This window comes from Micromonospora sp. LOL_015 (assembly GCF_048060275.1).
In the GTDB taxonomy this organism is placed as follows: domain Bacteria; phylum Actinomycetota; class Actinomycetes; order Mycobacteriales; family Micromonosporaceae; genus Micromonospora_E.
Map to the genome: position 1 here is coordinate 1 of NZ_JBHMIO010000022.1, position 56,775 is coordinate 56,775.

Consider the following 56,775-nt stretch of genomic DNA (forward strand, 5'->3'; position numbering starts at 1 on the left):
GCCGACACCTCGCCCAGCCACGCCCGCTCCGGAGTCGACTTGGCCCGCGTGATGACCCGCTTCGACAGCTCGGCGTCCGACACGTACGGCAGATCCTGCTCGCGTGCCTCCTGCCGTGCGCGCAGCCCGTCGTTGAACACCACCCGCGCGCATCCGAACGCCCGGGCCAGCGCGATCTGCTGGCCGGGTGTCGGGTAGACCCGGAACTGGTACCGGAGCTGCACGAACCACACGACATCATCGTTGGTCTATGGCAGAAGTCGAAGGTGTCCGTACCGGCAGGCACTGCGTCTTCGCGATGCATGTCCACTTGGTTTTCGTGACGAAGTTTCCGGTACACGGTGTTCGCCGACCGGCACCTGACCCGGATGGAGGCGATCATGCGGGACGTGTGCACGGGCTTCGAGGCCGAACTGGTCGAGTTCAACGGCGAGGGCAACCATTCCACCTGCTGGTCGACCACCCGCCCAAAGTCGCCGTTTCCCGCCTGGTCAACCCACTCAAGGGCGTCTCGTCGCGCCGCCCGCGGCGGGAGTTTCCCGACCTCGCACGCCACTACCACCGGGCCAACAAGCTCTGGTCGGGCTCGTACTTCGCGGGCTCCGTCGGCGGCGCGCCACCGAGCATCGTGACGCAGTACATCGAGCAGCAGAACCGGCCAGGTTAGAGCACTGCTCGGGCCCTGGCGGCCCCTCCCAGCGCGGGCCTACACCCCCGGCCTGAAGGCCGGAGCACTGGCCCGCATTCCGGTAGCAGATCCACGGCACCGTCCCGGATGCGCAAGACCTTGACGGTGGTCTCGCCGTCAATCATGTCGGCGATGGTGTCAGCACTGTCGGCTACCGCTTGCTGCGACGTACTCATCAAAGGTCGGCACCGGCTGATGCTTCCGTGTGCGTTTCCAGATACGCCCGCACCTTGTCCAGCAGCGCGGGGTTCTCCTCGACCGCCCATGTCACCAGATGGCAGCGGTGGCAGAGCAACTGCCGGACGACTCCGCTGCGGTGGTCGTGGTCGACCGCCAGGCGCCGTGGCGCACCGCCACGGCCGCGCGCTGTCTCGTACTGACCGCAGATCGCGCACCGCCCTGCCTGGTCGGCCAGCATCTGCTCGTACTGCGCCGCGGTGAGGTTGTACTTCTCACGCAGGACCTGCGCGTGCGAGACGCGGTCGCCGTCCTTGGTCGCGTAGCGGGCACGTTTGTCCGCCAGAATGCAGGCCTTGCATGGTCTGCGGGGCAGAGCCGAGTGCAGCTGGTCGTAGAAGGCGGTGCGTGGCTTCGTCTGGCCACATTTCCGGCAGAACACCATGTCATCACCCATCACTACACCATACAGGTAGTGTGTTGTTGCCGCATAACTGTCATTATGGTGTATCGGTTCTCCGCACCCGCAGCTCGACTCCAATTATCGGATTGCAGATAACAGTAATTCGATAATTGGGTGGCAGGGTGCCGGAAGGGCCGGTGGGCCTGGACCGCCATACTGGTCCGCCATGGACCTGGACGACTATCAGCGCGGCGCCGGGCGCACCGCCGCGCCGCGCGACAAGAAGAACGAACTGCTCCACCTGGTACTCGGACTCGTCGGTGAGTCCGGTGAAGTCGCCGAGAAGTTCAAGAAATGGGTCAGAGACTGCGACAGCGACGAGTCCAGGATCGACCGGGCCGACATCACCAAGGAACTCGGCGACGTCCTGTGGTACGTGGCGACCCTCGCCGCCTACCTCGACCTCTCACTGAACGACATCGCGACCGACAACCTGGCCAAGCTGGCCAGCCGCCAAAACCGCGGCGTACTCGGCGGCAGCGGCGACAACCGCTGACCCGGCCCGTCCACCGTACGGCCCGGGCGCGAGCCGTACGATCAGCGTATGGTCACCCGGCTGGCATGGGTCTCCGCGCACGAGGCACGCGGACACGACGAGGACGAACCGCTGGCCCTGCCGGCGCTGCGGCAGGCCGGCATCGCCGTCGACGAGGTGGTGTGGACCGACCCTGCGGTGCGGTGGGCCGACTACGACCGGGCCGTCCTGCGCTCGACCTGGGACTACCCGCAACGGCTCGGACAGTTCCTCACCTGGCTGGAAACCGTCGGCCAGGTGACGGATCTGCGTAATCCGCTACCGATGCTGCGGTGGAACCTGGACAAGCACTACCTCGCCGACCTCGACCGGGCCGGCGTACCCGTCACACCGACCACGTTCGTGGAGCCGGGACACCGTCCACACTTCCCCGCTGGCGACTTCGTGGTGAAACCGGCCGTCGGCGCGGGAAGCCGGCACGTCGCCTCGTACCGGCCGGCGCAGCACGACGAAGCGTACGCCCACGTGCGCCGACTACACGCCACCGGCACCAGCGTGCTGGTCCAGCCACGACTCACCTCGGTGGCCGACGACGGAGAATGGCCCCTCGTCTTCTTCACCGGCAGGTACAGCCACGCCGCGAACAAACGGGTCGTGCTGCCCCACACCGACCCGGTCGACGACCTGTTCGCACCGGAAACCAGCACGCCACATGTCGCCGACCCGGAACTGATCGCCGTAGCTTGCAAGGCCGTCGACACCGTCACCGGCTCGTTCGGCGTCCCGCTCTACGCCCGGGTCGACCTCGTCCGCGACGACCACGGCCGGCCATGCGTGCTGGAACTGGAACTGGTGGAGCCCTCCCTGTTCCTGCCCCAGACCACACCGGCCGCGCTTGAGCGTTTCGTCGACGCCCTGCAGGCCGACTGACGCCCGCGTCACCCTCCGCCGCTGCCCAGCCACACGTTGTCGCCGATCCGGACCGGCTCCGCGGACTCCCACTTGTCCCGGCGTGCACCGGCCGCGAACGGATGCGTCGGCGTCAACAACTGCACGTTGCAGCCAATCTACACATCGTCACCGACGGTGATAGCCGCCGCGTCCAACGCCACCAGACCGAAGTTGACGAAGATACCCGCCCCGACGCCGATGTGAACGCCGTAGTCGACCCACAGCGACATCTCGACCAGCTCCGGATCGTCGGCACGGTACCGGCACCAGCGACCATCCGTCCCGCATCAATCGCCCGTCACCGCCAGAGCCCACCAGCCGACCGTACGCCACACAGCCGGAACACAAACGGCGAAGCAGCCGAAGGCACACCTGCAGCCACCACCACGGCGGTACCCGCCAGGCCGGCAACTACACTTCGGCGGCGATGGACACCCCGCCGCCGGACACCGAAACCACGACCCGGCCCTGCGCACACTGCGGCGCACCCGTACCGCAACGGGCAGCCGCCGGCCGCCCCTTCCGGTACTGCCGCGACAACGACGGAGCCTGCCAACGCGCCTCCCGCGCCAACCGGATGCGCCGCCGCGATGCCCCCGGCCTCGCCGGCCAGATCGCCCGCAGCTGGGAACTCGTCGACCGCCTCGACCAGATGGTCGGCACCCTCACCGAGACACTGCACGCCGAACTCTCCCCGGCCGGCGTCGACCGACGCGTCGCCGAAGTCCGGGCCGAAGCCGCCGCCACCCTCGCCGCCGCCCAGGCCGAACGCGACGACGCGCGGCAGACAGCCGAAGCCGCCACGACAGCCGCAACCCAGGCACAACAGACTGCCGTGCAGGCCACCGCCCGAGCGGAAACCGCCGAGACGCGCGCCGAAACGGCGACCGCCGAAGTCGCGGCGGCCCGCCAGCAGGCCGCGCAGGCACGGACGGAACAGGCCGCCGCGCAACAACGGGCCGCCGCCGCCGACGCACTGCTGCGGCAGGCCGAACACGACCGCGACACCATCCGCGAACAACTGGAACAACTGACCCGGCAACGCGACGACGACCGACGCGTCATCGACGAACTCACCCGGGAGGCAGCAGCGGCCACCGCAGCAGCAGCCGACGCCAGCGACGCCGCGCGCACCGCCGACGACCACCGCCAGCAGGCCGACATCCGCGCCGACCGGGCCGACGCGCAAGCCGAGGCCGCCCGGGCAGACGCCGCCCAGGCGCACGCAGAAACTGCCGCCGCGCGCGAGGCGCTACACCAGGCGCGCGCCGACATCGACCAGTGGCAGCGGCGGGCCGATGCGGCGCAGCACGATATCCAGACCGCCCGCGCTGACGCCGACACCGCCCGCGCGGAGACCGCCGCCGCCGTCGCCCGCGCCGACCAAGCCCGACACACTGCGACAGAACTCGCCGCCGCGCTCGACACCGCCCGGGCCGAACGTGACAACGCCCAGGCCCGGGTCACGGAACTGTCCCGCCAAGTCAGCGACCTCGCCACGGCGCTGGCAGCGCTCAGCACCGCCCGCCGGCCGGTCGACAACCACCCGGCGGCGCCCGCACAGTGACCTACATCGCATCCACATCGTCACCGATGTGCCAGACTTCGTTAACGCCATGTTTCACCCCGGCGGCGACGGCGTCCGCGCACCGGTGACACGGCAGCAGCGAGCATCGGCCGGATACGCTCACACACGTCCGGACGCGGGGCCTGCCGCTACCAGGCAGCGCCCGTCGACAGCGGGAATCGCCCGCCCCGTACACATCGTTACACCTGAAGACCAGCACCACGACCGAGGGGATAGCCGATCATGGGCGAGCGCATGCTGCGCGGAAGCCGTCTGGGAGCAGTCAGCTACGAGTCCGACCGCAACACGGAACTCGCGCCGCGCCAGACCCGCGAGTACCTCTGCGCCAAAGGCCACCAGTTCGAGGTCCCATTCGCCGTCGACGCGGAGGTGCCGGTGACCTGGGAATGCAAGTTCGACGGCAGCGTCGCCCGGCTGGTCGACGGCAGCGAACCGGAGCAGAAGAAGGCCAAGCCGCCACGCACCCACTGGGACATGCTCCTGGAACGGCGGTCGATCGCCGAACTGGAGGACATCCTGGCCGAACGTCTGCAGGAGGTCCGCAACCGGCGCGGCGGCGTCTGACCACCCCGGCCCCGCCCGACCGGTCGGCTGACCAGACACCAACGCCCCTGACGCCGGATACGGCGTCAGGGGCGTTGTCGCGCTCCCGCACCCGGCGTGCCCACTCACCGCGGCGGGTCGACAATCTCCCCTTCGATCGTCGGACCGGCCGCGGCACCGCGCTGCGCGGAACCGTCCGCAGACCCCGTCGGTGGCCGGTCCGACGCCGGCGGCGGCGGCGGATACACCCGCACCCGGCGCGGCCCGAACATCTCCCCGGCCGCCGCCGAAGACGACATCCGCCGCTCCGCAGCGACCTGAACCCGCCGCCGCACCACCCGCCGCACCTGCGGCACCGCCAACACACCACCGAACACGCCACTGACCAGCCCCGGCGTCGCCAACAACACACCGGCGACCAACCCGAGCAGACCGTCACTGACCTGCTCGCCGGGCGGGCGACCGGACTGCGCCGCCGCCCGGAAACTCCGCCAGGCACGCATCCCTTCCCGACGCAGCAGCGCCATACCCGCCAGGGAAGCGGCCAGCGCCAAGAGCAACGTCCACCCGTAGCCGATCTGATGGGCGATCAGCAGGAAAACGGCGACCTCCAGAACCAGACCAGCCGCCAAGGCCAACGGGATCAACCGCACTCCCCGGCGCATGTCACCTCCTGCGGACGTGGCGTCACGTCACCTGTCCAGGATGACACGCGCCGTCGTCACGGCCAGCGCGCCGAAGCCGTGTCGCGAGGCCGGCCGGTCAACCCGTCCCGGCGGGCCCGAACCCCCCAGACGGTCACCCGCCACAACGCCTCCCGCACGATCGACGCGCTCATCTTGCTCGCGCCCTGCTCGCGCTCCGTGAACGTGATCGGCACCTCGACGATGCGGAACCCCTCGCGGTGTGCCCGCCAGGTCAGCTCCACCTGGAACGAATAACCCTGCGACGACACACTCGCGTAGTCGATCTTGTCGAGCACCGCGATCCGGTACACCCGGTAACCACCGGTCGCGTCCCGCACCGGCATACCCAGCGCCAACCGCGTGTACAGGTTCGCCCCCTGCGACAGCACCCACCGGTGCCGGGGCCAGTTCACCACCTCACCGCCCGGCACCCACCGGGAACCGATCACCACGTCGGCGTCCCGTGCCGCGTCCAGCAGCTGCGGCAACTGCTCCGGAGCATGCGACCCGTCAGCGTCCATCTCGACCACCGCGTCGTAACCACGCTCCCGCGCCCAGCCGAACCCGGCGACGTAGGCCGCGCCGAGACCCTGCTTACCCGGCCGGTGCAGCACATGCACCCGGCCGTCGGCCGCAGCCAGCTCATCGGCGACCGCCCCGGTACCGTCCGGCGAGTTGTCGTCGGCGATCAGCACATCGACCTGGGGCACGGCGTCGCGGATCCGGGCGGTGATCAGACGTACGTTCTCCGCCTCGTTGTAGGTGGGAACGACCACCAGCACCCGACCGACACCCGGGTAGCCCTCCGGGCCACCGCCCGCCGACACCGCCTCGCTCACCGTACCTCCGTATCCGAACTGACCACCCGCCGCCGCAGCCACACCGCGGCGACGAGCACCACGCCGGCGAACACCACCAGCACCGCTTCGGGCCAGAACCCCATCCGAGTCGCAAGAGTACGCGTCGCCCCGAGCTCGAGCTCACTCACCACGGCGGCCGCCGTGTTGAACCGGGTCGGCTGCGACACCCGCCCATTCTGATCGACGAACGCTGATATGCCAACGGTCGACGCCATCAATCCGGCCCGACCATGCTCCACCGCCCGCAGCCGCACCATCGCCAACTGCTGCGCCGCCTCGGCCTCATTGAACGTCGCGTTGTTCGTCTGCACCGCCAACAGCTGCGCACCACCGGTCACCGTGTCGCGAACCAACCCGTCGTAGGCCACCTCGAAACAGATGACGCCGCTGACCGCCACCGGACCGACCCGCAGCACACCCGGCTGCGAACCGGCCACGAAATCGGCCCGGACCAGATCCACCTGATCGGTGACCATCCGCGCCAACCGCCGAAACGGAACATACTCCGCGAACGGCACCGGATGCCGCTTCACGTACACCTGCTCGACGGCGCCACCGGAACCCGGCTCCCACACCAGACTCACGTTGCGCACCTCCCCGGCACCAGGCCCGTACGCCAACGCCCCCACCAGGATCGGCACCCCGACAGCCGCCGCAGCCTCATCGATACTCGCCGCCGCCCGCGCGTCACGCATCGGATCCACGTCGCTGGCGTTCTCCGGCCACACCACCAGATCCGGCGCCGGCACCTCACCAGCCGCCACCCGCCGCGCCAACCCGACCGTGCCCTGCACATGGTTGTCCAACACGGCCCGTCGCTGAGCGTTGAAATCCAACCCCATCCGCGGCACGTTGCCCTGCACGACCGCCACCACCACCGAACCCGACGACCCGCCCCCCACCGGCACCAACCCACCCACCAGCAGCACCAGCACCGCCACCCCGGAACCCCCGGCCACCAGCGCCAAACCCCGCCACGAACGCCACGAACGCCACACCCCCGCCGCTACCGCCCCACCGGCCACCGCCACCACGAACGTCACCAACGGCCCCCCACCCACCGCCGCCCACGACAACACCGGCGAATCACCCTGACTGAACGCCAACCGCCCCCACGGGAACCCACCGAACGGCGTCCGACCCCGCAACGCCTCCTGCCCCACCCACAACAACCCGGTCACCACCGGCCACAGCACGCCCCGGCGACGATCCACCACCGGAGACACGAACGCCGCCGACGCACCCAGCAACGCCAGGTAACCGGCCTGCAAGCCCGACAACAACACCCACGGCAAACTGCCCGTGTGCAGATTCGTCCAACTCAGCAACGGGGCGAAGAACACCAGCCCGGCCACGAACCCCAGACCCGCACCCGCCCGCAACCGACGCCGATGCACCGCCACCGACAACGCCGCCACCCCCACCGGGGCCGCCAACCACCAGCCGTACGGCGGAAAAGCCACCAACAGCGCCACACCCGACAGCACCGCCAGACCGATCGCCCACGGCAACCCCAACGGGCCGTCCACCGCCGCGAGCGCCACCGGCCGCGACCGCTCCGGCACCACCGCCGCATCCACCATCGCCACGTCGAGCCCCACCCGCCAGGCCACCACCCGCGGCAGCCACCGAACCGTCCGACGAAGGCTACCGGCAATCCCGCCCATCCGACGACGACAGCGACGGTCGGCGACGCACCGGCCGACAAACGAGAAATCGGGGCGCGGCCGATCGGCCGCGCCCCGCGCTCCCAGGCCCCTCCCCCGCCGATGCGGCAGGACGACCGTACGGTGACCTTCGGACCGGCCAACCGGGAACTGGCTGCCCCCGACGGACCGTTGTCTACTGGCCCCGCACGACCACCTGCCCGTACACCGGAAAGTCGCGGCCGGTTCGCGCCGCCTCGCCGACCCTCGCCCACTGGACCTGGCCGATGCGGACACCACCCGTGGCAATCCACGAGCGGCACAACCACACTGCGACAACAGTCGCTCGGCCAGCGGACGAAGAAACGAAGCGAACAACAGCCGCTTCCCGTGGTAGGACTCAAAGACGGTACGCGGGCCACCCCCGGTGCTGTCAACCCGGCCCAGGGACATCGACCACCGCCACCGGCGTGTCACCACCGGCGTGTCACCGGCCGCCCCGCTCACCCCACACCGGCCGCCCGATCCGCCGCCACGAAGATCTCCCGACCCCGCAGCACCGTCCGCAGACACCGCGGCAGCGGCGTCGGATCCGCCGGCCCGCGCAGCGCCGGATCCTCCGCCACCAGGACCGGCAGGCCGTCCGCCGACACACCCGCCGGCGTCTGCCACACCGCGAACGTCGCCGCCGCGCCCAGCGCCAACGCCCCCTCCTGCGCGGTCTGCACCACTCCCGGTGGCAACGCCCGCCAACCGCCCCTGGTGTGCGCGGCGAACGCCGACCGAACCGCCAACCGCGACGCCGGATTGAAATGCGAAACCGCGGCCCGCACAGCACCCCACGGATCCAGCGGCGTCACCGGCGAGTCCGAACCGAACGCCAACGTGACGCCCACCCCGTGCAACGCACCGAACGGATTCGACGCCAACGCCCGGTCCACGCCCAGCCGGGCCGCGTACATCTGACCCTCGCCACCCCACAACCGGTCGAACGCCGGCTGCACACTGGCCACCACCCCGAACTCGACGAACGCCCCGATCACCCGTTTGTCGACCAACTCGACGTGCTCCACCCGGTGCCGGCCGGCCCGCAGCCGGTCCACCCCGACCTCGCCGGCCGCCACCGCGAAGCCGTCCACGACCGCCGCCACCGCCGCGTCACCGATCGCATGGAACCCGCCCTGCACCCCCGACCGGACACAGTCCACCAGATGCGCCGCGACCTGACCGGCGTCCAGGAAACAACTGCCACAGCCGCCGCCGTCGACGTACGGCTGCGACAGGTACGCCGTCCGCGACCCCAACGCGCCGTCCGCGTACAGGTCACCACCGGCGGCCACCGCACCCAGCTCCCGTGCCCGGGCCGCGCCCAGAAACTCCCCCCAGTACCCGTACACCTCCGGCAGGCCGTCGCCCGACATCGCCAACACACCGACGAAGTCGGACTCCGACGACGTCTGCGGACCGCCGCACTCGTGCACCGCCGCGATACCCGCGCCGGCCGCCGCAGCCAACGCGGCCCGCTGCGCCGCCGCACGCTGCGCCGGCGTCAACGACCCGAACGCCAGCGCCCGCACCGCGTGATGGTCGTCCTCACGCACCCAACCCGGCGGATCGGAGCGCTCCGCCAGACCCGGCACCGCCGCCAGCATCTCCGACGACACCAGCGCCGAATGGATCGACGCCTGAGACAGGTACACCCGCCGTCGGCCCGACGCCGCCGACAACTGCCGCGCGTCCGGCGGCACCGGCCGCTGCCACGTCGACTCGTCCCACCCGTGCCCCAGCACCACCGCGTCCGGCGGCAGCCCCGCCGCGAAGCCGGCCACCCGGTCGACCAGCTCGGCCGGCGAACGCACCGACGACAGATCCAGGCCGGACAGCGCCAGACCGGTGTCGGTCGCGTGCACGTGCGCGTCGACGAAAGCCGGGGTCACCAGCGCGCCGGCCAGGTCGACCACGACATCCGCCCGTGGCGCGTCCGCGTCCGTACCCAACCAGCCGATCCGGCCGCCACGCACCAGCAACGCCGTCGCTCCCGGCACCGCCGGGCAGTACAACCTGCCGTTCCGGTACAGCACCACGGGCAGCCCGGCCTCCGAACCCACCGTACGAGTCGTCATCGGCTCAGTCTGCTCCCCACCTGCGCAGGAGACGGCACCTGGCCACCAGAGCCACCGATCGACAACCGAATCACCACCTGGCACCTAGCAAGTCCGGAAGACTTACGGCAGACTAGTCAACACACAGGAAATTATCCAGGAGTGCGGTACGCCCCACCGGACGCACCGAGCCAGGAGGACCGATGCCGCAACCCATCTCGGCAGACAGCCCCGGAACCACCCCGACGCTGCCCCAGCCGTACGATTACCAGCGCCGCGAACTCGTCGAACCCGACTGGACCCGACTACCCGGCTGGCGCGACGTCACCCCCGACCAGTGGCAGTCCGCCCAGTGGCAACGGGCCCACTGCGTCAAGACCGTCGCCCAACTGCACGCCGTCCTCGGCGACCTCGTCGACGACGGCTTCTACGCCGAACTCGGCGCCGATCAGAGCCGACACGCCACCATGTCCATGCTGGTCACCCCGCAAATGATCAACACGATGGTGCCGGGCGGCGCACCCGACGGCGACTCCCTGCGGGCCGACCCCATCCGGCGCTACATGCTCCCGCTGGCCAGCGACCGCCGGACCGACTGGCCGTCCCACCCGTACGCCAGCCGCGACTCCCTGCACGAACACGACATGTGGGTGGCGGAAGGACTGACCCACCGCTACCCGACCAAGGTCCTCGCCGAACTTCTCGCCACCTGCCCGCAGTACTGCGGGCACTGCACCCGGATGGACCTGGTCGGCAACTCCACCCCGACCATCGACAAACTCCGCCTGACCCTCAAGCCCACCAACCGCTACCAGACACACCTCGACTACCTGCGTGGACACCCCGGAGTTCGCGACGTCGTCGTCTCCGGCGGCGACGTGGCGAACCTCCCCTGGCGGCATCTCGAAAGCTACCTGCAGAGCCTGCTGGAGATCGACAGCATTCGCGACATCCGGCTCGCCACCAAGGCGCTCATGGGCCTACCCCAGCACTGGCTGCAGCCCGATGTCGTGGCCGGCCTGGAGCGCGTCGCCCGCACTGCCGCCAGCCGCGGCGTCAACCTTGCCATCCACACCCACGTCAACCACGTGCAGTCACTCACCCCGCTGGTCGCCCGGGCCGCCCAGACCGCGCTCGACGTTGGCATCCGCGACGTCCGCAACCAGGGGGTGCTGATGCGCGGGGTCAACGCCGACCTGCACAGCCTGCTCGACATGTGCTTCGCGCTCCAGGGCGAAGCCGGGATCCTCCCGTACTACTTCTATCTCTGCGACATGATCCCCAACGCCGAGCACTGGCGGGTCCCGGTCTGGACCGCGCAGCAGCTGCAGCACGACCTGATGGGTTATCTACCGGGCTACGCCACCCCACGGATCGTGTGCGATGTGCCGCTGGTCGGCAAACGTTGGGTGCACATGCTCACCGAGTACGACCGCGAGCACGGCATCTCCTACTGGACCAAGAACTACCGCACCTCACTCGACGGCACCGACGACGACCTGGGACGGCGGTACCCGTACTACGACCCGATCGACACGCTGCCGGAATCCGGACAGCGGTGGTGGTCCCGGCAACGGACGACCACCACCGGCTGATCCGGCCCGCTGGTCGTCAGCCGCTGAACGCGTCCCGTACGTTGCGGCCGGCGTCCTTCGCGTGCTCCCCCGCGTCCTTGGTCCGGGCCTTGCTCGCCTCGGCGGCGCCCTCGGCCCGCATCTGCTCGTTGTCGGTCGCCGCGCCGTAGCGCTCCTTCGCCTGGCCCTTGAGCTCCTCGGCCTTGCTGCGTGCCTTGTCGGTCATGCCCATGGTTGATCACTCCTATCGCGGTACTGACCGGACGGTTTCCGTCCGTGCTTCCTGCATGCCCGGCGTCGTGGGCTTCAAACGGTACGGCGGTCAGCGTGATTGCTGGGTCGTTGAGGTACGGGATGGCGTCAGACTCAACGCCTAACGCATCCTAGGACAATAGGAAGAGACTTCCCGGCAGCCGAGCCGAGAGGACGCCAGGCGGCAGACTCAGACGAGTTTCGGCGGACGCGACTCGTACGGGGTGGACAGCACCACCGTCGTCCGGGTGGTGACGTTCGCCGCCGTCCGGATTTCCTGCAACAGCCGTTCCAGATCCGCCGGGCTCGCCACCCGGACCAGCAACAGGTAGAAGTCCTCCCCCGCCACCGAATAGCAGGAGTCGATCTCCGGCAGATGCGACAGCCGTTCCGGGGCGTCGTCCGGCTGGGACGGGTCAAACGGCCGGATCGCGACGAACGCGCTCAACGGCAGCCCCACCGCCTCGTACGACACCCGGGCGGTGTAGCCGTTGACCACCCCACGCTGCTCCAGCCGGCGCACCCGCTGATGAACCGCCGACACCGACAGGCCCACCCGCTCGGCCAGCTCGGTGTACGACACCCGGCCGTCGGTGGTCAGCGCGGCGACGATAGCGCGATCGGTCTCTTCCACGGCGAGAAACCTACCGTCACCGGGCCAGTGCTCGGGAGATCACCACCCGCTGGATCTGGTTCGTCCCCTCCACGATCTGCAGCACCTTCGCCTCCCGCAGGTACCGCTCCACCGGATGGTCGGCCACGTAGCCGTACCCACCGAGCACCTGAACCGCGTCGACGGTGACCTTCATCGCGACGTCGGTGGCGAACAGTTTCGCCTTGGCCGCCTCGACGGCGTACGCCCGACCGGCGTCGCGCAACCTGGCCGCGGCCAGGGTCACCGCCCGAGCGGCCGACACCTGGGTGGCCATGTCCGCCAACAGGAACCCCAGCCCCTGCAGGTCGATGATCGGCCGGCCGAACTGCTCCCGCTGCCGGGCGTGACCGACCGCGTGGTCGAGCGCGGCCTGGGCCAGCCCGACCGCACAGGCGGCGATCCCCAGCCGGCCGGCGGCCAGCGCGGACATCGCCACACCGAAGCCGGAGCCCGCGGCACCGACCAGGTGGTCCGCCGGCACCCGGGCCTGGTCGAACACCAGCTGGGCGACCGGGGAGGAGCGCAGGCCCATGGTGCGCTCCGCCGGCTGCGGCAGCACGCCGGCGGTGCCGGCCGGGACGAACAGACACGAGACGCCCCGCGTTCCCGGTCCGCCGGTGCGGCAGAAGACGTTGTAGAAGTCGGCCACTGCCGCATGGGTGATCCACGCCTTCGTCCCGGTCACCACGTAGTCGTCGCCGTCACGAACCGCCCGGGTGGTCAGCGCCGCCGCGTCCGACCCGCCCTGCGGCTCGCTGAGGCAGTACGCACCCAGCAGCTCACCGCCGAGCATCTCCGGCAGCAGCTTCCGTTGCCGGTCGGTGCCGTACTCGGCCACCGGATAACACGACAACGTATGCACGCTGACCGCCTCGGCGACCGCCAACCAACGGCTGGCCAGCACCTCCAGCACCTGCAGATACACCTCGTAGGGCTGGCCCGCGCCGCCGTCGGACTCCGCGAACGGCAGGCCGAGCAGACCCGCCCGGCCGAGGGTGCGGACCACCTCCCGGGGGAACTCGGCCCGTACCTCGAATTCGGCGGCCCGGCCGGCCAGCTCCCGGTCGGCGAGCTCGGTGGCCAACTCGATCAGGTCGTATGCCTCGGGCGTGGGCAGGACTCGTTCGACGGTCATGGTGAGTGCGCTCCAGAGTGGTGAGCGGGCCGGCGCCGGCCCGCGGTGGCAGGCTGACGGTGCCGATCGACACCCAGCAAGCTTAACGTTCGTTTGGCTGCGTCCTGTTGTGGACCAGCCCCAGGACACAACCCACCACCGAGCGGGTCCGCGCGACATCGGTGAGCAGCGCGGTGTGGTCAATGACCTGATCCACCGCCCCCAGCACCGACAACGCCCGCAGCTCGCGGTCACCGATCGCCGACCACAGGGCCCGGGCGAACCTGGCCGCGTCGAGCACCAGGAACGGCCGGTCCCGGAACGGCCGTACCGTCGGCTCCACCGGCGCGGCCAGCGCGAGCTGGTTGGTCCGCACCGCCAGCAGCTCGTACGCCTGGCACAACCGTCGCTGCCGCACACTCCACCCGGTCGCCGACAACGCCGCGGCCAACGTCGCACACAGCCCGTCGTCGTCCGGCAGCCGGGCGAACGCGCTGCCCAGCCACTTGTGGTACGGCGGGTAGCAGCGGCCGACCAGCAACGCCAGCCGCATCAGGTCCCGCACGATCCGGGCGGTCATCACCGCGCCGCCGATCTCGTCGCCGACTTCCCCGCACCGGCCGACGAACGGCTCCTCGCTGGCCACCCGGGCCCAGGCGGCGGCCAGCACGTACCGCCAGATGTCCGGTGGGTACCAGGCGAGAACCGCACGGCGACCGGTAAGCCCACCGACCGGCCCGGCCGACCGGGTCACCACGTCCGGCAGGGCGTCGTGGAACACGTCCCCGGCGGTGAACTCGGCGAGCCGTTGGGTCGGGGTGGCGAGCCAGTCCAGCCGGCCCGGCCCGTCGGCCGGATCGAAGCCCAGCACCCGCTGGCACCAGGCAGACACGTCCGTCACCGTCACCCCGTGCCGGGCACCGTCGAGCGCCGGCACCCCCAAGGTGCGGTCGGCGTCCGGCGCGAACCTGGTCGGGAAGCCCAGAAAGGTCGCCGGCAGGTCCTCGGTGACGGCGGCGCACACCTGGTCGGCCAGGCCGGCGTCGGCGCAGTCGAGGAACACCTGCACCCGCGGGCCCCAGTCATGGTCGCGGGAGCGTTCCGTGTCGAACCCGAACAGCTCCGAACCGGTGTCCATCCGGGCCGCGGCGTAGCGCAGCCGGGGGAACCGAGCGGCGATCGCCGGCGCCACCACCGCGTGGTGAAACCGGCGGCTCAGCTCCAGGCCGGGCAGGAAGCTCATGTCGGCAGCCTGCCGCACCGGCCCGACGGCCGTGCCGGACAACCAGCGGTGTCACCGGGCTGTGCGAGGCTGTAGCGCGTGAACCGATCCGACTCTCTGCTGGCCGTCGACGCTCCGAGCCTGTACTTCCGGGCGTACTTCGGGGTGCCCGAGTCCGCCGCCCGCACCGCCGACGGCGAACCGGTCAACGCCGTACGCGGCTTCCTCGACATGCTGGCCGCGCTGATCACCCGGCGGCGGCCGGCGCGGCTGATCTGCGCCCTCGACCACGACTGGCGGCCCGCCTGGCGGGTGCGGTTGCTGCCGTCGTACAAGGCACACCGGGTCGCGCCCACCGGCGGGGAGATCGTCCCGGACACCCTGGTGCCGCAGCTGCCGGTACTGCGGGACGTGCTGTCCGCACTGGGGGTGCCGGCGGTCGGCGTGGCCGGCTATGAGGCCGACGACGTGCTCGGTACGCTCGCCACCCGCCAGGCCGGCCCGGTCGAGGTGGTCTCCGGCGACCGGGACCTGTTTCAGCTGGTCGACGACGACCACCCGGTCCGGCTGCTCTACGTCGGTCGGGGGGTGGCCAAGCTGGAGGACTGCGACGGCGCGGCCGTCGAGCAGCGCTTCGGCGTACCGCCCGCCGGGTACGCCGACTTCGCCGCACTGCGTGGCGACCCGAGCGACGGCCTGCCGGGAGTGCCGGGCGTCGGCGCCAAGACCGCCGCGCGGCTGCTGCAGCGGTACGGCGATCTTGCCGGGCTGGTCGCGGCACTGGACGACCAACGGTCCGGGTTCGCTCCCGGTCTGCGGGCCCGACTGGCGGCCGCCCGCGACTACCTGGCGGTCGCGCCGACCGTGGTACGGGTGGCCAGGGATCTCGATCTGGCGGTCGAACCGGTGCGGCTGCCCGCCGCACCGGCCGACCCCGACCGGTTGATGGAGCTGGCGGACCGGTGGAACCTCGCGGGTTCCTGCCGGCGGCTGGTCGACGCGATGGCACAGGGCGCCGGCGGGTCCGACGGTGCGGACGCTAGCGGTCAGGCGTTGAACCCGTTGTAACCGCCTGACCGGCTCGACGCGTTCTGCTCACCGCTGGTGTTCGAGCCGCTGCGTAACGGGGTGAACCCATTCGGCCGGGCCGGGGTCGGTGGCTGTGGGGTACTACGCCGCTCGGCAATCCGCGCGTCGAGGTACGCCGCCGCCGCCCGGTCCTCCTCGGTCGGGGCGGACAGGACCGCGTACACCAGGCCGATCACCACGATCAGCACCGCCACGCCGATCGGTACCAGCAGGGTTGCCGCAGTCGCCCCGTTGAGCACGCCGGTCGGCTCGTGCAGGTGCACCGACATCGCCGTCATGCCGGTGAAATGCATGCCGTTGACCGCGACACCCATCAGCAGCGCGGACCCGGTCATCGCCAGCGGCCGGCGGACCGTGACCGCCAGCCACAGCGCCACCGTTGCCGCGATCACCGCGATCACCACGGAGAGCGTCACTCGGCCCCGCGCGTAGTCGATGTCGCCGTTGAGCCGCATCGCGGCCATTCCGGTGTAGTGCATCGCGGCCACGCCCAGGCCGGTGATGACCCCGCCGAGCAGGATCTTCACCAGCGACGGCCGGCCGAAGCCGACCAGGAACAGCCCGAACGCGACTGCGGCGATCGCGATCACCGCGCTGGCGATGGTGATCGCGATGTCGTAGCGGATCTGGGTGCCGGCCACGCTGAAGCCGAGCATCGCCATGAAGTGCATGGTCCAGATGGCGGTGCCACCGATCGCGAACGCCGACAGCGAGAGCCACCAGGCCCGCCGGCCCGGGGTGTCCGACTCCCGGACCCGCACGGCGCAGATCAGTCCGAGAAACGAACCGAGCACCGACAACGCGTAACTCAGCGTTGGCGTAATGAAGCCATATTCAAAATGGTTGATATCTGCCATGTCCACCCCTTCGGCCCGAACCACAGGCTGGTACTCCCCGAACCGATGGTGAGCAGCGAAAAGGGTCTTCGCAAGCGATCGTTTGGTTGTTTCGTCGGGCCGTGTCGACATTGTGATGCACCACCGGTACCGGTGATCACGGCACGCTATTCGACCGTCAACCGACAGTCACCCCGCCGTCTGGTACGCCAGCACGCCGCGCTGCAGCGCGGACACCGCCTGCGCGGCCGTCCGCGCCAGCTGCGGCGACGCACCCCGGGCCTGGGCCAGCTGCCCGAGCATGTCGGCGACCTGCCGGGCCCACCGGACGAAGTCCCCGGCCGGCATCTCCCCGTCCAGGCTGTCCCCACTGGCCAGCACCTTGGCCAGCGGCTCGCCCCGGGCCCACCGGTAGATCGGCCAGACAAAGCCGAGATCCGGCTCCCGGGTCGACTCCAGGCCGGCGGCCGCCTCGTCGGCCTCCAGGCTGGCCCAGATCGCAGTGGTGGCGTCCACCGCCACAGCGACCGCCCCCCGCGGCAGCGCCGCCCGCTCGTCGACGTCACGGCGGGCCTCGTACACCACCACCGACACCGCGGCGGCCAGCTCCGCCGGCGCCAGACCGTCCCAGACACCTCGGCGCAGGCACTCGGCGACCAGCAGGTCGGTCTCCGTCCAGATCCGGGCCAGCATCCGCCCTGCGTCGGTCACCGTACCGTCGGATGTCAGGTAGCCGCGGTCGGTCAGCAGACCGCAGACCCGGTCGAAGGTCCGGGTCAACGATCCGGTCCGGCCCGCCACCCGGGCCCGCAGCTCGTCGGTGTCGCGGGCCAGCCGGTGCCGTCGTTCTGCCCAGCGGGCATGCTCCTCCCGGTCCGGACAGCTGTGGCAGGGGTGCCGACGCAGCTCGGCCCGCAACTGGGTGATCCGGTCGTCGTCCCGGTCACCGCGCGCACGCCCCCGGCGGCGTCCGCCGTGGCGACCCAGGCCCGTCCCGGCGACCGCCGCCGCCAGATCCCGCCGGGCCGCCGGTGACCGGTGGTTGAAATGCTTTGGCACCCGGATCCGGGTCAGCACTTCCGCGGGGACGGTGAAGTCGCCGACCGACACCCGGCCCGCCCACCGGTCCTGGGTCAGCACCAGCGGGCGGGGTTCGCCGAACCCGCCCGCCCCAGGGTCCAGCACCACAGCCAACCCGGCCCGCCGGCCCGACGGCACCCGGATGACGTCACCGACCCGCAGCCGCTCCAGCGAGTCGACCGCCGCGGTGCGCCGCTGCTGCTGACCCTGCCGGGCCAGCTCCCGCTCCCGGTCGGCGATCGCCACCCGCAGATCGAAGTACGCGTCGAAATCGCCGAGGTCGCAGTGCGTCTCGACGCCGTACGCCTCGATGGTTTCGGTGTTGCGCTGCGCCTGCCGGGCCAGGCCGACCACCGACCGGTCCGCCTGGAACTGGGCGAAGGACGACTCGAGCAGTTCCCGGGCGGCGTTGAAGCCGACGGTGCCGACCAGGTTGACCGCCATGTTGTAGGACGGTCGGAAACTTGACCGCAGCGGGTAGGTCCGGGTCGAGGCGAGCCCGGCGACGTGCCGTGGATCGACCTCCGGCGACCAGACCACCACCGCGTGGCCCTCCACGTCGATGCCGCGCCGGCCGGCCCGCCCGGTCAGCTGGGTGTACTCGCCCGGGGTCAGGTCGACGTGCGCCTCCCCGTTGAACTTGACCAGCCGCTCCAGCACCACGCAGCGGGCCGGCATGTTGATCCCCAACGCCAGCGTCTCGGTGGCGAACACGGCCTTGATCAGGCCTCGGACGAACAGGTCCTCGACGACCTCCTTGAAGGCCGGCAGCATGCCGGCGTGGTGCGCGGCGAGACCGCGTTCCAGCCCGTCCAGCCAGCCCCAGTAGCCGAGCACCGACAGGTCCTCGGCCGGCAGGCTGGACAGCCGCGCCTCCACCAGCCGACGGATCTCGGCGCGCTCGTCCGGGGTGGCCAGCCGCAGACCGGCGGCCAGGCACTGGGCGACGGCGGCGTCGCACCCGGCCCGGCTGAACACGAACAGGATCGCCGGCAGCAGACCTTCCCGCTCGAGGCGTTCGATCACGTCCGCCCGCAGCGGGGGACGCCAGCGCGGGCCGCGACCACCGGACCGGCCCCAGCCTGGCCCGTGGGTACGGCCGTCACCGAGTTCCAGCCGGCGCAGCATCTCCCGGCTGTAGCGCAGCAACTCCGGATGCACGTCATGCTTACGGGCCGCGTCAGCGTCGTGGAACAGGTCGAACCTCCGCCGCCCCACCAGCATGTGCTGCCACAGCGGGACAGGGCGGTGCTCGCTGACCACCACCTCGGTCTCGCCACGGACGGTGACCAGCCAGTCGGCGAACTCCTCGGCGTTGGACACCGTCGCGGACAGCGACACCAGGGTGACCGACGACGGCAGGTGGATGATCACCTCCTCCCAGACCGCTCCCCGGAACCGGTCGGCGAGGTAGTGCACCTCGTCCATCACCACGTACGCCAGGCCGTCCAGAGTGGCCGAGCCGGCGTACAGCATGTTGCGCAGCACCTCGGTGGTCATCACCACCACGGGCGCGTCGCCGTTGATCGCGTTGTCCCCGGTCAGCAGCCCCACCTGGGCGGCGCCGTACCGACCGACCAAGTCGTGGTACTTCTGGTTGGACAGTGCCTTGATCGGGGTGGTGTAGAAGCACTTACGCGGCGGGCCGCCGGCCGACGCGGCACCGGCGCGCAGCGCCAGGTGGACCGCGAACTCGCCGACCACCGTCTTACCCGCCCCGGTCGGCGCGCAGACCAGCACCCCGCTACCCCGTTCCAGGGCCTGGCAGGCGGCCCGCTGGAAGTCGTCCAGGTCGAAACCGAGATCGAGGGCGAACTCCCCGAGCGCGGGAAAGGCGGCGGCCTGCGCGGCCCGGCGGCGCGCTGCGGCGTACCGCTCGGCGGGGCTCGACATACCGCAAGATTAATCGCAGCCGGCCGGCAGTGTCCCGGTCAGGGCCCTCGTCACTCGCGGGCGCCGCCGGTCGGGCGGCGGCGCCACTCGGGTTAGGGCAACCTACCGGGCCGCCGAGCCGGCTCGATAAGGTGCAGGCGTGCCGGATCATCCCGAACGCCCCCGCCCCGACGTATCCGCCGGTCCCGGGCACGAACCGGCCGACCGGCCACGACGCCGCCCAATCGAGGCGGTCCTGTTCGACTTCCACGGCACCCTCGCCCAGGTCGAGGACCCGGTCCGCTGGGTCACGCAGGGTGCCGAGGCGTGCGGGGTGGCCCTGGACCGGGGGCGGGCTACCGTCCTCGCCGACCGGCTGCTGACCGCCGGCCGGGCAGGCGGGCCACTGCCCACCCGGGTCCCCCCGCAACTGGCCGAGGTGTGGGCCGACCGCGACCTGTATCCGCAGGCGCACCGGGCCGCGTACACCGGGCTGGCCGCGACGGTCGACAGCGGGGTGGACGGCCTGGCCGAGGCCCTCTATCAGCGGCTGCTCGGCCCGGACGGGTGGCTGCCGTACGCGGACACCGCCGCGACGTTGCGGGCCCTGCACGCCGCCGGGGTGCCGGTCGCCGTGGTCAGCAACATCGGCTTCGACATCCGTCCGCACTTCACCGCCTGGGGCCTGGCCGACCTGATCGGCGCCTGGGCGTTGTCCTACGAGGTGGGCCGCTGCAAACCCGACCCGGCGATCTTCCTGCGGGCCTGCGGGATGCTGCGGGTCGATCCGGAGCGGACCCTGATGGTGGGCGACACGCCGGCCGACGCGGGCGCCGTACGGGCCGGCTGCGCGGCGCTGGTGCTGCCGGCGGCCGACCCGGGCCGGGCCAACGGACTCGCGGCCGTGCTCGACCTGGCCACCGGCGAGCCGGACCGGTGATCACCGCAGCAGCCGCAGTGCTCCCGGCACGGCGGTGACGGTCACCGGTAGCGGCCCGAGCCGTTCGCCGTCGGCGTAGCAGACCAGGTCCGGCGCCTCGATCGTCACCTGGCGGGCCCGGAGACTGCGCACCATCGGGTGGTCGACGTGACTGCCCCTTCGGACCTGCGGTTTGATCCGGATCAGCGTACGGCGGGAGACCGGCCCGGCCACCACCACGTCGAGCAGACCGTCGGTCGGGTCGGCCGCTGGGCAGATCCGCATCCCGCCGCCGTAGCTGGCGCAGTTGCCGACCGCGACCAGGACCGCGTCGAGCTCGTCCGGCTCGCCGTCGCACATCATGCGGTAACGGCTCGGCCGCAGCCGTGCCAGCTCGACCAGGATCGCCAGATCGTAGCGGCGCGGCCCAGCCGGCCAGGGCATTCGATTGGCCCGCTCGTTGACGACCGCGTCGAACCCGGCGGCCAGCACCGCGCCGAACCACCGGTCCGGCCGGCCCGGTGCGGACACCCGGGCCAGGTCGACGGGCCGGCTCCGACCGGCGGCCAAGGCGGCGGCGATCACCGCCGCCGCACGGGCCGGATCGGCCGGGAAACCGGTGCCGGCGGCGAAGTCGTTGCCGGTGCCGGTCGGCACCGGACCCAGCGGGATGTCGGTGCCGGCGAGCGCCTGCAGGGCAAGGTGCACGGTGCCGTCGCCGCCGAGGGTCACCAGTGCGGCCGCGCCGCCGGCCACCGCGGCCCGGCAGGCGCTCGCTGCCTGGTCGGCGGCGACGGCGGTGAGCAGCCGCACCGGCCGACCGGTCGCCGCCAGCAGGTCACGGACCAGCGGCAGGACGGCCGAGTGCCGGCCACGGCCGGCACTCGGGTTCGTCAGCACCGCGACCGCGCCGGGCACGAGGGCGGACGGACCGCCGGCCGGACCGGTCACGTCATGTCGTCGTAGCGACGCTCGATCGGCAACGGTTTCGGCACCGGCTGGGTCGGCACGACCGGGGTGACCGTCTCGGTGCGGTCGGCGACCGACACCGGCTGCGGGTCGTCGTCCAGCGGTGACGCCTCGTCGTCGTCCAACCCGGCGTAGACCTCCTTGCCGCGGCCACGACGCTTGTCGTTGAGGAAAGCCACCCCGACCGCGACGAAGTACAACAGCGCCAGACACAACGCCAGCAGGGTCATCCCGAACGGACCCGGGTCCGGACTGGCGATCGCAGCGAACGCGAAGCAGACGAAGACCACCGCACGCCACCAGCTGAGCAGACGTCGCCCGCTGACCACGCCGGTGAAATTGAGCATCAGCAGCACCAGCGGGAACTCGAACGCGACCCCGAACAGCAGGATCATCGTGGTCACGAACGAGATGTACCGGGTCACCTCGAGCTGGGTGGACACCCCGGTGACACCGGCCTCGAGCAGGAACGCCAGCCCCTTGTCGACGACGAAGTAGGCCAGCGCCGCGCCGGCGACGAACAACGGCGCGGCGATCGAGACGAAGACGTACGCCCACTTGCGCTCGTGCCGGTGCAGGCCGGGCGCGATGAACGCCCAGAGCTGGTAGAGCCAGACGGGTCCGGCGACGATCAGGCCGAGCCAGAGCGCCAGCTTCAGCTTCAGGACGAGGCCGGCAGCCGGGGACAGCTGCAGGAATTCCCGGCAGGTGCCGTCTGCGGTTGTCTCGCCTGTGCCGGGCAACTCGCAGTACGGCTGCTTGAGCAGCTGGTACACCGGATCGGCGAGGAAGTAACCGACGATCAGCCCGACGACGATGGCCAGCGAGGCCCAGAACAGTCGGGTACGCAGCTCACGGAAGTGCTCGATCAGGGTCATCGAGCCGTCGGAGGCACGGTCGAACTTGCTCGGACCGCGCCGACGCAGGGCGAAGCCCACGGCAGGAGACCTTTCCGGTCAGTTGGCGTCGCGGACGCGCTGCGGCTGATCGGCCGTCGGGGCCGGCGGTGGCTGGTAGCCCGGCTGGTGCACGCTGGTCGGCTCGATCACCGGCTCGGCCTGGTACGGCGCACGGCCGTGCTGAGCGTCGGCCTTCTCGGCGAGGTCCTTGTCGTCGTCGGCGAGGCTCTTCGTCTCGGCCTTGATGATCCGCAGGGATCGGCCGAGCGACCGCGCCGCGTCCGGCAGCCGCTTGGCGCCAAAGAGCAGGATCAGCACGACCACAAGTACGGCGATGTGCCACGGCTTCAGGGCATGCATGGCATAGCTCCAGTCGGTGCGTCGGTGGTGACGAGCCCATCGTACGTGCGTTCGCCGGGTCCGCCACCTGCCAGACCGGGTCAATCTGGCGGGGTTCGGTGGAGTCTCAACCACGATCAACTGACTCGTCAACCACGGACGGCGCAACGCTGACCGGCGCTTCGCAGGCACTGGACGAACAGGCCAGGCCGGCGTGACCGGCTGGTCAGCCGCAGCCGTCCGGCCGGTCCCCGGGCCGTCCGGGCCGTGGACCCGTGGCCGCCAGGCTTTGCTCCAGCTTCGCCAGCCGCAGCTGCAACTGCTCGGCCTGCGCAGCCAACGCCTCCGCTTCGTCCTGGCGGCGCTGCAGGGCGAGCGCGGCACGGCGCAGCGCCGGCAACCGGGTCAGCACCGGACGGACCGCCGCGACGAGCACCAACAGCGCGCATCCCAGCACGGCGAGAACGATCCAGGTCAGCACCTGAGCAGACTAGCCGCTAGCGGACAGGTCCGCAGCCGGTGCACCACCGGGAACGGCGTACGCGGCAAGCGCGGCGGACGCGGCCGCGTGCACCTGCGCGACCAACTGCGCCGGAGCGACCACCGTGACGTCGGGGCCCAGCCCGAGGACGAACCGGCGGGCCCAGGCCAGGTCGGTGACCCGCATGGTGACCAGCCACTCGCCGTTCGGTTCGACCCGGACGTCCTCGCACGGGTAGTACTCGGTGATCCACCGGCCGCACCGGCCGACCCGCAGAACCACCAACGGTAGGCCCGGCGTCGGTTGGAACGCGGCCTCCCGGGGCTCGTGCCGACCGGCCTGCGGCGGTACGGCGGCCGGCTGGTCCAGCTCGACCAGGGCGTCGACCCGGTCGGCCCGGAACAGCCGGACCGCCTCGGCCCGCCGGCACCAGGCCTCCAGGTAGCCCCGACCGCCGATCATGAGCACCCGGATCGGGTCGACGACCCGATCCGTGGTTTCGTCGCGGGCCGCCGTGTAGTAGGTGATCCGCACCGCCCGGCCGCTCTGTGCCGCCGACCGCAGCCGGTCCAACCGGGCCGTGTCAGCGGGCAGGCGTACCGCCACCGGGGCACCGGCCGACTCGCCCGCCGCGTCCTCAATTTTGGCCAGCGCACGCTCCACAGCGTCCCGGTTGGCCAGCCCCGGCGTCTCGGCCAGCATCCGCAGCGCCACCACCAGGGCGAGGGCCTCGTCCGGCGTCAGCCGCAACGGTCGGTCGATGCCGGCGTCGTAGGTGATCGTCACCCGGTCGCCATCGAACGCCATGTCGATCAGGTCGCCCGGACCGTAGCCGGGCAGCCCGCACACCCACAGCAGCTCTAGGTCCTCCCGCAGTTGACGCGCGCTGGTGCCCAGGTCGGCGGCGGCTTGGGCGATCTCCACGCCCGGCCGGGCCAGCAGGTAGGGCACCAGGTTGAGCAACCGGGCGAGCCGGTCGGCGGAGGCCCGCGAGCCGGTCGGTCGGGACGTGGTCACCCTCGCACCTCCGCACCGGCCGGCTGGTGCGCCACCACGATCTCCTTCAGCCGCTGGATCACCAGCTCGCGCAGCTCCGGCGGATCGAGCACCCGCACGTCGGCGCCGTACCTGGCCAGCTGGCCGGCGAGCGCCTCCGGCTCGGCGTAGCGCAGGGTCAGCTGGTCTCCATCGGGGCCCGGGACGCAGGACTCCGCACCGCGCCGCAGGCCGGCAGCCCGGCCCGGCCCGGCCAGCACGGTAGCCACGCCGGTACGTTCGACCGGGTCCGACCAGCGGGCGACGTGACTGATCAGGTCGACGCCGGTCGGCGGGGAAAAACTGGCGGCCCGACCGGTGAGCCGCACCGCGCCCACCACCCGGGACAGGCGGAAGCAGCGGGTAGCCTCGCGGTCCTGGTCGTGGCCGACCACGTACCAGCGGCCCCGCCAGCAGACTACCCCCCAGGGCTGCAGCCGCCGCCGGGTGGGGGTGTCGCCGCTCGGCACCCGGTAGTCGAAGGTCACCGGACGCCGGTCACGGGCCGCGGCGGTCAACGCGGCGAACGCCGGGTCGATCGTGACCACCGGTTCCACCCCGAGGGTGGCCTGCGGATCCACGTCGATGCCGGCGGCCCGCAACTTGGCCAGTCCGGACGAGGCGGCGGCGGCCAGCCCGGCATGCTGCCACAGCCGGGCGGCGATGCCGACCGCGGCGGCCTCCTCCGGCTCCAGCGGAATCTCCGGCAGCGCGTACTCGCGGTGGGCGATCCGGTAGCCCGGTTCGCTGTCGAAGGCGCTGGCCGCGCCGGTCTCCAGCGGCACGCCGAGGTCGCGCAGCTCCGCCTTGTCCCGCTCGAACTTGCGCTGGAACGCCTCGTGGTCACGGACGTCGGACGGATCGTGTTCGTAGCCGGGTACGGTCGCGGCGATCTGCGCGGCGGTCAGGAAGCGCCGCGTCGACAACAGGCAGATCACGAGATTGACCAGGCGTTCGGTCCGGTTGCGGGACACGGCACGACGCTAGCAGTGTCGGCGGTGCAGCGACCGCCCCGCCCGGCCGCTGCACGGGGGCGCAGGTTAGCGTGCCCGGCATGGTGCGATGGCGTGACGGCATGGTCACCGCGGTCCGGCGGCGGTGGCGTGGGGCGGTCGAACTGGACGTCGCCGTCGACGGGGAGCCGGTGCGCGCGGTGGCCTATCCGGCGCTGGTCGGCGAACCCGAACCCGGCGACCGGGTGCTGCTGAACGTCTCGGCACTGCTGATGGGGCTCGGCACCGGCGGGTACGCCCTGGTGGTGGCGGTGCCGGACCGGCTGCCGCCGGACCCGCCGGGCGGGCGGGACCGCTCCGACGGGCATCTGGTGAAGGCCCGGTACACCCCGCTGCAGGCGATCGTGTGCGGGGTCGACGAGGAGGCGTCACCGCACCGGCAGGTGCTGGTTGACGCCGAGGACCTGGCCGGGATGCCGGTGGTCACCGCCGACCTGCACTCGGCGCTGCCGGCGATCGTCGCCGGCGTCCTCGCCGACCGGCCTCGGCTGCGGGTCGGGTACGTGATGACCGACGGCGGGGCGCTGCCCGCTGGCTTCTCCCGGACCCTCGACGGGCTGTCCGCAACGCTGGCCGGCACGGTCACCGTGGGCCAGTGCTTCGGCGGCGATCTGGAGGCCGCCACCGTGCACAGCGGGCTGCTGGCGGCCCGGCACGTGCTGGCCGCCGACGTGGCGGTGGTCTGCCAGGGTCCGGGTAACCTCGGCACCGGCACCAGATGGGGTTTCTCCGGCGTCGGGGTGGGCGAGGCGGTCAACGCCGCCGCCGTACTCGGCGGGCAGCCGGTCGGCGCGCTGCGCATCTCCGCCGACGACCCTCGGCCGCGCCACCGCGGCCTGTCGCACCACAGCAGCACCGCGTACGGGCGGGTGGCGCTCGCTCCGGCGGACCTGGTGGTCCCGGCGGACCTGCCGGCGGAGATCGCCGACGACGTGGCGACCGCGTTGGGTCAACTGGTGGCGCCGACCGGCCGGCACCGTGCGGTACGGGTCGCCACCGACGGTCTCGACGCGGCGTTGCGGGCCAGCCCGGTGCCGCTGCGGACCATGGGCCGGGACCTGGCCGGCGACCACGCCTACTTCCTGGCCGGCGCGGCCGCCGGCCGGCACGCGGCGGCGCTCGCCAGCGGTGACGGCTGACCCGGCGGCACCGGCTCAGCTGACGATGATCAGGACCACCCAGGCAGCCAGGATGAGCGCCAACCCCGTGGCGAGCACCCAGGTGGGCACGGTGTACTCGCCGCGCCGGTTGCGGGCGATCTCTGCGGCGATCTTGTTGCGCCGCCGCTCGAGCCAGGTCTCGGTCCGGGGAAACGGACTCGGCCGGCCGGTGGCGGACGGCGGCGGCGGCGCGGGATCGTCGCGGGTGGGGTCAACCATCGTCCGTGAGCCTACCGTCACATGCTCGCAATCAGCCGCTCCACCCGCTCGTCGTAGGCCCGGAACGGGTCCTTGCACAGCACGGTGCGCTGCGCCTGGTCGTTCAGCTTGAGGTGGACCCAGTCGACGGTGAAGTCCCGCCGCTTCTCCTGGGCGTGCCGGATGAACTCCCCACGCAGCCGGGCCCGGGTGGTCTGCGGCGGGGTCTCCTTGGCCTCGAAGATTTCCGGGTCGGTGGCCACCCGGTCGACCTGGCCGCGCCGCTCCAGCAGCGCGTACAGCCCGCGGCCGCGGCGCAGGTCGTGGTACGCCAGATCCATCTGGGCGACCCGCGGATGGGACAGCGGCAGATCGTGCTTGCGCTGATAGCGCTCGATCAGCTTCAACTTGGTCACCCAGTCAATCTCCCGGGCGACCGGGTCCAGGTCGCCGGTCTCGACCGCCCGCAGTGCCCTGCCCCACAGCTCGACGACCCGTTTGGCGGTCTGGTCGCCGCCCCGGCGTTCGACGAACTCCGTCGCCCGGGCCAGGTACTCCTGCTGAATCTCCAGCGCGCTGACCTCCTTGTTGGAGGCTAGGCGGATCTTGCGCCGGCCGGTGATGTCGTGGGAGACCTCGCGGATCGCCCGGATCGGGTTCTCCAACGACAGGTCCCGCATGACGACGCCGGCTTCGATCATCCGCAGCACGATGTCCGCGCTGCCGACCTTGAGCAGCGTGGTCACCTCGTTCATGTTGGAGTCGCCGACGATGACGTGCAGCCGGCGGTACCGCTCGGCGTCGGCGTGCGGTTCGTCGCGGGTGTTGATGATCGGCCGGGACCGGGTAGTCGCCGAGGAGACGCCCTCCCAGATGTGCTCGGCCCGCTGGGACAGACAGTAGACCGCCCCGCGCGGTGTCTGCAGCACCTTGCCTGCACCGCAGATGAGCTGCCGGGTGACCAGGAACGGGATGAGCACGTCCGCCAGCCGACCGAACTCGCCGTGCCGGGAGACGAGATAGTTCTCGTGGCAGCCGTACGAGTTGCCGGCCGAGTCGGTGTTGTTCTTGAACAGGTAGATCTCGCCGGCGATGCCCTCGTCGTGCAGCCGCTTTTCGGCATCCACCAGCAGCCCTTCGAGGATCCGCTCGCCTGCCCGGTCGTGCGCCACCAGGTCGGTGACCGAGTCACACTCCGGCGTGGCGTACTCCGGGTGGGATCCGACGTCGAGGTAGAGCCGGGCCCCGTTGCGGAGGAAGACGTTGCTGGACCGCCCCCAGGAGACCACCCGGCGGAACAGGTAGCGCGCCACCTCGTCCGGCGACAGCCGCCGCTGGCCGCGGTAGGTGCAGGTGACACCGTACTCGGTTTCGAGCCCGAAGATTCGCCGTTCCATGACCAGACATTAGCCGCCCCGAGGGCTCCGTGGTCAGTCTCGGGCGACCTGTCAGACGAACTACGCCCGACAGGTCGCTTTCGCGCAGAGTTATTGGCCAGATGCGTACGGCGACTCGCCGGCGGTGAGCCGGGCGACGAACTCCCGACAACGGCCGTAATCGGGCAACAGGCCGTCGGCGCGGGCCTGGGCCAGTGTCGGGGCCGCGTCGTCGCGGGCGGACAGCTGTGGCGCGGCGACCGGCCAGTCGATGGCCAGGTCGGCGTCAAGAGGATGCACGCCGTGCTCGGCGCGCGGGTTGTAGGTGGTCGAGCAGAGATAGTTCAGGGTGGCGTCGTCGGACATCGCGCAGAACCCGTGACCGAGTCCTTCGCTGAGGTAGACCGCGCGGCGGTCCACGTCGTCTAGCCGCACCGCCGTCCATCGGCCGAACGTCGGTGAACCGACCCGCAGGTCGACGACCACGTCGACCACCGCGCCCCGTACGCAGCTGATGTACTTGGCCTGGCCAGGCGGCACATCGGCGAAGTGGATGCCCCGAACGACGCCGCGCGCCGAGACCGACAAATTGCCCTGGGCCAGCCGCAGCGGGTGCCCGACCGCCCCGGCCAGGTGGTCGAAGCGGTACCATTCCAGGAACAGCCCACGTGGGTCACCGTGCTGCTGCGGGGTGACCTCCCAGGCGCCCTCGACCTCGAGTTCCCGAATCTTCATCACGCCTCCTCAGCCGGTACGGCGTCGGACAACCGGTGGTCGTGGCGCTCCTCGAGCAGGCTTAACAGGTAGTCGCCGTAACCGCTCTTGGTCAGCGGCTCGGCGAGGGCACGCAGCTGACCGTCGTCGATCAGTCCGGCGCGCCAGGCGGACTCCTCGATGCAGCCGATCTTCATGCCTTGGCGTTCCTCGATCACCCGGACGAACTCAGCGGCCTGCATCATCGAATTGAACGTGCCGGTGTCCAGCCAGGCCGTCCCTCGGTCCAGCACGGTCACCGACAGCTGACCGGCCCGGCGGTACGCCTCGTTGACCGCAGTGATCTCCAGTTCGCCGCGGTCACTCGGTTTCAGCCCTGCGGCGATCTCCACCACCTGGTTGTCGTAGAAGTACAGTCCGGGCACCGCGTAGCGCGACCGAGGCTGCTTCGGCTTCTCCTCGATCGACAGGACCCGGCCGGCGGCGTCGAAGTCGACCACGCCGTACGCCTCGGGGTTGGCCACCGGATAGGCGAAGATCAGGCCGCCGGTCAGGTCGGCGTGGTCGGACAACTTCCGGCCCAGACCGATGCCGTGGAAGATGTTGTCGCCCAGGATCAGCGCGACGGACTCATCGCCGATGAAGTCCGCGCCGAGCACGAACGCCTGGGCGATGCCCTCCGGCCGGGGCTGCGCCCGGTAGCTCAGCCGCAGACCGAACTGCGCGCCGTCACCGAGCAGTCGCCGGAACTGCGGTTGATCCTCCGGTGTGGTCACAACCAGGATCTCCTGGATGCCGGACATGATCAGGGTGGCGAGCGGGTAGTAGATCATCGGCTTGTCGAAGATCGGCATGAGCTGTTTCGACACAGCGCGAGTGATCGGCCAGAGCCGAGATCCGGTACCGCCGGCGAGTAGGATTCCACGCACGGCGGGAGCCTACCGGCCTGAACACCCACAGCAACCGTCAACGGGCTGCCTGTACGGGCCGGTCGCGGATGTCGGACCCTTCGTCCGACACCTGCTGGGCCGGTCGTGCACCAGTCCATTACCGGTCCCGGCGGGCACATCGTCGGATAGCCGTCACCGGCGATGCCCGGTCGACGGTGCCGGTGTCCCGTAGACTCCCGAACCTGTGAGAGTCCTCGTCACCGGCGGTGCCGGCTTCATCGGTTCCGAATTCGTCCGGATGCTGCTCACCGATCCGAACGCCCCGGTCAGTCCGGCTACGGTAACCGTGCTGGACAAGTTGACCTATTCCGGCAATCTCGCCAATCTGGCCCCGGTCCGCGACGACCCACGGCTGACCTTCGTCCAGGCGGACATCTGCGACGCCGACGCCGTCGACCGGGCACTCGCCGGACACGACATGGTGGTGCACTTCGCCGCCGAGTCGCACGTCGACCGGTCGATCACCGGTGCTGCGGAGTTCGTGACCACCAACGTGGTGGGCACCCAGACCCTGCTCGACGCGGCGCTGCGCCACGGGGCGGACCGGTTCGTGCACGTCTCGACCGACGAGGTGTACGGGTCGATCGACGAAGGGTCATGGACCGAGGACTGGCCGTTGTCGCCGAACTCGCCGTACTCCGCGTCCAAGGCCGGCTCCGACCTGCTGGCCCTGGCCTACCACCGGACACACGGCATGGACGTCGTGGTGACTCGCTGCTCCAACAACTACGGGCCGTACCAGTTCCCGGAGAAGGTCATCCCGCTGTTCGTCACCAACCTGCTGGACGGCGGTACGGTGCCGCTGTACGGCGACGGCGGCAACATCCGGGACTGGCTGCACGTGCGGGACCACTGCGTGGGCATCGCGCTGGTCGCCGCCGGCGGGCGCGCCGGCGAGGTGTACCACATCGGCGGCGGGACCGAACTGACCAACAAGGAGCTCACCGCCCGGCTGCTGGACGCATGTGGGGTGGGATGGGAACGGGTCGTCCCGGTCACCGACCGCAAGGGGCACGACCGGCGCTACTCGCTGGACATCGGCAAGATCTCCCGTGAACTGGGCTACACCCCGAGTGTCACGCTGGACGAAGGACTGGCCGGCACGGTCCGCTGGTACCGGGAGAACCGGTCCTGGTGGGAGCCGCTGAAGAAGCCCGTGGCGTCGTGACCGCCGCCGACCGGTGGCTGGTCACCGGTGCCGGTGGGATGCTGGGGCGGGATCTGCTGGCCGCGTTGGCCGACCACCGGGACACCCGGTCGGTGACCGCGCTGACCCGTACCGATCTGGACATCACCGACCCGGTGGCGGTCGCTGCCGCAGTCGACGGGCACCAGCTGGTGATCAACGCCGCAGCGTGGACCGACGTGGACGGCGCGGAGGAGGCAGAGGACGCCGCCACCGCCGTCAACGGCACCGCCGTGGCGCATCTGGCCCAGGCGTGCGCCGACCGTGGGGCGCACCTGGTGCACGTCTCCACCGACTACGTGTTTGCCGGTGACGGCACCTCCCCGTACCCGGAGGATGCCCCGACCTCGCCGGTCAACGGCTACGGCCGCAGCAAGCTCGTCGGCGAGCAGGCCGTCGCCCGACTACTGCCGCAGCGCGGCTACGTGGTGCGGACCGCGTGGCTCTACGGAGCGCACGGACCGAACTTCGTCACGACCATGCTGCGGCTGGCCGGTGAGCGCGAACACCTCGACGTCGTCGACGACCAGCATGGTCAGCCGACCTGGTCGTACGCCCTCGCCGGACAGCTCGTCGCGCTGGCCGGGGCGGCGGTCGCCGGCACGGCCCCCGCCGGGATCTACCACGGTACGGCGAGCGGGCAGACGAGCTGGTGTGGGCTGGCCCGGGAGGCGTTCGCACTGCGCGGCCTCGACCCGACGCGGATCCGCCCCACCACCAGTGCCAACTTCCGCCGGCCCGCCGCCCGGCCGGCGTACTCGGTGCTCGGACATCGGCGTTGGGCGCTCGCCGGGCTACCGGTCATGGCAGACTGGCGGAGCATGCTCTCCACCGCGTTGCGCGACCCGGCGTTCGGCGGCTGACCTCCACGGGCCACCGGACCAGCCGGCAGGACAGGCACGCCGCGCCAGAGGCGGCCCGGATTTCCCAGGCCCAGGAGAGAAACCGACATGTCGGAAATAAACCCTGAATCCAGTACGCCGTCCGACCTGCCCCGGGTCAGTGCCGTCGTGCTGGCCTGGGGCGCGGAACCGCTGCTGCGCCGATCGGTGGAAGCCCTGCTCGCCTCGGTGAAGATCGACGTCGACGTGGTGTTGGTCGACAACGGATGCACCACCGACGATGTCACCGTGCTGCGGGAGGTACCCGGCGTCACGGTGGTCGGCGACGGCAGCAACGTCGGCTTCTCCGCCGGCTGCAACATCGGCGTGGCCGCTGCCGACGGCGAGTACGTGGCGCTGGTCAACGGCGACGCGGTGGTCGAGCCGACCACCCTCGCCCGGCTGGTGGAGGAGCTCACCGACCCAAGCATCGGCATCGCCGCCGGCGCGGTGCGCCTGGCCGACGAGCCGGACCTGCTCAATTCTCGCGGCAACGAGGTGCACGTGCTCGGGTTGAGTTGGATCGGCGGATTCCGCGAGCGGGAGACCCGCACCGAGCCGACCGAGACCGCCGGCGCGATGGGCGCCTGCCTGGTGACCCGGCGGGCGCACTGGGACCGGCTGAAGGGGTTCGACCCGCACTACTTCGCCTACCACGAGGACGCGGACCTGTCGATCAGAACCTGGCGGGTCGGTCTGCGAGTGGTCAACGTACCGGACGCGGTAGCGCTGCACCGCTACGAGTTCAGCCGCAACAGCTTCAAGTTCTACCTTGTCGAACGCAATCGGGTGATGTTCGTGGCCACGACATGGGGCGCCCGGTCGCTGGTGCTGCTCGGCCCGCCGTTGCTGGCCCTGGAGTTGGCGATGCTGGCGCTGGCGGCCCGGCAGGGTTGGCTGGCCGACAAGCTTCGCGGCTATCGGTGGCTGTGGCAGCATCGGGACCATCTGCGGCGACGTCGGGCGCGGCTGCAGGCCGAGCGAACCGTCCCGGACCGGGTGTGGATGCGGGTCCTCACCGATCGGCTGGACACCCCGCTGATCAACCCGCCGGGCAGGACGGTGTTCAACGCCGTGCTGTCCGCGTACTGGCGGACGGTGCGGCGCTGGGTGTGACGCACCGGGCCGAGACGCGGCCCTGGCGCGGCACACCTCGCGCCCGGTCAGTCCTGTTCGGTGGTGCCGGAGTCGCCGGCAGGGTCCTCCAGGTCGGCGGAGGCAGCCGAGGAGGTCGGCTTCTCCGGCGTCGACTCGGGCACCCGGGGACCACCGGACCCGCCCGCTTCTGCTGACGAGGGCTCGTCCGCCGAGGCGGCGGCACCGCCGTCGAGCAGTGCGGTCAACGCGGCACCGGTGATCCGACGGAAGGTCCGGCCACGGCGGCGGCGGTCGAGCACCGCCACCTCCAGCTGGTCGGCGGCGATGCTGCGGGTCGCGCCGTTCTCGCCGCCCACTTCGGCCAGGGCCCGCACCGCGAGCCCGACGGCGTCGGACAGCGACATGTCGGGACGATGGTCGGTCCGCAGCACACCGGCGATCGTCTCGGCATGGCCGCCCATCGCCATCCACCCCGGCTCGTCGGTGACTGAGCCGTCGTAGGTCAGCCGGTAGATCTCGTCAGCGGCCGGCTCCAGCCCGACCTCGGCGACGCAGATCTCCACCTCGAACGGCTTCGACTGCTCGGTGAAGATCGACCCAAGGGTCTGCGCGAACGCGTTGGCCAGCGCCCGCCCGGTCACGTCGCGACGGTCGTAGCTGAGGCCGTTCAGGTCGGCCATCCGCACCCCCGCCCGGCGCAGATTCTCGAACTCGTTGTACCGGCCGACGGCGGCGAACCCGATCCGGTCGTAGATCTCGCTCACCTTGTGCAGGGCGCTGGACAGGTTCTCGGCGACGAACAGCACACCGCCCTCGAAGCTCAGCACCAGCGCGCTACGGCCCCGGGCGATGCCCTTGCGGGCAAGCTCGGAACGGTCCCGCATGATCTGCTCGGGCGAGGCGTAGAACTGCATTGCCACGGCGGCGGCTCTCCTTCGACCAGGTGGTAACGACTACAGCGGACGAGACAAGTCGGCGTTCGCGGGTTCAGCCGCCCGGATTCTCGGTACGCGCGGCGACGACCGCCTCGGCGATCTGGGCCAACTCGGCGTCGGTGAGCCGGTGGGTGCCGACCGCCGTCGCGGTCATCACCACCGGGAAGATCCGGCGGGTGAGGTCCGGGCCGCCGGTGGCGGTGTCGTCGTCGGCGGCGTCGTACAGCGCCTCCACTGCGAGGCGGACCGCGTCGGCGCTGCTCAACCCGGAACGGTACCGCTTCTTCAAGGCCGCTTTCGCGAACAGCGATCCGGAGCCGATCGCGTCGAAACCGGTGGTCTCGTACGGACCGCCGGTGACGTCGAAGCTGAAGATTCGGCCGGCCCCGGCCGGATCGGTGGCGGCCAGGTCGAACCCGGCGAACAGCGGCACCACGGCCAGCCCTTGCAGCGCGGCACCGAGGTTGTTGCGGATCATCGACGCGAGGCGGTTCGCCTTACCGTCCAGGGAAAGGACGGCGCCCTCCATCTTCTCGTAATGTTCCAGCTCGACCTGGAACAGCCGCATCAGCTCGATGCCGGTGCCGGCGGTGCCGGCGATGCCGATCAACGAGTAGGCGTCAGCGGGATGCACCTTCTCGATGTCCCGGTTGGCGATCAGGTTGCCCATCGTCGCCCGGCGGTCACCAGCCATCACCACGCCTTCGGCGGTGACGAGCGTGACGATCGTCGTGGCGTGCGGACCGACGTCCGCGGACAGCCCGGGCGGCAGTGGGCGGCGCCCCGGCAGCAGATCCGGTGCGGCCGACGCCAGGAACTGGGTGAAGGGAAACGTTCCCGCGTTGATGAACACGTCCGGAGAGCGTCCGGCTGGATCGAATCCCGCTGCCACGTGGTCCCTCTCTGCAGAACGTGATCGCCTGACCGGGCCGCCGTGCCGGCACGGTGCCGGTCGAGGCCACCGGTGTGTTGGAGCAGACTAGCGTGCGCACCCGCTGGGTGCGATCTTCACCGCCGGCGAGCTACTCGCCGCCCTTCTGAACGTAGCCGCGGACGAACTCCTCGGCGTTCTCTTCGAGCACCGAGTCGATCTCGTCGAGCAGGTCATCGACGTCCTCGGTGATCTCGGCGTGCCGCTGCGCGGCCTCCGGATCCGTCTCGGTGACCGTCTCGTCGACTTCCTCGGCCCGGCGGGACTTGCCGGACTGGGACTGACCGCCGCTGTCACGGGTAGCCATCAGGTGCCTCCTCCACACGATCGCCTAGGTGAAACTTACCTCGCGGTGGCGACGGAACCGGCCCGCGTCGGCCACGTTCGCGCCGAGCGAACCTGGCCTGCTCAATCGCCGGTGAGCACCTCCAGCAGGTCCTTGGCGCTGGCGCACCGGTCGAACAGGTCGCCCACGTGGGCCTGGGTCCCCCGCTCCGGCTCCATCATCGGCACCCGGACCAGCGACTCCCGGCCCACGTCGAAGATGACCGAGTCCCAGCTGGCGGCGACCACCTCGGAGGCGTACTGCGCCAGGCACCGGCCACGGAAGTAGGCCCGGGTGTCCGGTGGCGGCTCGACCATCGCGGCGCGGGTGGCGCTGTCGTCGAGCAGGGTACGCATCGCTCCCCGACCCACCAGGCGGTGGTAGAGGCCCTTCTCCGGCCTGACGTCGGCGTACTGCAGGTCGACCAGCTGCAGTTTCGGCGAGGCCCAGGAGAGCCCTTCCCGCTCCCGGTAGCCGTCGAGCAGCCGCAGTTTCGCGACCCAGTCCAGCTCCTGCGCGCAGGACATCACATCCCGTCCCAGCCGGTCGAGCACGTCCTCCCAGCGGTCCAGCACGTCAGCCGTGGCCTCGTCGAGGTCGGTGCCGTACCGATCGTCGACGAACGCCCTGACCCGTTCGTAGAACGCCCACTGCAGATCGAGCGCGGTGAGCCGGCGGCCGTCGCGCAGCCGCATCAGATGCGCCAGGGACGGATCGTGGCTCACCGCCTTGAGCTCGGCCACCGGGTCGGCGATGCCCAGATCGGCGCCGAGCGCCTTCTCCTCGATCATGGTCAGGATCAACGAGGTGGTGCCGAGCTTCAGGTAGGTGGAGATCTCCGAGAGGTTGGCGTCGCCGATGATCACGTGCAGCCGGCGGTACTTGTCGGCGTCGGCGTGCGGTTCGTCCCGGGTGTTGATGATCGGCCGCTTCAGCGTCGTCTCCAGGCCCACCTCGACCTCGAAGAAGTCGGCCCGCTGGGAGATCTGGAACCCCGCCTGGGAGCCGTCCTGGCCGATACCGACCCGGCCCGCCCCGCAGACGATCTGCCGGGTGACGAAGAACGGCGTCAGGTACGCCACGATGTCGGCGAACGGCGTCTGCCGACGCATCAGGTAGTTCTCGTGGGCGCCGTAGCTGGCGCCCTTGTTGTCGGTGTTGTTCTTGTAGAGCTGAATGGGGTGCGAACCGGGGATGGTCGCCGCGCGGCGGGCCGCCTCCGCCATCACCCGCTCCCCCGCCTTGTCCCACCGGACCAGGTCCAGCGGGTTGGTGACCTCGGGGGTGGAGTACTCGGGGTGGGCGTGGTCGACGTAGAGCCGGGCGCCGTTGGTGAGGATCACGTTGGCCAGGCCCAGATCCTCGTCGGCGAGGGCCTCCGCCGGGTCGTAGGCCGCCCCCGAGTAGGTGAAGCCCCGGGCGTCACGCAGCGGCGACTCCTCCTCGTAGTCCCACCGGGCCCGACCTCCCCGGTTCAGCTCGGGTCGGGCGCCGTAGGCGTTGACCACCTGGGAGGAAGTGACCATCGGGTTGGCTCCGGGCTGGCCGGGCACGGAGATCCCGTACTCCACCTCGGTGCCCATGATCCGCCGCACACTCATGCCGTTACCTCATCGCTTCCGTCGGCGCCCGTCATGTCGAGCGTAGTCCGTGCACCGACGGAACCGGACGTTGGCGTGTCCGTGTGGTCACGCGGGGGCACGTCGGACACCGGTCCCGCGGCGCGCACGGACCGCGGCGCGGAGCCGGTGTCCCGCACCCCGAGGCGGGGTGCGGGACACCGGGCCGTGGTCAGAGGTACTGCCCGGTGTTGCTGGCCGTCTCGATCGACCGGCCGGCCTCCGCGCCCTTGCCGCCGGAGACGAGGGTACGGATGTAGACGATCCGCTCCCCTTTCTTGCCGGAGATCCGGGCCCAGTCGTCCGGGTTTGTGGTGTTGGGCAGGTCCTCGTTCTCCCGGAACTCGTCGACGCACGCGTCGAGCAGGTGCTGCAACCGCAGACCCTTGCGCCCGGAGGTGAGGAACTCCTTGATTGCCATCTTCTTGCCCCGGTCGACGATGTTCTGAATCATCGCGCCGGAGTTGAAGTCCTTGAAGTACAGGACCTCCTTGTCCCCGTTGGCGTAGGTCACCTCGAGGAACCGGTTCTCGTCGGTCTCCGAGTACATCCGCAGCACCACGGCGTCGATCATGGCTGCCACCGTGGCCTGCGGATCGTCGCCGTGCTCGGTGAGGTCGTCCGGGTGCAGCGGCAGCCCGGTGAGGATGTACTTGGAGAAGATATCCTTGGCCGCCTCGGCGTCCGGACGCTCAATCTTGATCTTGACGTCCAGCCGACCGGGCCGCAGGATCGCCGGATCGATCATGTCCTCCCGGTTGGAGGCACCGATCACGATCACGTTCTCCAGGCCCTCGACCCCGTCGATCTCGCTCAGCAGCTGCGGAACGATGGTGTTCTCCACGTCCGAGGAGACACCGGAACCGCGGGTCCGGAAGACCGAGTCCATCTCATCGAAGAACACGATCACCGGAGTACCCTCGCCGGCCTTCTCCCGGGCCCGCTGGAAGATCAGCCGGATGTGCCGCTCGGTCTCACCGACGTACTTGTTGAGCAGCTCAGGGCCCTTGATGTTGAGGAAGTAGCTGGTGTGCTTCTCCTCACCCCGCCGCTCAGCGATCTTCTTGGCCAGGGAGTTGGCCACCGCCTTGGCGATCAGGGTCTTGCCGCACCCGGGCGGACCGTAGAGCAGGATGCCCTTCGGTGGGCGCAGGTGGTGCTCACGGAACAGCTCCGCGTGCAGGAACGGCAGCTCGACCGCGTCCCTGATTTGCTCGATCTGGGCGTGCAGGCCGCCGATGTCGGTGTAGTCGACGTCCGGCACCTCCTCCAGCACCAGCTCCTCGACCTCGCTCTTCGGGATCCGCTCGTAGGCGTACGCCGACCGCGGCTCGATCATCAGCGAGTCGCCGGCCCGCAGCGCGCTGCCGACCAGCGTCTGCGCCAGGTGCACCACCCGCTCCTCGTCGGCGTGCGAGATGACCAGAGCACGGTCACTCGGCTCGCCGGTCGGGTTGTCGAGGAGTTCCTTGAGCATCACCACCTCACCGACCCGCTCGTACCCGAACGCGTCGACCACGTTGAGCGCGTCGTTGAGCAGGACCTCCTGGCCGCGTTGGAGCTCGTCGGCGTCCAACGAGGGGGAGAGCGCCACCCGCAGCTTCCGGCCACCGGTGAAGACATCCACCGTGCCATCCGCGTGTCGGGCCAGGAAGACGCCGTACCCGCTGGGCGGTTGCGCCAGCCGGTCGATCTCCTCCTTGAGCGTGACGATCTGGGCCCGGGCTTCCTTGAGGGTCGCCACGAGCCGTTCGTTGTTCTCGGTCAGTCGGGCCAGCTGCGCCTGCGCTGCCGCCAGCCGTTCCTCGAGCTGCCGGACGTGTCGGGGGCTTTCGGTCAACTTGCGCCGCACCAGAGCGAGTTCCTCTTGAAGAAACGCGACCTGGGTGGAGAGATCGTGGGCCTCCTTCTCCCACCGTGCGGCGCGCGAATCCGCGTCGTCGCTGCGTGCCACGTCCCACCTCCCCGGGGGCTAAAACGTACTGCCCTAACACTAGCCGTTTGCCGGACGTTTCGAACCCACGCAACACAGTCGTCCCACAACCTTGATCGCTCGGGCACGTCACAAGCGGCCGACGGACGCCTGGCCGGCCGGTCCCACGGCGTGTCGGGTACCGTCGGGACGCGAGGACGGGCACGACTCAGGGAGGTGCGCGGTGACGACCCCGACCGAGACCCGGTCCCCCGGAGAGCCGGGCGAAACGGCATCAACCGACACGGAGCTGCAGGTCTGGGTCGACCAGGACCTCTGCACCGGGGACGGGCTGTGCGTGCAGTACGCCCGGGACGTCTTCGAGTTCGACATCGACGGACTCGCCTACGTCAAGGACGCCTCCGGCGAACTGCAGGTCGCCGAGGGCGCCCGGGTCGCAGTCCCCGAACGGCTGCGGCTCGACGTGATCGACGCGGCCAAGGACTGTCCCGGCGAGTGCATCCACGTGGTCCGCGCGGACGACCAGACCGAGGTCAGCGGACCGGACGCCGGTTAGCCGCCCGGTCTACCTGGTACGGGCCTGCTGCCCGCCGGGACGGCCACCTGCCCTGCGATGCGTGGCCCACGTCACAGTAACGGACGGCCCACCACCGAGGCGACCACCCGGGCGAACTCCTCGAGCCGCGCGATCTGCCCCGAACCACCGTCGTCGAGCGTCTTGCCGAACCGCAGCGCGTCGTGCCGGGGGCCGAGAGGCTCCTCCGGTTGCGTCTCGTCCTGCGAACTGAGCAGCAGGTAGACGTCGACGCTGTCCACCCGGATCTGCCCGGTCGGCGTACGGGTCAGCCGGCGGCGGCAGCCGACCTCGGTGACCGTGGACAACGGCACTACCCGCAGCGACGACGTCATCGACCCGACCGGCCCGTCCCCCGGCGGGACGTCCTCACCGTGCCACAGGACCATCCGGCTGCCGTCGCAGATCGCCACCTCCTGCCAGACTCCGTTGACCTCGTTGACGAACCGCTCGAGGGTGAAGGCGAGAACCTCGGCACCCGCCAGCACCCCACCGAGCGCCTCCAGCGCGACGTCCGGATCCCGCAGGTACGCCCGGCTGGCCGCGTCCAGCTCCGGATAGGGCGACCAGTCGGGGAAGACCGCCGGCAACTCGCCACCACCGAACGCGGGCCGGCTCATGCCGGACCCGTCCCGGCCCCCGTGCCCAGCGACACCGCCGGCCCTTCGGCCCCGTCGGGTGACGCCGGGCCGGCGGCGTCGGACGGCACCGGCGCACCGGCGCGGTCCCGACGGCGCGCCGCGTACGCCTCCGCTCCCTTGCTCGGCTTGCGCCGCCGCGGCGGCGCGCTGACCCCCGGAGCCAGCCGGCGGGCCGACACCAGGAACGCGGTATGCCCGATCATCCGGTGGTCGGGCCGCACCGCCAGCCCGTCGACATGCCAGTCCCGCACCAGCGACTCCCACGCCCGGGGTTCGGTGAACCCGCCGTCGGCGCGCAACGCCTCGACCAGTTCGCTCAGCTGCGGCGTGGTGGCGACGTAGCCGACGAAGACCCCGCCGGGCAGCAACGCCCGAGCCACCAGGTCCAGCACCTCCCACGGCGTCAACATGTCCAGGATGATCCGGTCGAAGCCGACCTCCGGACAGGATGCGACATCACCGACGTGCAGCCGCCACGCCGGGTGCGGGCCACCGAAGAACGCCTGCACGTTCGTCCGAGCCACCTCGGCGAAGTCCGCCCGGGCCTCGTACGAGTGCACCTCACCGTCGGTGCCGACGGCGCGCAGCAGCGAACAGGTCAGCGCGCCCGACCCGGCACCGGCCTCCAGCACCCGGGCACCCGGGAACACGTCACCCATCGCTACGATCTGCGCGGCGTCCTTCGGATAGATCACCTGGGCCCCGCGCGGCATGCTCAGCACGTAGTCGGCCAGCAGTGGACGCAGCGCGAGGTACGCGGTACCGCCGGCCGACGTCACCACGCTGCCTTCGGGCAGGCCGATCAGCTCGTCGTGCGCCAGGGCACCGCGATGGGTATGGAACGACCGGCCGGCAGCGAGCGTGACGGTGTGCATCCGCCCCTTCGGGTCGGTCAGCTGCACCCGGTCGCCCGGCTGGAAGGGGCCACGCCGGGTGGAGATCGGCGTGGTACTGACGTCGCCGGATGCGACGGCGGTCGGCGGAGGGGTCACGGGCTCATCTTTCGGTTCGGTTCCAACAACTGCGCCAGATCGGCGACGTGCAGTACGCCGATCACGTCCTCGCCCCGGGTCACCAGGTACTGCGCGCCCGGATGTTCCTGCACGGTACGGACCACCTGCTCGCCGGTGAGGTCGACCGGGATCCGGCGTACCCCGTCGATACCGCGCGCGACGGTGTCGACCGCCACCCACGGGCGGCGCTCCGGCGGGACCGCCGCGGCCGCGGCCCGGTCCACCAGCGCGACCAACCGGCCGACCGAGTCCGTCACCGCCAGGGCCGGCTTTCGGCCCCCACCCGGCTGCGCCGGGTGGGGGCCGGCGACCCGACGCTGCGCCTCGGCCAACGGTGTGCCGCTCGGCACCGGAAAGACCGGCTGGGCGAGCTTCGCCAGGTTGACCAACGGGAACCGGCGGCCGATGCGCGCGACCCGGATCGACTGGCCGGCACCCTGCCAGAGGGTGAACGCCACCAGCAGCATGAAGATCAGCCCGAACGGGGACAGGATACCGGCCACCGTGAGCAGCACGACCAGGCCGGCGGTGCCCGCCGCCACGGCCCGACCGACCCAACCGGCGGCCTCGGTGCCGACGTGGCGGTCCCTGGTCACCGCCCAGACCGCGGCACGCAGCGCGCGCCCGCCGTCGAGGGGCAGCCCCGGCAACGCGTTGAACACCGCCACCAGCAGGTTCGCCGCCGCCAACTGGAACGCCAACTGGTCGATCAACGTACGGTCCGGCAGCAGCACGGTGGCCACCACCGCGACCAGTCCCAGGACCAGCGACACCGCCGGACCGGCCAGCGACACCAGCAGGTCGACCTTGGGGGTCGGGGCGTCCCGGTCCATTTCGGTGTAGCCGCCGAGCATCTCCAGGGTGATCCCGCGAACGCCGATGCCGTACCGGCGGGCGGTCAACGCGTGACCCAACTCGTGCAGCAGCACCGAACCGAGCAGACAGACCACGAAGCCCAGGCCGACCGCGTACCGGGCCGGCTGTGGCACGTCCAGCTGGGTGCGGACGAACTCGCCGTACAGCACGGTGACCAGGATCGCCAGGAACAGCACCGAGGTGTGGAGGTGCACCGGGAAGCCGAGCACCCGGCCGAGGCTGATCCCCGGCCGCCGGTCAGGGCGCCGGTCAGGGCGCCGGTCGGGGCGTTTCGCGGTGTCCTCCATCGGGTTGATGCTACGGAACGCCGTACCGCCCGGCGCGCACGGTTTGTCGCCGAGCCGCCGGCCGGGTTGTCACACCAGTGCCATACCCTGCCTGCCATGACGGCGGAAACGGTACGCGCAGTGACAACCGGTCCGGAGATCGCGCCCGACGTCGGACCGCCCCGGCTGGCCACCTTGTCGCCGTCTCGGGCGGCCGACTTCAAGACCTGCCCGCTGCTGTACCGGTTCCGCAGCATCGACCGGCTACCCGAGCGGACCACCGTCGACCAGGCCCGGGGCACCCTGGTCCACGCCGTCCTGGAACGGTTGTTCGATCTGCCGGCCGACCAGCGCATCCCGGCCGCGGCCGCCGCCCTGGTCGCCCCGCAGTGGCAACGGCTGCTGGACACCGACCCGACGCTGGCCGACGTCGTCTCCACCGGACCGGCGGAACCGGCGTCCGACGAGCCGGCGCCCCGCCCGGAACTGGACGAGTTCCTGGCCGCCGCGCGGCACCTGCTCGACGGCTACTTCACCGTCGAGGATCCTCGCCGGCTGGAACCGGCCGAACGGGAGAGCCTGGTCAACGCGGTGGTCGACGGACAGCTGCTGATCCGCGGCTACATCGACCGGCTGGACGTCTCCCCCGGCGGGGACCTGCGGGTGGTCGACTACAAGACCGGCGGTGCCCCGCGCGAGGCGTTCGAGTCCCGGGCACTGTTCCAGCTGAAGTTCTACGCCCTGGTGCTGTGGCGCACCCGCGGCGTCGTCCCCCGGGTGCTCCGGCTGCTGTACCTGCGCGACTGCGAGGTCTGCGACTACACGCCAGACGCCGAGGAGCTGCAGCGGTTCGAACGCACCGTCCTGGCGCTTTGGCGGGCAATCCTGCAGGCCACCGAGAGCCGGGACTTCCGCCCCAAACAGAGCCGGCTCTGCGACTGGTGCAGCTACCAGACGTACTGCCCGGTGTACGGCGGGACCCCGCCGCCCTTCCCCGACCTGGCGCAGGACCTGGTCTCCTGAGGGAGGAGACCAGGTCCTGCGCCGTGGTGGGCGCGACGCCACCGCCGTACCGGATACCGTCGCGGCATGGAGCCCACCGAGCCGGACCGGTCCACCGGACCACACCAGTCCTGGTGGTGGCGGTGGTGGGGTAGGGCCCGGAGCACCGGCACGACCGGTTCGGTACCGTCGGTGCTGGCCCGCGACGGTCTGCTCGCCGCCGCGGTCGTCCTGGTCGATTTGGCCCTGCACGGGCTCGGCCCGGCCGGCCAGCCGAGGCCCGAGTCAGACCTCGGCTGGCCGGCCGTCGTCGGCTGGAGCCTGATCGTGGCAGCGCCGATCGCGGTACGTCGGGTCGTCGTCTGGCCGGCCGTGCTGGCCAGCGCCGCGATGGTGGCAGTCCCGCTGCTGACCGGCCACGAGCCGGCGAGTATGGCGCTCGCACTGGTGATCCTGACCTACACCGCGGCCTGCTGGCTGGCGCTACGCCCGGCGGTCGCCGCCGCCGCCGTACTGTGGCTGCCGGTGCTGACCGTCAACGCGGTGCTGCCGCAGGGCACCGAACTGCCGGGAATCTCCCGGATGTACCTGCTGTTCGTCAACGGGCTGACCATGCTGGTCGCCTTCTTCATCGGGCGGACCGTGCACGCCCGCCGGTCGGCGACGCGGACGCTGGCCGAACGCGCCCGGGTAGCCGAGGAGAACCAGCGGGCCGCTGCGGACCAGGCGGTCGCCGGCGAACGGCGACGGATCGCCCGGGAGCTGCACGACGTCGTCGCCCACCACGTCAGCGTGATGGGGGTGCTGGCCACCGGTGCCCGTCGGGTACTGCACCGCGACCCGGCCGCCGCCGACGAGGCGCTCGGCGCCATCGCCGACACCAGCCGCAGCACGTTACGGGAGATGCGTCGGCTGCTCGACGTCCTGCGCACCGACGCCGAACCGGCCGACGTCGAGCTCACCCCGCAGCCAGGGCTCGGCGGCATCGAGTCCCTGGTCGAGCAGATCCGCGAGGCCGGTCTGCCGGTGACCCTGCGAATCGACGGGGTACCCGGGGACCTGGATCCCGGTGTGACCCTGACCCTCTACCGGATCGTCCAGGAGGCGCTCACCAACGCGCTCAAGCACGCCGGAGCGGCAACCGCCGAGGTACGGCTCAGCTTCGGCGTCTACTGGCTGATCGTCGAGGTCTTCGACACCGGCCGCGGGCCCGGTCCGGACCACGGCCGGGTCGGGCACGGTCTGGTCGGAATGCGGGAGCGGGTGGCCCTGTACGGTGGCACGCTGCGGACCGGCCCGCGCCCGGGCGGTGGCTTCCGCATCTACGCCAAGCTGCCGATGGAGCAGCTGGGGGCGGCTACCCGACAAGGAGCACCGTGAGCGAACCCGGCATCGCCGAGCCGTCCACCACCCGTCCGGTGCGGATCCTGCTCGCCGACGACCAACCGCTGCTGCGCACCGGGTTCCGGATGGTCCTCGGCGCCGAGGACGACCTGGACATCGTCGGCGATGCGGCGGACGGAGCGGAAGCCGTCGATTTGGCCCGCCGGCTGCTGCCCGACGTCGTGCTGATGGACATCCGGATGCCCCGGATGGACGGGGTGGCGGCGACCCAGGCGATCGTCGACGCCCGGCTGCCGGTCCGGGTCCTCATCCTCACCACTTTCGACCTCGACGAGTACGTGGTGGGGGCGCTGCGCGCCGGTGCCAGCGGTTTCCTGGCCAAGGACGTGCCCGCCGAGGACCTGGTGGCAGCCATCCGGACAGTGGCGGTCGGTGAGGCCGTGGTGGCCCCCCGGATCCTGCGCCGGCTGTTGGACAAGTTCGCGCTCACCCTGCCCGACCCGGACGCGGCACCACCGAAGGCGCTGGACGTGCTCACCGAACGGGAACGTGAAGTGCTCATCCAGATGGCCCGAGGGCTGTCCAACGCCGAGATCGCCACCACCCTGTCGGTCAGCGAAACCACCATCAAGACCCACGTCGGACACGTGCTGACCAAACTCCGGCTGCGGGACCGGGTCCAGGCCGTGGTGCTGGCGTACGAGTCCGGCCTGGTCCGCCCTGGCGGATGAGTCCGGCCCGTCGCGATCATCCTCAGGTCGGAGATGCGCCCCCCGTCGTGGACGGAGTGGTGAACCGTTCCCGGGCAGGACCCAGTCACAGCGCCCGAAACATACCGTTGGCGACAGACAACAACGGTAGGAGCCTCCGACGTGACAACGACGACAGCGACCGAACCGGCTGCCCGGGCAGTCGACGTGTGGAAGGTGTACGGCACCGGCGAAGCCCGGGTGATCGCCCTGCACGGCGTCACCCTCGACCTGGAACCCGCCCGCTTCACCGCCATCATGGGGCCGTCCGGCTCCGGTAAATCCACCCTGATGCACTGCCTCGCCGGGCTCGACACCGTCACCCGCGGCACCATCACCATCGGCGACACCACAATCACCGGACTGAACGACACCGGACTGACCAGACTCCGCCGGGACAAACTCGGCTTCATCTTCCAGCAGTTCAACCTCCTCCCCACGCTCACCGCCGAGGAGAACATTCTGCTGCCCATGGCGATCGCCGGCCGCAAACCCGACCCGGCCTGGTTCGACACCGTGATCGACACCGTCGGCCTGCGTGACCGCCTACACCACCGACCCACCGAGCTGTCCGGCGGCCAGCAGCAGCGGGTCGCCTGCGCCCGCGCCCTCGTCGCCCGCCCGGACGTTGTCTTCGCCGACGAGCCAACCGGCAACCTCGACTCCCGCGCCGGCGCCGACGTTCTCGGGTTCCTGCGCAACTCGGTACGCGACCACCAGCAGACCATCGTCATGGTCACCCACGACCCGGTCGCCGCCTCCTACTCCGACCGCGTCGTCTTCCTCGCCGACGGCCGGATCGTCGACGAGCTACAGCAGCCGACCGCCGAGGCGGTCCTCGACCGGCTGAAGGGCCTCGACGTCGCGGCGATCGAGCAGGAGCAGGCCTGATGCTGCGCGCCACGTTGAAGAGTCTGCTCTCCCGCAAGCTGCGACTTGTGCTGTCCGGGGTGGCGATCATCCTCGGGGTGCTGTTCGTTTCCAGCGCCACGGTGCTCACCGACAGCTTGAGCAGCCGCTTCGAACGGCTCTTCCAGACCGTCAACGCGGACGTCGCCGTACAGGTGCAGGCGGCCGATACGGGCGGTCAGCAGGCGGAGCCGCCGCTGCTGACCGACGCTGACCTGGATCGCATCGCCGCTGTCAACGGGGTGGCGTCGGTGACCGGTGACGCCAGTTCGACCGGGGTGATCCCGTTCCGGGCCGCCGACGGCAAGGCGGTGCCGAGCCAGGCACCGCAGCTGGGCATCGGCCTGACCGCCGCCGGCGACGACGCGCTGCTCCAGGTCGCCGAGGGACGCACGCCCAGCGCCGACGACGAGGTCGCGGTGACCCGGTTGACCGCCGAGCAGGCCGGCGTCACGGTCGGCGACCGGATCCGGGTGTACGTCTCCAGCGCCTACCAGGCCAGCGAGTACGACGTGGTGGGCCTGCTGGAGTACAGCGGGGGCAGGTCCACCCTCGGCGGCGAGACACTGGTCGCCTTCACCGTGCCACAGGCACAGCAGTTGTTCTACGGCCAGACCGGGGTGTTCGGCGCGGCACAGTTGACCGCCGACCCCGGCGTCACCGACGACGAGCTCAAGCGGCTGGTGGCCGACGGGCTGCCGGCCGGGTTCGAGGCGGTGACCGGCGCGGAGCTCGCCGACGAGCAGGCGTCCCAGTTCACCCAGCTGCTGACCTTCGTCAACTGGTTCTTCCTCGGGTTCGCGCTGATCGCGTTGCTGGTCGGCATGTTCCTGATCTTCAACACGTTCAACATCCTGGTCGCGCAGCGGTCCCGCGAGCTGGCCCTGCTCCGGGCACTCGGCGCCAGCTGGGCCCAGGTCACCTCGGCGGTGCTGATCGAGGCGCTGGTCGTCGGCGTGATCGCGGCCACCCTCGGCCTGGCCGCCGGTATCGGCGTCGCCGCCGGCCTGCAGTTCCTGGCAGTCGAGGCGCTGTCGCTGCCCGCTGGCGGGCTGATCGTCTCACCAGTCGCGATCCTGGCGTCCTACCTGGTCGGCGTATTGATGACCATGGTCGCGGCGTTGATTCCGGCGATCCGTGCCTCGGCGGTCCCACCGGTGGCCGCGATGCGGGACGTGGTCCGCCCGGACCGGCCGCTGACCGGGCTCACCATCACCGGTGGGGTGGTCACCGCGCTCGGCGCGGGACTGCTGTCCGTGGGTCTGATCGGTGTCTCCGGGCTGACCGCCGTAGCGCTCGGCGGTGGGGTGCTGCTGTCGATCATCGGCGTGGCGCTGCTGTCGCCCGCCCTCACCCGTCCGGTGGCCGGTGCCGTCGGACGCCTGATCAGCTGGGGTACGGCGACCGGTCTCGGCCGCCGCAACACGCTGCGCAACCCGCGGCGTACCGCTGTCACCGCCGCCGCTCTGATGATCGGGGTGACCCTGGTCAGCACCATCGCGGTGATCGGGTCGTCGTTGAAGGCGACCACCACCGACCTGGTGGAGAACGGCCTCGGGGCCGAGATCATCATCTTGACCAACGGCCAGCAACTGCCGACCGGGCGGGAGGGCTTCGACCCCGCACGCCTCGACCAGGTAGCCGAGATCGACGGCGTGACCGGCACCGTCGCGTACCACCTCGCGATACTGACCGCCGACGGCCGCCCCAACCAGCTCATCTCTGCCACCGACCTGTCACAGGCCGGCTCGATGTTCGCCTTCGAGACCGTACAGGGCCGCCTCGACGCCGGCGACGGCGAGACGGTGGTTGACGTGAACACCGCGGAGTCCAACGGCTGGACGGTCGGCGACGACATCGTCATCGACATGCCACGTGGCGGCGGACGGACCTACGAACTCGTCGGCGTCTACCGCACCGCGCTCACCGCCGGGCTGATCCTGCCCGAGTCCCAGGTGCAGTACCTCGCCGGGCCGCTGGCCTACCAGGGGTTCGTCGCCACCACCCCGGACGCCGACGTGCAGCGGATCGTCGCCGAGACCGAGGCGCTGATGGCCGACTACCCGTTGGTGACGGTCGGCGACCGCAGCAGCTTCGTCGAGCAGCAGAACCAGCTGGTCGACATCCTGCTCAGCATCTTCTACGTACTGCTGGCCCTCGCCGTACTGGTGGCCTTCATCGGGATCGTCAACACCCTGGTGCTGAGCATCCACGAACGTACCCGGGAACTCGGGCTGCTACGCGCGGTGGGGATGAGCCGACGCCAGGTCCGCCGGATGGTCCGCGTCGAGTCACTGCTGATGGCGGTCTTCGGTTGTCTGCTCGGCGTGGCGTTGGGCGTGGCGCTCGGACTGGCCGCGTCGTTCGCGATGCGCAGCCAGGACGTGCTGTCTGTGGTCAGTGTGCCGGTCGGCCAACTCGTCGGGTTCGTCGTTGCCGCCGCGCTGGCCGGCGTGGTCGCCGCCTGGTGGCCGTCCTGGCGGGCGTCCCGGTTGAACGTACTGCAGGCGATCTCGCACGAGTGACCGCCAGGCGGTTGACGGGCAGCCCGCTCCGGGCAGCCCGTCAACCGGCCGCCAGGGGCAGATCAGCCCGGTACGCGGCAAGCAGCGCGGTCAGATCGGCCACGGTCACGTCGCACAGGCTCGCCCGTACCTGGACCCGGTCCGGCACCGGAAACACCGCCTCGGCCGGCACCGCGAGCACCGCCGCCCCGGCGGCGTGCGCGCTGGCCACCCCGGCCGGGGAATCCTCGACCGCCACACAGTCCACCGCCGACACGCCGAGGGCGGCCGCAGCGGCCAGGTACGGGGCCGGATCGGGTTTGGTCGCCGGCACCTCGTCTCCGCAGCACACCACGTCGAAGTTGTGCCGCCCGATGGTGTGCAGTGCCACGTCCACCAGAGCACGCTCGGTCGAGGTGACCAGCGCGGTGCGGAGGCCGGCCGTCCGTACCGCGCGGACCAGCTCGAACGCGCCCGGCCGGGCCGGGACGCCGGCGCTGAACAGGGCGGTGACCCGTCGGGTCAGCCAGGCAGCGCCGGTCGCCGGGTCCCGCCACGGCTGGCCCAGGTCCTCATGCAGCAGCCCCATCGTGGTGGCCATGTCCGAACCCACCATCGCCAACCGAGCCTCGGCGGACAGTTGCCCGCCGTAGTGCACGGCCAGCTCCCGCAGGGCCACGTCCCAGAGCTTCTCGCTGTCGATCAACGTGCCGTCCATGTCGAACAGGACGGCGGCGGGTGGCAGAGTATTCAGCGGAACCTCCCTGGTCCGGGCACGACATGCGTCCCACGATCCTGCCTGATCACAGCGCTGTCGCCCAGCCGGCGACGGCGCAGCGCAGGCTGCCGGCCGGCGACGGTCAGGTCAGGTCACACCCGGCCAGCGACCGGTCGTACCCGTTGAAGAAGGCCGTGATCCGCTGGTCGGCGGTGCCGTGCGAGCCCTCCTCGAACCACGGCTGGTCGGGATCGTCCGCCACGGTCGCCAGACCGCGTTGAAACTCCTCCAGGTCACCGTCGTCGAGCTGCAGCGTGCCGTCGCGTACCGAGTCGCCGAGGTAGGCCCCGGCCAGACAGTCGGCGGCCAGTTCCCGCTGGATGCTGAACCGGTAATCCAGGTCCAGGCGAACCTGAATTCCGTGCGCGTATTCATGGCCGATGAGGTAGAACAGAAACGAGTCGCCGACCGTCTGGAACACGTCGAATGCCCAGTTCGCGTCGTAGGCGATGAACTCGGACCCACTTGTCAGGCAGTAGACCGCGTTGTTACGCGGAATGAGCTGGTCGCCGCAGCTCAATTCGCCGTCGCGCTGGTAGGCGATGGCCTGCCCGATCGGCTCGAACGACGCGCCGAACCCGGCGAACCGCTGCGACCAGTACTGGTCGGCGAGAGCTTCGGCACCCGCGATGTCCTGCTCGAACTCCTCGACCGTGTCGGTGCCGTCGAGTGAACCGTCGGCGCCCGCTCCGGTGGCACCGCCTCCAGGCACCGCCGGCTGGTTGGGTTCACCCGGCCCGTCGTCGGGCAGCGGCACCGCGGCGCAGGCCGCCGCCGCGACGACGGCGGCACACAACGCCACCAGCTGAAACCGGCTGCGGACACGGTCGCCGGGCTGGCGCATACCGGCCTCCTCGCTCACTTGTCGGACGGCGACGCGTTGCCGTCCGCGGTCCATGCTGCCCCAGTTGCGCAATACGTACGGCGGCGGTGCGCGGATCAGGCCGCCGGTGGAGCCGGCGCGGCCACCGGGCCGGGTCGTCGATCGGCACGTAGGCTGACAGGGTGAGGCACGACAACTACCCCGCACCCAGACGTCGACGAGTAGTCGCAACGACCGCGCACGCGCTGCCAGGTCGCAATGACGGCGAGGAGGCTCGGTGACCGAGTTCGACGGTCTGCCGGTGCTGCGGTCACCGGTGGCAATCGCCGCGTTCGAAGGCTGGAACGACGCCGCGGACGCCTCCACTGCGGCCGTCGAGCACCTGCAGGAGGTCTGGCAGGCCCGAGAAATCGCCGCGCTGGACCCGGAGGACTTCTACGACTTCCAGGTCAGCCGGCCGACCATCACCGGCTCCAGCGGCGACGCGCGCCGCATCGAATGGCCGACGACCCGGTTCATGGTGGCCAGCCCGGAAGGCACCGACCGGGACGTGGTACTGATCCACGGGATCGAACCGAGCATGCGCTGGCGCACCTTCTGTGAACAGGTCCTGGAGCTGTGCCACAGCCTGGAGGTCAACCGGGTGGTGCTGCTCGGCGCTCTACTCGCCGACGTGCCGTACACCCGGCCGCTGCCGATCAGCGGGACCGCCTCGGAGAAGGAGGCGGCGCAGCGGCTCCAGCTCGTCCCGACCCGGTACGACGGTCCCACCGGGATCGTCGGAGTACTGCAGGACGCCTGTGCCCACGCGGAGGTGGACGCGGTCTCGTTCTGGGTGCACGTGCCGCACTACGCCAACAACCCACCCTGCCCGAAGGCGACACTGGCGCTGCTGCACCGAGTGGAGGACGTGCTCGACCTGCCGGTGCCGATGGCCGACATGGCCGAGGAGGCGGCGAAGTGGGAGGCCCGGGTGCGGGCCACCGCCGAGCAGGACGCCGAGCTGGGCGAATACGTTCGCGAGTTGGAGGAACGGGTCGGCGATGCTGGTATCCAGCCGCTGACCGGTGACGAGATCGCCCAAGAGTTCGAGAAGTACCTGCGCCGCAGGGGCGGGTCGGCCGGCCCGACAGCCGGTTCGTGGTGACCGGCCGGACGGATACCCGACCTGGATCTATCGGCTAACTGACAGCTCCGTCAGTCGGACGGCTCTTTACCGGAAAATGTCCGGATGCTAACCCCCACCCCTCTTATGCGTCTGGTGACCGGTTTCTGGAGCTTCAAGACCCTGGCCGCCGCCGTCGAGCTGAACCTGTTCACCAGGCTCGCCGGCGGCCGGACCATCACCGTCGGGCAACTGTGCGACGAGTACGGGCTGGCTGAGCGCCCGGCGGATACCCTGCTCGCCGCCTGCGCCTCGCTCGGACTGCTCACCAAGCAACCCGGCTCCAACAGCTACCGCAACGCGCCGATCGCCGAGGAGTTCCTGGTAGCCGACCGTCCCTACTACTTCGGCGGTCAGATTCGCTACTGCGACGAACGCACCTACCTACCGTGGCACCGCATCGGTGAGGCGTTGCGTACCGACCGGCCACTGACCTGGGATCCGGACACCCAGGAGTCGCTCTTCGCCGACGTGGACCCGCGGATCCGGAACCTGTTCCTGGAGGCGATGTACGCCGCGTCGATCTTCACGGCCCGCGCGCTGGGCGACGCCTACGATTTCAGCGCCCACCACCGGCTACTCGACCTGGGCGGCGGGTCGGGCGCGTATCCCATCGAGCTGTGCCGGCGCTACCCGCATCTGCGGGCGAGCGTCTACGACGTGCCACACGTCGTGCCGGTCGCTGCGGAGAAGGCCGCCGCCGCAGGTCTGGCCGACCGGATCGACACCGTCGCCGGTGACTTCTTCGCCGACGAGAAGCTCCCGCAGGGATATGACACCATCCTGCTCAGCATGATCCTGCACGACTGGAACGAAGCGACCAACCGGGCGCTGCTGGCCCGCTGCCACGACGCACTGCCGTCCGGCGGCACGATCGTCGTCTGCGAGCTACTGCTCAACCCCGAACGCACCGGTCCGCCCGAGGCCGCCCTGATGGGGATGAACATGCTGGTAGAGACGGAGGGCGGGCGCAACTACTCGGAGACCGAGTACGCCGACTGGCTGGCCGATGCCGGTTTCGGTTCCATCCGTACCGTCGTCTTCGACGCCCCCGGTGCGAACGGTGCGCTGATCGCCCGCAAGCGGTGACTGCCGCCGGGCGCTGATCCGGCGCGGGACGGCCGGGTCGGCTGCCTGTTACTGACAGTTTCGATGGTGCGGCTTCGTCGGTAGTCGGGCTGGACACACCGTGTTTCGTGTCCTAGGATGCTAGGTATCTCGTCGGGAAGGACGGTCAGTTCACAGATGCAGGTCAATCCTGGAGCCGCCGAGGTTCCACACCGCCAGATCGCCGATCTGATCCGGGAACGGATTCGACGCGGTGAGTGGGCACCCGGCGAACGGCTACCCGCCATCCCCGCGCTCGCCGAGATGTACGGCGTGGCCAAGCAGACCGCGCAGCGTACCGTCGATCAGCTCCGCGTCGAAGGACTGCTGATCACCAAGCCGGGCTCCGGCACCTTCGTACGGGGCACCCGACGCCGGCTCAACCGACTCGCTCGCGGCCGGTACGGCGGACACCGTGGATACCACGCCGACCTGGCGGCGCGCTACCGCCAGCAACTGACCGAGGTCGGCCCGGCCCCGGCGGTGCCCGAGGTGGCCGACGCCTTCGGCGTCACCGATGGTACCGAGCTAATCGTCCGCCGCCACCTGGTCCGCACCGAGGACTCACCGGTCGAGGTGGGAGCATCCTGGTTCCGGATGGCCGACGCCGCCGGCACCAGTCTGGAGCGGGCCGAACCGTTCGGCCGGCCCACATACCAGGAGGCCGAGGAGGTGACTGGTCGGCGGTACGTCTGGGCGCGCGACGTACTCAGCGCCCGCCAGCCCAGCCGGCAGGAGGCGCAGCTGCTCCGGATCCGTCCGGACACCCCGGTGCTACATCTGCTGCACGTGGCCTACGACGGCGACCGGCGGCCGATCGAGGTGGCCCAGGCGACCTGGCCCGGCCCGGTGACCACCTTGACCGAGGAGTATCGGGTGCCGGCACCCATGCCTGATCCGGACCCGGATCCCGGTCTCGTACTCGGCTGACCCGGCACTTCTTTCGCCTTACTTTGTTTTGCATTCAAACTATTGACAGAGAAAATCGAGGCATGTGAATCTCTTGACGGGACTGCCGCGAGGGGTCGCGCGGCATGGCGGGGCCGGGCTACCCACCATCCGATCCGGCGGGAACGCCTGTCCCGGCGAACCCGCCACCGCCGTCCAACCTCTGTCCGGGAGCAGACATGCCTTCCCTCACCGCCACTCTATGGGCACCGCTGTGCCGGGTGCTCACCGTCGCGGCAGCCGCCGCACTGCTGTGCACCACCGCGCTCGCCGACGTGGCCACCGCCCACGGATCATCGATCGATCCGCCGTCGCGCAACTATGGGTGCTACGAGCGCTGGGCCAATGACTTCCAGAACCCCGCGATGGCCACCGAGGACCCGATGTGCTGGCAGGCCTGGCAGGCGGACTCCACCGCCATGTGGAACTGGAACAGCCTCTACATCGACGGGGTCAACGGCCAGCATCAGGCCCACATCCCCGACGGCCAACTGTGCAGCGCTGGCAACACCGGCGGGGTCCGGTACGCCGCACTGGACGAACCCGGCAACTGGCGAGCCGCCGACGTCGGCACGAACTTCACCGTCACCTACCACGACCAGGCGCTGCACGGCGCCGACTACCACCTGGTGTACGTGACCCGGCAGGGATTCAACCCGCTCACCCAGCGGCTGCGCTGGAGCGACCTGGAGCTGGTCCGGACCACCGACGGCGCGGACCCCGGTGAGGGCACCCGGACCAGCAACCCCAACCTCAACGGCGTGTCGGTCGACATCCCGGTCAGCGCACCCGGCCGGACCGGACGGCACCTCGTCTACCTGATCTGGAAGGCCAGCCACGCTGACCAGACCTACTACTTCTGCAGCGACGTAAACTTCGGCGGCACCGGCGTGTCCCCGCCGCCCACCACGCCGGCCCCGACCACCGCACCGCCCACCCCGGCGCCCACGACCGCATCACCGACCACCGCACCACCGACCACCCCGGCGCCAGGCGGCTGCACCGCGACCTTCTCCGTCGTCGCCAGCTGGCAGGGCGGCTTCCAGGCCGAGGTGCGGGTGACTGCCGGCGGAACGCCGATCAGCCGCTGGACGGTGAGCTGGACGAACCCCAGTGGACAGCAGGTGACCCAGGCCTGGAACGCCACGATCAACAGCACCGGTTCGACCGTCACCGCCACCAACGTCGGTTACAACGGCAGCATCGGATCCGGGGCATCCACCAGCTTCGGTCTGATCGGTTCGGCCACCGGAACCCCCGTCGCACCGACCCTGACCTGCACACCGAACTAATTCGAGCACTGGTCGGGTTCGACGGCGGCGCCGGACCCGACCAGTGCTCCGGCGCGGGTGCGGTCGGCCGGGTCAGTCACGCAGGCGCACCCCGAGCAGGGCATCGCAGGTCTCGGCCATCAACGCCGGGGCCTGCGGGTCCACTCCGGTACCGGCGAGCGCGTGGTCGGCCCACTCGTCGATCAGGGCCAACGCACCCGGGGTGTCGAGATCGTCGGCCAGCCGGCCCCGGACCCCGGCGAGCAGCTCTGCGCCGGACGGTCCGGCAGCGGACCGGGCGGCCTCGCGCCACCGGTGCCAGCGTTGCTGACCGGTTTTGAGCGTATCGTCGGTCCACTGGCGATCAGCCCGGTAGTGCCCGGAAATCAGCGCCAGCCGCAGCGCCATCGGCGGTACCCCGTCGCCCCGCAGCCGGGAAACGAAGACCAGGTTGCCCCGGGACTTGGACATCTTCTCCCCGTTGAGGCCGATCATGCCGGCGTGCGCGTAGTGGACGGCGAACGGGCCGGTGCCGGTCAGCACCTCCGCGTGCGCGGCGGAACACTCGTGATGGGGGAACAGCAGGTCGTTGCCGCCGCCCTGGACGTCGATCCGGTCACCCAGCAGACCCAGCGCGATCACCGCGCACTCGATGTGCCAGCCCGGTCGGCCGGGGCCCAGGGGACCGCCGTCCCAGGCCGGCTCACCGTCGCGGGCACCGCGCCACAGCAGCGGATCCAGCGGGTCACGTTTACCCGGACGCTGCGGATCACCACCCCGCTCGGCGGCAAAGACCAGCATCTGCTCCCGGGACAGGTTCGACTCGTAGCCGAACCGCGGCGCGGCGGCCACGTCGAAGTACACGTCACCGGTGCCATCGGCCAGCCGATAGCCGGCGCCGCGGTCGAGCAGGACGCCGACCCGCTCGGCGATGGCCGGAATCGACTCCACCGCACCCACGTAATGGTCCGGCGGAATGATCCGCAACGCCTCCATGTCCTCCCGGAACAGCGCGGTCTCCCGCATCGCGAGGACCACCCAGTCCTCCCCGTCGCGGGCCGCCCGCTCCAGCAGCGGATCATCGACATCGGTAACGTTCTGCACGTACCGCACCCGGTGCCCCGCGTCCCGCCACATCCGCTGCACCAGATCGAACGCGAGCATGGTCGCGGCGTGCCCGAGATGGGTGGCGTCATACGGGGTGATCCCGCAGACGTACATCGTCGCCGGGTCGACCGGCCGGGTCGGTGCCACCGCCCGCCGAGCGGAGTCGAACAACGCCAACGGCACACCGGCGCCGGGCAGCCGGGGCACCTCGTGACCGGTCCAAGAGTCCATGGCGCCACCTTATCCAGCGGTGCCGGCAGCGCCGGAGAACGGCAGATGAATCACATCGGCGGCCAAGGGATCGCGCTACGTGTCGCCGGCGGCGACGGAAACCGCCCGGCCTCGATCAGCCCGTCGACCCGCCCGGCCAGTTGGGTAACCTCGGCCTGGGTGAGCAGCGACGCCAACTGTCCGCCCAGCGTCGCGTCGACTGCCGTACGCAGCTGACGCAACGCCGACCCGGCCTCCGGCGGCAACGGGCGCCCGGACCAGCCCCACAAGACCGTACGCAGCTTGTCGTCGACGTGGAAGCACAAGCCGTGGTCGACGCCGTACACCTCGTTGTCCGGTCCGGCCAGCACGTGCCCGCCCTTGCGGTCGGCGTTGTTGACCACGATGTCCAACACCGCGAGCCGGGCCAGCTGCGGATCATCGGCATGCGCCAGAGCGTACGGCTTCCCGTCGGTGTCCCGGGCCGCCGCCACCGGCAGCCAGTCGGCCGGCACCTGGTCGGCCGCGACGAAGTCGACCAGCGGCACGGAACCATCCGGCTCGTCGATCCACAGCTGGCAGGCGCCCGGACCGATCGGACCGTCACGCAACACCGTAGGCGGCACCAACGGCCACCCGAGCGCCTGCGCCACC

At 70.8% G+C, this 56,775-nt stretch carries 55 protein-coding genes and 1 pseudogene (1 of these 56 only partly in view); 22 read left to right on the forward strand and 34 right to left on the reverse strand.

Annotated elements, in window-relative coordinates; all coding sequences use genetic code 11:
- A partial coding sequence (locus tag ACFHWU_RS18060) for a helix-turn-helix domain-containing protein (RefSeq protein ID WP_416591103.1) occupies nt 1-233 on the reverse strand: 233 nt, incomplete at its 3' end.
- Between the two features lie 17 nt (nt 234-250).
- Between ACFHWU_RS18060 and tnpA the strand changes: the two are divergent.
- Nucleotides 251-640, forward strand: a pseudogene (gene tnpA / locus ACFHWU_RS18065) (IS200/IS605 family transposase); the annotation flags it as partial.
- A 223-nt stretch (nt 641-863) separates the two neighbouring features.
- Here tnpA and ACFHWU_RS18070 read toward each other — a convergent pair.
- Nucleotides 864-1,322, reverse strand: coding sequence for an endonuclease domain-containing protein (locus ACFHWU_RS18070; protein WP_416591104.1), 459 nt, complete (start codon nt 1,320-1,322; stop codon nt 864-866).
- Between the two features lie 172 nt (nt 1,323-1,494).
- Here ACFHWU_RS18070 and ACFHWU_RS18075 point away from each other — a divergent pair, with 172 nt between their 5' ends.
- From ACFHWU_RS18075 to ACFHWU_RS18090, 4 genes are all read left to right on the forward strand, one after another.
- Entirely contained in the window at nt 1,495-1,824 is a 330-nt protein-coding gene (locus ACFHWU_RS18075; RefSeq protein ID WP_416591105.1) for a nucleoside triphosphate pyrophosphohydrolase family protein, read from the forward strand.
- Nucleotides 1,825-1,872: 48 nt separating this feature from the next.
- On the forward strand, nt 1,873-2,733 hold the full coding sequence (locus ACFHWU_RS18080) for an ATP-grasp domain-containing protein (RefSeq protein WP_416591106.1): 861 nt from the start codon (nt 1,873-1,875) through the stop codon (nt 2,731-2,733).
- A gap of 448 nt (nt 2,734-3,181) precedes the next feature.
- Entirely contained in the window at nt 3,182-4,321 is a 1,140-nt protein-coding gene (locus tag ACFHWU_RS18085; RefSeq protein ID WP_416555842.1) for a serine/threonine protein kinase, read from the forward strand.
- Between the two features lie 243 nt (nt 4,322-4,564).
- Nucleotides 4,565-4,906 carry an RNA polymerase-binding protein RbpA gene (locus tag ACFHWU_RS18090; protein ID WP_123601539.1) on the forward strand — a complete coding sequence of 114 codons (342 nt, stop codon included), beginning with the start codon at nt 4,565-4,567 and terminating at the stop codon, nt 4,904-4,906.
- A gap of 104 nt (nt 4,907-5,010) precedes the next feature.
- On the opposite strand, the gene ACFHWU_RS18095 is transcribed toward ACFHWU_RS18090, so the two are convergent.
- The 4 genes from ACFHWU_RS18095 to ACFHWU_RS18110 all read right to left on the reverse strand — a co-directional run bounded on the left by ACFHWU_RS18095 (nt 5,011) and on the right by ACFHWU_RS18110 (nt 10,200).
- Nucleotides 5,011-5,550 (reverse strand): FxsA family protein, encoded by a 540-nt coding sequence (locus tag ACFHWU_RS18095; RefSeq protein ID WP_416591107.1) that lies wholly within the window; start codon nt 5,548-5,550, stop codon nt 5,011-5,013.
- A gap of 56 nt (nt 5,551-5,606) precedes the next feature.
- The gene (locus tag ACFHWU_RS18100) at nt 5,607-6,410 is read right to left on the reverse strand and encodes a polyprenol monophosphomannose synthase (RefSeq protein ID WP_416591108.1); all 804 of its coding nucleotides are present in this window, start codon (nt 6,408-6,410) and stop codon (nt 5,607-5,609) included.
- Nucleotides 6,407-8,014: an apolipoprotein N-acyltransferase gene (lnt, locus tag ACFHWU_RS18105; RefSeq protein ID WP_416555875.1), complete on the reverse strand. Its 1,608-nt coding sequence runs from the start codon at nt 8,012-8,014 to the stop codon at nt 6,407-6,409. Before lnt ends, ACFHWU_RS18100 begins: the two co-directional genes overlap by 4 nt.
- A 566-nt stretch (nt 8,015-8,580) precedes the next feature.
- Nucleotides 8,581-10,200, reverse strand: a complete 1,620-nt coding sequence (locus ACFHWU_RS18110; protein ID WP_416591109.1) for an amidohydrolase — start codon at nt 10,198-10,200, stop codon at nt 8,581-8,583.
- A 182-nt stretch (nt 10,201-10,382) separates the two neighbouring features.
- On the opposite strand from ACFHWU_RS18110, the gene ACFHWU_RS18115 reads away from it, so the two are divergent.
- Nucleotides 10,383-11,774, forward strand: coding sequence for a KamA family radical SAM protein (locus ACFHWU_RS18115; protein WP_416591110.1), 1,392 nt, complete (start codon nt 10,383-10,385; stop codon nt 11,772-11,774).
- A 16-nt stretch (nt 11,775-11,790) separates the two neighbouring features.
- On the opposite strand, the gene ACFHWU_RS18120 is transcribed toward ACFHWU_RS18115, so the two are convergent.
- From ACFHWU_RS18120 to ACFHWU_RS18135, 4 genes are all read right to left on the reverse strand, one after another.
- Nucleotides 11,791-11,979, reverse strand: coding sequence for a CsbD family protein (locus ACFHWU_RS18120; RefSeq protein WP_416555837.1), 189 nt, complete (start codon nt 11,977-11,979; stop codon nt 11,791-11,793).
- Between the two features lie 216 nt (nt 11,980-12,195).
- Complete coding sequence (locus tag ACFHWU_RS18125; protein WP_416555836.1) at nt 12,196-12,639, reverse strand: Lrp/AsnC family transcriptional regulator; 444 nt, start codon at nt 12,637-12,639, stop codon at nt 12,196-12,198.
- Nucleotides 12,640-12,655: 16 nt separating this feature from the next.
- Nucleotides 12,656-13,795, reverse strand: coding sequence for an acyl-CoA dehydrogenase family protein (locus tag ACFHWU_RS18130; protein ID WP_416591111.1), 1,140 nt, complete (start codon nt 13,793-13,795; stop codon nt 12,656-12,658).
- An 82-nt stretch (nt 13,796-13,877) separates the two neighbouring features.
- On the reverse strand, nt 13,878-15,017 hold the full coding sequence (locus tag ACFHWU_RS18135) for a DUF4037 domain-containing protein (RefSeq protein WP_416555834.1): 1,140 nt from the start codon (nt 15,015-15,017) through the stop codon (nt 13,878-13,880).
- Nucleotides 15,018-15,095: 78 nt separating this feature from the next.
- Here ACFHWU_RS18135 and ACFHWU_RS18140 point away from each other — a divergent pair, with 78 nt between their 5' ends.
- The gene (locus ACFHWU_RS18140; protein WP_416591112.1) at nt 15,096-16,064 is read left to right on the forward strand and encodes a 5'-3' exonuclease; all 969 of its coding nucleotides are present in this window, start codon (nt 15,096-15,098) and stop codon (nt 16,062-16,064) included.
- Here ACFHWU_RS18140 and ACFHWU_RS18145 read toward each other — a convergent pair.
- Nucleotides 16,043-16,942 (reverse strand): MHYT domain-containing protein, encoded by a 900-nt coding sequence (locus tag ACFHWU_RS18145; RefSeq protein WP_416591113.1) that lies wholly within the window; start codon nt 16,940-16,942, stop codon nt 16,043-16,045. The genes ACFHWU_RS18140 and ACFHWU_RS18145 overlap by 22 nt on opposite strands.
- Nucleotides 16,943-17,110: 168 nt before the next feature.
- Nucleotides 17,111-19,894, reverse strand: coding sequence for a DEAD/DEAH box helicase (locus ACFHWU_RS18150; RefSeq protein ID WP_416591114.1), 2,784 nt, complete (start codon nt 19,892-19,894; stop codon nt 17,111-17,113).
- 223 nt (nt 19,895-20,117) lie between these two features.
- Here ACFHWU_RS18150 and ACFHWU_RS18155 point away from each other — a divergent pair, with 223 nt between their 5' ends.
- Nucleotides 20,118-20,813, forward strand: coding sequence for an HAD family hydrolase (locus ACFHWU_RS18155; RefSeq protein ID WP_416555874.1), 696 nt, complete (start codon nt 20,118-20,120; stop codon nt 20,811-20,813).
- Here ACFHWU_RS18155 and ACFHWU_RS18160 read toward each other — a convergent pair whose 3' ends face one another.
- From ACFHWU_RS18160 to ACFHWU_RS18185, 6 genes are all read right to left on the reverse strand, one after another.
- Nucleotides 20,814-21,743 carry a diacylglycerol kinase family protein gene (locus ACFHWU_RS18160; protein WP_416591115.1) on the reverse strand — a complete coding sequence of 310 codons (930 nt, stop codon included), beginning with the start codon at nt 21,741-21,743 and terminating at the stop codon, nt 20,814-20,816. It lies immediately after the preceding gene.
- Nucleotides 21,740-22,699: a twin-arginine translocase subunit TatC gene (gene tatC, locus ACFHWU_RS18165; RefSeq protein ID WP_416555829.1), complete on the reverse strand. Its 960-nt coding sequence runs from the start codon at nt 22,697-22,699 to the stop codon at nt 21,740-21,742. The genes ACFHWU_RS18160 and tatC overlap by 4 nt, the downstream gene beginning before the upstream one ends.
- An 18-nt stretch (nt 22,700-22,717) precedes the next feature.
- Nucleotides 22,718-23,020, reverse strand: coding sequence for a Sec-independent protein translocase subunit TatA (tatA, locus tag ACFHWU_RS18170; RefSeq protein WP_416555828.1), 303 nt, complete (start codon nt 23,018-23,020; stop codon nt 22,718-22,720).
- A gap of 205 nt (nt 23,021-23,225) precedes the next feature.
- Complete coding sequence (locus ACFHWU_RS18175; protein ID WP_416555827.1) at nt 23,226-23,480, reverse strand: hypothetical protein; 255 nt, start codon at nt 23,478-23,480, stop codon at nt 23,226-23,228.
- A 9-nt stretch (nt 23,481-23,489) separates the two neighbouring features.
- Nucleotides 23,490-24,497, reverse strand: a complete 1,008-nt coding sequence (locus tag ACFHWU_RS18180) for a helix-turn-helix transcriptional regulator (RefSeq protein ID WP_416555826.1) — start codon at nt 24,495-24,497, stop codon at nt 23,490-23,492.
- The gene (locus ACFHWU_RS18185) at nt 24,494-25,489 is read right to left on the reverse strand and encodes a helix-turn-helix transcriptional regulator (protein WP_416591116.1); all 996 of its coding nucleotides are present in this window, start codon (nt 25,487-25,489) and stop codon (nt 24,494-24,496) included. The genes ACFHWU_RS18180 and ACFHWU_RS18185 overlap by 4 nt, the downstream gene beginning before the upstream one ends.
- A gap of 80 nt (nt 25,490-25,569) precedes the next feature.
- Here ACFHWU_RS18185 and ACFHWU_RS18190 point away from each other — a divergent pair, with 80 nt between their 5' ends.
- Nucleotides 25,570-26,667 carry a DUF3866 family protein gene (locus tag ACFHWU_RS18190; RefSeq protein ID WP_416555824.1) on the forward strand — a complete coding sequence of 366 codons (1,098 nt, stop codon included), beginning with the start codon at nt 25,570-25,572 and terminating at the stop codon, nt 26,665-26,667.
- A gap of 15 nt (nt 26,668-26,682) precedes the next feature.
- On the opposite strand, the gene ACFHWU_RS18195 is transcribed toward ACFHWU_RS18190, so the two are convergent.
- From ACFHWU_RS18195 to rfbA, 4 genes are all read right to left on the reverse strand, one after another.
- Complete coding sequence (locus ACFHWU_RS18195; RefSeq protein WP_416555823.1) at nt 26,683-26,907, reverse strand: hypothetical protein; 225 nt, start codon at nt 26,905-26,907, stop codon at nt 26,683-26,685.
- A 17-nt stretch (nt 26,908-26,924) separates the two neighbouring features.
- On the reverse strand, nt 26,925-28,283 hold the full coding sequence (gene pafA, locus ACFHWU_RS18200) for a Pup--protein ligase (RefSeq protein ID WP_123601522.1): 1,359 nt from the start codon (nt 28,281-28,283) through the stop codon (nt 26,925-26,927).
- Between the two features lie 90 nt (nt 28,284-28,373).
- Entirely contained in the window at nt 28,374-28,997 is a 624-nt protein-coding gene (locus ACFHWU_RS18205) for a dTDP-4-dehydrorhamnose 3,5-epimerase family protein (RefSeq protein WP_416555822.1), read from the reverse strand.
- On the reverse strand, nt 28,997-29,905 hold the full coding sequence (gene rfbA, locus ACFHWU_RS18210) for a glucose-1-phosphate thymidylyltransferase RfbA (protein WP_416555821.1): 909 nt from the start codon (nt 29,903-29,905) through the stop codon (nt 28,997-28,999). The genes ACFHWU_RS18205 and rfbA overlap by 1 nt, the downstream gene beginning before the upstream one ends.
- A 205-nt stretch (nt 29,906-30,110) precedes the next feature.
- Between rfbA and rfbB the strand changes: the two genes are divergently transcribed.
- From rfbB to ACFHWU_RS18225, 3 genes are all read left to right on the forward strand, one after another.
- Entirely contained in the window at nt 30,111-31,094 is a 984-nt protein-coding gene (gene rfbB, locus ACFHWU_RS18215) for a dTDP-glucose 4,6-dehydratase (protein ID WP_416555820.1), read from the forward strand.
- Nucleotides 31,091-31,975: a dTDP-4-dehydrorhamnose reductase gene (rfbD, locus tag ACFHWU_RS18220; RefSeq protein WP_416555819.1), complete on the forward strand. Its 885-nt coding sequence runs from the start codon at nt 31,091-31,093 to the stop codon at nt 31,973-31,975. Before rfbB ends, rfbD begins: the two co-directional genes overlap by 4 nt.
- Nucleotides 31,976-32,062: 87 nt before the next feature.
- Complete coding sequence (locus ACFHWU_RS18225; RefSeq protein ID WP_416555818.1) at nt 32,063-33,109, forward strand: glycosyltransferase family 2 protein; 1,047 nt, start codon at nt 32,063-32,065, stop codon at nt 33,107-33,109.
- A gap of 47 nt (nt 33,110-33,156) precedes the next feature.
- On the opposite strand, the gene prcA is transcribed toward ACFHWU_RS18225, so the two are convergent.
- From prcA to arc, 5 genes are all read right to left on the reverse strand, one after another.
- Complete coding sequence (gene prcA, locus ACFHWU_RS18230; protein ID WP_416555817.1) at nt 33,157-34,011, reverse strand: proteasome subunit alpha; 855 nt, start codon at nt 34,009-34,011, stop codon at nt 33,157-33,159.
- Nucleotides 34,012-34,078: 67 nt separating this feature from the next.
- Nucleotides 34,079-34,918: a proteasome subunit beta gene (prcB, locus tag ACFHWU_RS18235; RefSeq protein ID WP_416591117.1), complete on the reverse strand. Its 840-nt coding sequence runs from the start codon at nt 34,916-34,918 to the stop codon at nt 34,079-34,081.
- 130 nt (nt 34,919-35,048) lie between these two features.
- On the reverse strand, nt 35,049-35,264 hold the full coding sequence (locus ACFHWU_RS18240) for a ubiquitin-like protein Pup (RefSeq protein WP_123601515.1): 216 nt from the start codon (nt 35,262-35,264) through the stop codon (nt 35,049-35,051).
- 101 nt (nt 35,265-35,365) lie between these two features.
- Nucleotides 35,366-36,883: a depupylase/deamidase Dop gene (gene dop, locus ACFHWU_RS18245; RefSeq protein ID WP_416555815.1), complete on the reverse strand. Its 1,518-nt coding sequence runs from the start codon at nt 36,881-36,883 to the stop codon at nt 35,366-35,368.
- A gap of 190 nt (nt 36,884-37,073) precedes the next feature.
- Nucleotides 37,074-38,855, reverse strand: a complete 1,782-nt coding sequence (gene arc / locus ACFHWU_RS18250; protein WP_123601513.1) for a proteasome ATPase — start codon at nt 38,853-38,855, stop codon at nt 37,074-37,076.
- Nucleotides 38,856-39,123: 268 nt separating this feature from the next.
- On the opposite strand from arc, the gene ACFHWU_RS18255 reads away from it, so the two are divergent.
- Nucleotides 39,124-39,390, forward strand: coding sequence for a ferredoxin (locus ACFHWU_RS18255; RefSeq protein WP_416555873.1), 267 nt, complete (start codon nt 39,124-39,126; stop codon nt 39,388-39,390).
- A 71-nt stretch (nt 39,391-39,461) separates the two neighbouring features.
- Here ACFHWU_RS18255 and ACFHWU_RS18260 read toward each other — a convergent pair whose 3' ends face one another.
- The 3 genes from ACFHWU_RS18260 to ACFHWU_RS18270 are packed head-to-tail and all read right to left on the reverse strand — an operon-like array spanning nt 39,462 to nt 42,147.
- The gene (locus ACFHWU_RS18260) at nt 39,462-40,028 is read right to left on the reverse strand and encodes a hypothetical protein (RefSeq protein ID WP_416555814.1); all 567 of its coding nucleotides are present in this window, start codon (nt 40,026-40,028) and stop codon (nt 39,462-39,464) included.
- A complete protein-coding gene (locus ACFHWU_RS18265) occupies nt 40,025-41,041 on the reverse strand; it encodes a tRNA (adenine-N1)-methyltransferase (protein WP_416555813.1) in 1,017 nt (338 codons plus the stop codon). Before ACFHWU_RS18265 ends, ACFHWU_RS18260 begins: the two co-directional genes overlap by 4 nt.
- Nucleotides 41,038-42,147 (reverse strand): site-2 protease family protein, encoded by a 1,110-nt coding sequence (locus ACFHWU_RS18270; protein WP_416591130.1) that lies wholly within the window; start codon nt 42,145-42,147, stop codon nt 41,038-41,040. The genes ACFHWU_RS18265 and ACFHWU_RS18270 overlap by 4 nt, the downstream gene beginning before the upstream one ends.
- A gap of 198 nt (nt 42,148-42,345) precedes the next feature.
- Between ACFHWU_RS18270 and ACFHWU_RS18275 the strand changes: the two genes are divergently transcribed.
- From ACFHWU_RS18275 to ACFHWU_RS18295, 5 genes are all read left to right on the forward strand, one after another.
- Nucleotides 42,346-43,227, forward strand: coding sequence for a PD-(D/E)XK nuclease family protein (locus tag ACFHWU_RS18275; RefSeq protein WP_416591131.1), 882 nt, complete (start codon nt 42,346-42,348; stop codon nt 43,225-43,227).
- Between the two features lie 66 nt (nt 43,228-43,293).
- Nucleotides 43,294-44,586: a sensor histidine kinase gene (locus ACFHWU_RS18280; RefSeq protein ID WP_416591118.1), complete on the forward strand. Its 1,293-nt coding sequence runs from the start codon at nt 43,294-43,296 to the stop codon at nt 44,584-44,586.
- Nucleotides 44,583-45,281 (forward strand): response regulator, encoded by a 699-nt coding sequence (locus tag ACFHWU_RS18285; protein WP_416591119.1) that lies wholly within the window; start codon nt 44,583-44,585, stop codon nt 45,279-45,281. Before ACFHWU_RS18280 ends, ACFHWU_RS18285 begins: the two co-directional genes overlap by 4 nt.
- Nucleotides 45,282-45,422: 141 nt before the next feature.
- A complete protein-coding gene (locus ACFHWU_RS18290; protein ID WP_416591120.1) occupies nt 45,423-46,190 on the forward strand; it encodes an ABC transporter ATP-binding protein in 768 nt (255 codons plus the stop codon).
- Nucleotides 46,190-48,733, forward strand: coding sequence for an ABC transporter permease (locus ACFHWU_RS18295; protein ID WP_416568626.1), 2,544 nt, complete (start codon nt 46,190-46,192; stop codon nt 48,731-48,733). The genes ACFHWU_RS18290 and ACFHWU_RS18295 overlap by 1 nt, the downstream gene beginning before the upstream one ends.
- A 40-nt stretch (nt 48,734-48,773) precedes the next feature.
- Here ACFHWU_RS18295 and ACFHWU_RS18300 read toward each other — a convergent pair whose 3' ends face one another.
- Together ACFHWU_RS18300 and ACFHWU_RS18305 are read right to left on the reverse strand one after the other, a co-directional pair.
- Nucleotides 48,774-49,466, reverse strand: a complete 693-nt coding sequence (locus ACFHWU_RS18300) for an HAD family hydrolase (protein WP_416555870.1) — start codon at nt 49,464-49,466, stop codon at nt 48,774-48,776.
- A gap of 106 nt (nt 49,467-49,572) precedes the next feature.
- Complete coding sequence (locus ACFHWU_RS18305; protein ID WP_416555808.1) at nt 49,573-50,334, reverse strand: neutral zinc metallopeptidase; 762 nt, start codon at nt 50,332-50,334, stop codon at nt 49,573-49,575.
- A 256-nt stretch (nt 50,335-50,590) separates the two neighbouring features.
- On the opposite strand from ACFHWU_RS18305, the gene ACFHWU_RS18310 reads away from it, so the two are divergent.
- The 4 genes from ACFHWU_RS18310 to ACFHWU_RS18325 all read left to right on the forward strand — a co-directional run bounded on the left by ACFHWU_RS18310 (nt 50,591) and on the right by ACFHWU_RS18325 (nt 54,825).
- Nucleotides 50,591-51,460, forward strand: coding sequence for a PAC2 family protein (locus ACFHWU_RS18310; RefSeq protein ID WP_416555807.1), 870 nt, complete (start codon nt 50,591-50,593; stop codon nt 51,458-51,460).
- Nucleotides 51,461-51,544: 84 nt separating this feature from the next.
- Nucleotides 51,545-52,567, forward strand: a complete 1,023-nt coding sequence (locus tag ACFHWU_RS18315; protein ID WP_416555806.1) for a methyltransferase — start codon at nt 51,545-51,547, stop codon at nt 52,565-52,567.
- A 156-nt stretch (nt 52,568-52,723) separates the two neighbouring features.
- Complete coding sequence (locus tag ACFHWU_RS18320) at nt 52,724-53,515, forward strand: GntR family transcriptional regulator (RefSeq protein WP_416555805.1); 792 nt, start codon at nt 52,724-52,726, stop codon at nt 53,513-53,515.
- 197 nt (nt 53,516-53,712) lie between these two features.
- The gene (locus tag ACFHWU_RS18325; RefSeq protein WP_416555804.1) at nt 53,713-54,825 is read left to right on the forward strand and encodes a lytic polysaccharide monooxygenase auxiliary activity family 9 protein; all 1,113 of its coding nucleotides are present in this window, start codon (nt 53,713-53,715) and stop codon (nt 54,823-54,825) included.
- A 72-nt stretch (nt 54,826-54,897) separates the two neighbouring features.
- On the opposite strand, the gene mshC is transcribed toward ACFHWU_RS18325, so the two are convergent.
- Nucleotides 54,898-56,142 (reverse strand): cysteine--1-D-myo-inosityl 2-amino-2-deoxy-alpha-D-glucopyranoside ligase, encoded by a 1,245-nt coding sequence (gene mshC / locus ACFHWU_RS18330; RefSeq protein ID WP_416591121.1) that lies wholly within the window; start codon nt 56,140-56,142, stop codon nt 54,898-54,900.
- 50 nt (nt 56,143-56,192) lie between these two features.
- Nucleotides 56,193-56,775: the 3' portion of an SCO1664 family protein gene (locus ACFHWU_RS18335; RefSeq protein WP_416555869.1), read on the reverse strand. It continues 167 nt past the right edge of the window; 583 of the gene's 750 nt are visible here — the last part of the coding sequence; its start codon lies beyond the right edge, outside the window — the gene reads right to left on this strand; its stop codon occupies nt 56,193-56,195.

What these genes read in the sequence shown, in the direction of transcription:
- pafA (WP_123601522.1), bottom strand. Translation starts at nt 28,283, where the DNA reads ATGGAACGGCGAATCTTCGGGCTCGAAACCGAGTACGGTGTCACCTGC.
- ACFHWU_RS18320 (WP_416555805.1), top strand. Translation starts at nt 52,724, where the DNA reads ATGCAGGTCAATCCTGGAGCCGCCGAGGTTCCACACCGCCAGATCGCC.
- ACFHWU_RS18280 (WP_416591118.1), top strand. Translation starts at nt 43,294, where the DNA reads ATGGAGCCCACCGAGCCGGACCGGTCCACCGGACCACACCAGTCCTGG.
- tatA (WP_416555828.1), bottom strand. Translation starts at nt 23,020, where the DNA reads ATGCATGCCCTGAAGCCGTGGCACATCGCCGTACTTGTGGTCGTGCTG.
- ACFHWU_RS18305 (WP_416555808.1), bottom strand. Translation starts at nt 50,334, where the DNA reads ATGCGCCAGCCCGGCGACCGTGTCCGCAGCCGGTTTCAGCTGGTGGCG.
- ACFHWU_RS18130 (WP_416591111.1), bottom strand. Translation starts at nt 13,795, where the DNA reads ATGACCGTCGAACGAGTCCTGCCCACGCCCGAGGCATACGACCTGATC.
- ACFHWU_RS18080 (WP_416591106.1), top strand. Translation starts at nt 1,873, where the DNA reads ATGGTCACCCGGCTGGCATGGGTCTCCGCGCACGAGGCACGCGGACAC.
- dop (WP_416555815.1), bottom strand. Translation starts at nt 36,883, where the DNA reads ATGAGTGTGCGGCGGATCATGGGCACCGAGGTGGAGTACGGGATCTCC.
- ACFHWU_RS18115 (WP_416591110.1), top strand. Translation starts at nt 10,383, where the DNA reads ATGCCGCAACCCATCTCGGCAGACAGCCCCGGAACCACCCCGACGCTG.
- ACFHWU_RS18205 (WP_416555822.1), bottom strand. Translation starts at nt 28,997, where the DNA reads ATGAAGATTCGGGAACTCGAGGTCGAGGGCGCCTGGGAGGTCACCCCG.
- lnt (WP_416555875.1), bottom strand. Translation starts at nt 8,014, where the DNA reads ATGGTGGATGCGGCGGTGGTGCCGGAGCGGTCGCGGCCGGTGGCGCTC.
- ACFHWU_RS18315 (WP_416555806.1), top strand. Translation starts at nt 51,545, where the DNA reads ATGCTAACCCCCACCCCTCTTATGCGTCTGGTGACCGGTTTCTGGAGC.
- mshC (WP_416591121.1), bottom strand. Translation starts at nt 56,142, where the DNA reads ATGGACTCTTGGACCGGTCACGAGGTGCCCCGGCTGCCCGGCGCCGGT.
- ACFHWU_RS18240 (WP_123601515.1), bottom strand. Translation starts at nt 35,264, where the DNA reads ATGGCTACCCGTGACAGCGGCGGTCAGTCCCAGTCCGGCAAGTCCCGC.
- ACFHWU_RS18225 (WP_416555818.1), top strand. Translation starts at nt 32,063, where the DNA reads ATGTCGGAAATAAACCCTGAATCCAGTACGCCGTCCGACCTGCCCCGG.
- ACFHWU_RS18110 (WP_416591109.1), bottom strand. Translation starts at nt 10,200, where the DNA reads ATGACGACTCGTACGGTGGGTTCGGAGGCCGGGCTGCCCGTGGTGCTG.
- ACFHWU_RS18075 (WP_416591105.1), top strand. Translation starts at nt 1,495, where the DNA reads ATGGACCTGGACGACTATCAGCGCGGCGCCGGGCGCACCGCCGCGCCG.
- ACFHWU_RS18085 (WP_416555842.1), top strand. Translation starts at nt 3,182, where the DNA reads ATGGACACCCCGCCGCCGGACACCGAAACCACGACCCGGCCCTGCGCA.
- ACFHWU_RS18090 (WP_123601539.1), top strand. Translation starts at nt 4,565, where the DNA reads ATGGGCGAGCGCATGCTGCGCGGAAGCCGTCTGGGAGCAGTCAGCTAC.
- ACFHWU_RS18120 (WP_416555837.1), bottom strand. Translation starts at nt 11,979, where the DNA reads ATGACCGACAAGGCACGCAGCAAGGCCGAGGAGCTCAAGGGCCAGGCG.
- ACFHWU_RS18325 (WP_416555804.1), top strand. Translation starts at nt 53,713, where the DNA reads ATGCCTTCCCTCACCGCCACTCTATGGGCACCGCTGTGCCGGGTGCTC.
- ACFHWU_RS18070 (WP_416591104.1), bottom strand. Translation starts at nt 1,322, where the DNA reads ATGGGTGATGACATGGTGTTCTGCCGGAAATGTGGCCAGACGAAGCCA.
- ACFHWU_RS18135 (WP_416555834.1), bottom strand. Translation starts at nt 15,017, where the DNA reads ATGAGCTTCCTGCCCGGCCTGGAGCTGAGCCGCCGGTTTCACCACGCG.
- ACFHWU_RS18260 (WP_416555814.1), bottom strand. Translation starts at nt 40,028, where the DNA reads ATGAGCCGGCCCGCGTTCGGTGGTGGCGAGTTGCCGGCGGTCTTCCCC.
- ACFHWU_RS18195 (WP_416555823.1), bottom strand. Translation starts at nt 26,907, where the DNA reads ATGGTTGACCCCACCCGCGACGATCCCGCGCCGCCGCCGCCGTCCGCC.
- ACFHWU_RS18095 (WP_416591107.1), bottom strand. Translation starts at nt 5,550, where the DNA reads ATGCGCCGGGGAGTGCGGTTGATCCCGTTGGCCTTGGCGGCTGGTCTG.
- ACFHWU_RS18150 (WP_416591114.1), bottom strand. Translation starts at nt 19,894, where the DNA reads ATGTCGAGCCCCGCCGAGCGGTACGCCGCAGCGCGCCGCCGGGCCGCG.
- ACFHWU_RS18190 (WP_416555824.1), top strand. Translation starts at nt 25,570, where the DNA reads ATGGTGCGATGGCGTGACGGCATGGTCACCGCGGTCCGGCGGCGGTGG.
- ACFHWU_RS18295 (WP_416568626.1), top strand. Translation starts at nt 46,190, where the DNA reads ATGCTGCGCGCCACGTTGAAGAGTCTGCTCTCCCGCAAGCTGCGACTT.
- ACFHWU_RS18145 (WP_416591113.1), bottom strand. Translation starts at nt 16,942, where the DNA reads ATGGCAGATATCAACCATTTTGAATATGGCTTCATTACGCCAACGCTG.